We start from the raw sequence: 57,671 nt of genomic DNA, 5'->3' as shown, positions 1-57,671 counted from the left end.
TTTTAATGTAGCTCCGTATTCTGTGATTTCATATTCAACCGTAATGGGTTGCGTATCTTTTACTGTCCTTGTAATCAGTTGATTCACCTCTAAATCTTTCAATTCTCTACTGAGTACTTTCCCCGAAATCCCATTAATTTCCCTAAGTAAATCTGTATATCTTCTCTTTTGAAAACATAAACAAGCAATAATTGATACTTTCCATTTTCCACTCAAAATATCCATTACATCATGTATTGCCATAATTGTTTTAGCACATTCTTTTTTACTTGGTCTTTCTGCAATTTCCATCATTTGTCATTTAGTTACTTTTTTGTCACTGTTACTTTTGGTAACAAACTTACAATTGTTCATGTTCCTATTAGAGTATTAAAAACATAAAATTCAATTCACACAAAACATGGAATTATTAAAAGCTTTAGAGTGGCGTTATGCAACTAAGAAAATGAACGGGAACGTAGTTCCACAAGAAAAAGTAGATTATATCATTGAAGCTGCAAGATTAGCCCCATCTTCCTCTGGATTACAACCTTATCAAATCTTTGTTATTACTGATAAAGCGTTATTAGCCAAAATACAACCGATTGCATTTAACCAAAGTCAAATTACTGAATGTTCACATTTATTAGTTTTTGCTGCTTGGGATGGATATTCTTTAGAGAAAATCGAGAAAGTATTTGCTAAAACATTAGCTGAAAGAGGTTTACCTGCCGACAGAATGGACGAATACAAACAAAGATTATGGGGAATGTACGAGCCACTTGGTAAAGAATGGCATGCTACACACGCTGCCAAACAAGCCTATATCGCTTTTGGTTTAGCCATAGCAGCAGCCGCAGAACAACAAGTAGATGCTACACCAATGGAAGGCTTTATCGCTCCAGAATTAGACAAACTCTTAGGCTTAGAAGCATTAGGACTAAAAAGCGTAGTAATTCTACCATTAGGCTACCGTGACGAAGCTCAAGACTGGTTATTAAATCTTAAAAAAGTAAGAACAGCCAAAGAAGATTTTGTTACTGAGATTAAGTAAGTGATGGATTTAATTTTAAAACAGCCTTGTCAGCTATTCTTTTGTTGGCAAGGCTGTTTTTTGAAATGGAATAACTATTAATATTCTAAGCCTTATTTCAAATAAATTTCATCTCGTACATAATCCCAGTTCAGCCAAAAGCATTGTTTAGTGAATTGCACTTCACCTGTAGATTGTTCTTTTACTGGTAAAGGATAAGTGTCACTTGAATCTCTACCATGTGGTCTTACATGTGCTACTTTACTTTCAGATTTTTTTACAAGTAAAAGTCAGGGAAGCTATATTGACATTTCGTTTCACCCCAAAATGAAGCCCTTTTTGTTGCAACTACAATCGCAATTTTTAATGTACGATGTTCGTAACGTGTTACAATTACAAAGTTCATTTTCGGTTCGAATTTACGAATTGTTGAAACAGTATGAAAAAATTGGGAAACGGATATTTACACTCAATGAATTAAAAGACACACTGGCAGTAGCCGACAAGTATCCATTGTATGCCAATTTCAAACAAAGAGTCATTTTAAAAGCCCAAGAAGACTTAGAAAACTATACAGACATTCGTTTTACTTTTGAAGAAGACAAAAGAGGGAAAGCAGTGCATTCAATTATTTTTAGTATTTACTCTAATAAAACTGTGGTAGAAGAGCGTAAGCAGCCAGAGAGTAACGAAAATGATGTGAATGAAGAAGTGTCCAAAGTATATAATGCTATCAAAACATGGGAAGGCATCAACTTAAAAACCATTAACGAATGGTTGGAAAAATATTCACCTGACTATGTTTTAGAACGAATTGAAACAGTGAAGAAACAGCAAGCAAACGGTACTAAGATTAAGAATCTGATGGGCTACTTGCAAAAATTAATGCAACAAGAAGTACTCTTTGAAATAAAACCCTTGGCGAATACCAAATCAAGCACTGATAAAAAACAACAAAATCTTCTTCAGGCTACGATAGAACAAGAAGAGAAAGCTTTGGAATCATTGCGGATTAGCTATTATGAAAACCAGAATGCGATTATCGAGCATTTCTTCAATACAAATCCTACTGTAAAAGAACATTTTATTGAGAGTATAAAACTAAGAGTAGATTACAACAAACAATTGAACATAGAAGAAAACTTACAGAGACCGTCATTTAAAGCAGCTATAAACGCCAAAGTAAAGGAAATGTATCCGTTACTATTCAAAGAACTTGATGAGTCCTTTAAACAGCAAGAAACCGCCATAAAACAATCATTGAGAGCTTTAGGCTGGAAGGGATAGTCATAATTGTATTAAAATATCGGTATTCATGGCGAGAAATAGGATTTAAAACAAAAAAGGAAGAAGCGACGTAGAGATAAACCCATTGGATTTTTGCTCCAATGCTTGTTTTGTAAAACGATGTGAAATGAATGCAGCAGTATGATTATTTCATGATACACTTCATCATCTACATCATAGGGTTCTATAATGTCGCATGAGAAATCTATATAAAAATAAAACGAATATAGAAGCATAGCCGAGCTATAGGGTTCATCATTCATTTCCATAGCCGCCATCATAGGTTTCCATAAAATCACATGAGAAATCTATGTAAAATGAAAGTGGCAGTATAGTAAAGCATATAGAGTCTTATCATTCATTTACATGGCCTCCATCATAGATTTCCATAATGGCACATGAAAAATCTATGTAAAACGAATGTAAAAGCATAGCCGAGCATATAGCGTTCATCATTCATTTCCATAGCCACCATCATAGGTTTTCATAATATCACATGAAAAATCTATGTAAAACGAATGTAAAAGCATAGACGAGCATATAGCGTTTACCATTCATTTCCATAGCCACCATCATAGATTTCCATAATGGTACATGAAAAATTTATGTAAAACGAATGGAAAAGCATAGACGAGCATATACCGTTCATCATTCATTTCCATAGCCACCACCATAGATTTCCATAATGGTACATGAAAAATTTATGTAAAACGAATGTAAAAGCATAGACGAGCATATACCGTTCATCATTCATTTACGTAATCACCATCATAGGTTTCCATAATATCTCATGAGAAATCTATGTAGAAGTATGACAGAGCATATAGGGTTCATCATTTATCTCCATAGCCTCCATCATAGGTTTCCATAATGGTACATGAAAAATCTATGTAAAACGAATGTAAAAGCATAGACGAGCATATAGCGTTCATCATTCATTTCCATAGCCACCATCATAGGTTTTCATAATATCACATGAAAAATCTATGTAAAACGAATGGAAAAGCATAGACGAGCATATAGCGTTCATAACTCATTTCCATAGCCACCATCATAGATTTCCATAATGGCACATGAAAAATCTATGTAAAACGAATGGAAAAGCATAGCCGAGCATATAGGGTTCATCATTCATTTCCATAGCCACCATCATAGGTTTCCATAATATCACATGAGAAATATATGTAAAACGAATGGAAAAGCATAGCTGAGCATATAGCGTTCATCATTCATTTCCATAGCCGCCATCATAGGTTTCCATAATGGCACATGAAAAATCTATGTAAAACGAATGGAAAAGCATAGCCGGGCATATAGCGTTCATCATTCATTTCCATAGCCTCCATCATAGATTTCCATAATGGTACATGAAAAATCTATGTAAAACGAATGGAAAAGCATAGACTAGCATATAGCGTTCACCATTCATTTCCATAGCTTCCATCATAGATTTCCATAATGGCACATGAAAAATCTATGTAAAACGAATGGAAAAGCATAGACGAGCATATAGCGTTCATCACTCGTTTCCATAGCTACCATCATAGGTTTCCATAATGGTACATGAAAAATTTATGTAAAACGAATGTGATAGTATAGCCAAGTATATAGAGCCTCATCCTCATTTACATAGACACCATAATAGATTTCCATAATGTCACATGAGAAATCTATGTAAAACAAATGTAGAAGTATCGCCGAGCATATAGGGTTCATTATTCATTTTCATAATATCGCATGAGAAATCTATGTAAAATGAAAGTGGCAGTATAGTAAAGCATATAGGAGACTATGATAGTCTCATCATTCAATTATATGGTCTCCATTATAGGTTTATATGGTCTCACATCATAACTAATAATAGTCATATCAATTTCAAGTAAGCAAAATGTTTGAAAACGCTACTATCTCAGTCAATATGCTATTGATAAATACTGACGCCAAACAATTCTCCAAGGCGATTTGAATAAGAAAACTTATATCAATTATGTCATCAAAACCTATTTTGGTTAATATTACTTCTAACAAAAAGAATACTAATGACAAAAATTAATCTGGCATTATTGACGCAGAACTTTGCATTGTACTTATTCCTATGATAATTAAGGAAAATAAAAAAGTCAAAATGAATTGATAATCATTCTATTATAAAAAGGAGGAATACTACAATGATTGAGAAAATTGAAAAACGACTAAAAATGAGATTGGGAATAGGAGAGTGGGGAAGTTGGTGGTAGATTCCTTAGTGTTGCTAATAAAGCACAGATGTTTTATCGCTTAAAATAACAAGTACACATACTTTACCTCAAAAATTACTTACAACCATGCCATTATAGATTTTTACTTTAACTTTTTAATAATTTAATATCTGCTTCCATCATATCTTTTACCAATGCTGGTAAGTCATACTTAGGCTCCCAGCCTAATTTAGTTTTTGATTTAGTTGGGTCTCCAATCAATAACTCAACTTCTGTTGGACGGAAATAACGTGGATCAACGGACACTACTACTGTACCCACTGGAACTTGATACAATGGATTTGAACAAGATAAAACTGTACCTATTTCTTCTACTCCTTCTCCTGTGAATAAAACTTCAATTCCTACTTCTGCAAATGCCATTCTCACAAATTCTCTTACTCGAGTAGTAACACCTGTAGCAATTACATAATCCTCAGCTACTTCTTGTTGTAAAATTAACCACATCGCTTCCACATAGTCTTTTGCATGACCCCAGTCTCGTTCAGCATTCAAGTTCCCTAAATACAACCTATCTTGTTGTCCTAATGCTATTTGTGCAACGGCTCTCGTAATTTTACGAGTAACAAAGGTCTCTCCACGACGTGGTGATTCATGATTGAAAAGAATTCCGTTGACTGCAAACATATTGTAGGCTTCTCGGTAATTAACGGTAATCCAATAACCGTATAATTTTGCTACTGCGTAAGGTGAACGAGGATAGAAAGGTGTCGTCTCTGACTGAGGTACTGCTTGTACCAAACCATATAACTCTGAAGTCGATGCCTGATAGATTTTAGTCTTTTCTACTAAACCTAACAAACGAACTGCTTCCAAAATACGTAAAGTACCAATACCATCTACTTGGGCTGTATATTCTGGCTCATCAAAGGATACTTTAACATGAGACATTGCTCCTAAATTATAAATCTCATCTGGTTGTACTTCTTGAATTATACGAATGATATTCGTTGAATCAGATAAATCTCCATAGTGCATAATAAAACGAACACCATCTTCATGTAAATCTTCATATAAATGGTCTATACGAGCAGTATTGATTAATGAACTACGACGTTTGATACCGTGAACTTCATAACCTTTTGATAATAATAACTCAGCTAAATAGGCACCATCTTGGCCGGTAATACCTGTAATAAGGGCTTTTTTCATATTTCAAATATGACTGTGAAATGTCAGTGTGTTAATGTTTTTTGCTATTTACTTTGTAATAATATTAGGACTATCTTTTACTTCTTCGATAAATTTAAGTACTCTATCCAGTACTATCTGTTGATTTTTTCCTTCTTTGTACATTTCTAAATGATTAAAAGTAAATGATTCAGAAGTCAACTTAGGTAAAAAATACCGCCATCCCATATCTTTTGAGTGAGCATTTTCTGCCGATATCAACAAATGAGCCTTTATTTTCATAGTTTTAAAAGGAAAATGTTCGGATAGTACTTTTTCCTGAGCAAAATCTCTATGGTTTGTGCTTTTAATAAATAGATTGGTTTTACTGGTTCTATATTTAAAAGTTCTTTGAAGAGCTTTTAGAAGCCCAATTGTTTTTACTCGTTCGATATATCTTATTATCCGCATATTTATATTAATATTCCAAGAATCCATAATGAAAAAATGAAGTGAATTTGGATATACTTTATCTAACTGATTGAGGATATAAAATGCGACATGGTCTCCAGAACAATGTCCAATAAAAATTTTATTTTTCCCTTTCTTAAATATGCGTTTATCAATAGAATTCGCAATTTTTTCAAGGCAAATATCTTCTTTTTTCCACTCTTCAAACCTTGGATAATCAATCAATGTCAAAGGGACATTTTTACTTAATAATCGAATAAATTCTCTTGTCTCAGGAATCATTCCTTTCAAAGGAGGAAAAGCATACACATGAATGGGTTCATCAACTGCTTCATTGACGAACAAGTTTTCTTTACCTAAAAGCTGCTTGATTTGAGTTTCAATTGCATTTGGTTTCATATCCTCATGAATCCAAGCATTCGGAAAATCTACGCCAAACTCTTGTTCTAAGGATACAATAAAGTTGATGGCTTCTAAGGAACTGCCACCACCCATTTTCCAAGTCAAGTCATTTTTAAAGGATTCATAAGAAGCATATTTACACCAAAGATTAAGAAGCCGTTCTTTAATATATAAAAGTCGTTCGTTGGTAGGAATTTCTTTATGATTTCTTATCCTATTTTCTTGTGCTATATTTTGTTTATCAAGCACTTGTAAAGATTGATAATCTATCTTAAAGTTATTTAAGTGAGGAATACTTTCAGCTACATAGTAAACTGAAGGGAACAGGTGAGCAGACAACTTTTGCTCTAATTTTAGCTTTATCTCTTCCAATGAGGTATGTCCTTTCAGTATAATATATGCTACTATTTTATTACTTTCATTCTGATTTCTAACTAAAACAGCAACATCTGTAACACCTTCCATCGCTCTAATATTAGCCTCTATTTCACCTATTTCAACTCTAAAACCATTGATTTTAACTTGTCCATCTCGTCGGCCCTTGAATTCTAATAATCCATCGGCGTTTATAAGCCCCCAATCTCCCGTCTTTACAGTTCTACTACCATCGTCATGTATGATAAAGTATTCCATTGTAAGTTTATCATCTAACCAATAGCCTAAAGCACAGTACTTACTTCTCACATGAATTTCTCCTAAAAATCCTGTTTGCTGTACCTCTTTTCCATCAGAATCTACTAAAGTCATAAGTCTATCCTCAACTTTATATCCAACAGGAACTACGCCAGAAGATACTTGTGTATTTTTATCAATAAACCACTGACGATAAATCGTTGCGTTTTCAGTAGAGCCAATGCCGATGTATAACTTACAAAAATTTGAAAATAATTTTTTGTATATATCAACATCTTGTTTGAAAATTTTATCACCAGCAAGATAAATCAACCTCACACTATTGAGTGGCTCTGTTGATTTGTAAACTAAACTTGTTCTAAAAATACTTGGAATAGAATGATAAATAGTTAATTCATTTTCTTTAATAAAGTCAGGAATAGATGTTACTCCATGCTTTTGTAAATTATTGATAAACAAGGTTGCACCTGTTAATAATGCACCATAAATATCTCTTATAGAGCCGTTTACACTTGGAGAGTAAAACAAGCTCATTTTATCATCTGATGTAATTTCAGCAATGTTAATGTATTGCATAACATCATGCAAAAGATTTTGCTCATTTTGAAAAACTCCTTTGGGTACTCCAGTTGAGCCAGAAGTATAAATAATATAGGCTAAACTTTCTGGGTTGTTATGTTTATAACATTCTTTGAATGATACTCTGAAATCATTACTAAATTCAATGAGTTGAAATGACGTATCAAGATTATAAGCTTTTGCCAATGAAGCTTGGCTAATAATTACTTTTGCTTGACTGTGAGCAATAATTTGTTGATTTCTTTGATTAGCATATCCAGCGTCTAAAGGAATATATCCTCTACCTACAGCCAAACAAGCCAACATTGCACAGATAAAAAAAGCATCATGCTCTAATAAAATTATCACAGGCTCATTGCTTTCACCTGATAATCGTATCTTTTCAGCGAGGGAATTAGTGAATGTTAGTACTTCATGATAGGTCAATCTATTTTCTCTATCGTTTAACGCAATTTTTTGAGGAAACTTCATTGCGATTTCCTCAAAATGTTCAATTACGGAGGTATTAATCCAAGAAATCGGCAAATGCTTAAATATTTCTGACATGATAATGTTGTGACTATTAAAGACTGTGTGCAAATGATTTCCATAGGTTTATTTTCTCAGATGGAAAATCTAATGGTAAAACACAGTCACAGGTAAGTAAGGTATTGGTCGGAAATTTTTCAAGGATTTTTTTACAATCTTGCAGGTTATTAGCTTCACTCAATATTAATGCGGGTAATCCATAAATAATAGGATACCCAGCATTTTTAATAGAGATTCTATTGATTGTTTCAGCTTGATTATAAGAGTAATGGATACTTAATTTAGGAATATTCTCGGCTATACAAGCATAACAATCATTGCCATGTAAGTGAAAAATAATAGCATCGAATGATTCAGCTGCTTTCAATAAACAGTCTTCATCATAAAGTTTACCAATTTGATTATATATTTCAAAAGAAAGCAGGTTTGCTTGCATGTGCTGTGTGACGTAGTATAACCCTTTCACACCGATTTCTGAAGCTTTTTCTATTACTTTTTTTGTATTATGATTTATGACATCAAGGGCAGCATAAATAGCTTCTGGTTCTGTTTGAATAGTCCTTAAAAACAAGTCTATTCCAGAAATTTGAATTAACTGTGATAAAGGACAAAAAATAGTTAAATATACAGGTACTTCAACCTGTGTACAGCAAATATTTGAAGCTTTAAGGATTTCTACAAGTAAGTCTTCTTGAAACGAAAAGTTCTGAAGTGTATAAAAATCCTTGATTTCTTTTATGGGCAAACCTGTTATCTTTCGTCTGCCTACCGAGTCGTTTTCCCACACTTCATCTTCTGCTCCATAACAGACTGCGAGCCAGTCTCCAGCAGGGGTTAATTTCAGGAAATCAAATTGAAATTTATATTGAAAATCAATAGCTTCTTGTGCCAGCTGATGACCGTGCTGATCTGAGATTGGATGGTGTTTCCAAAATGAAATATCCATAATAAATAGTTAATTTGTAATTCTATATTTTAATGAGTATTAAATAGATATGGAGCAAATAGTATGTATTTGCTCCATATCTTCTTGATTTGTATATATTAAAATCGTATTTGTATTATTCAAATCGGCTACTATTCAGCTGGTTAATAGGTTATTTTGAAATAAAATTCACATTTAGGTAATATCATAACAATGATGCAATTCTTACTTTTCAGTTTCTGAACGTTAATGTGTGGAATCCAACAGAATGTTAATAATATTTACTGCTGCATCTCCTGCTCCATAAATATTTGTAAATAAAACTTTCTCTTTATTTACAAATAAATGATAGGTTTTAATAATCATTTCTTTGATAGCGTCACATAAAATACCCGAACCCGATTCTATTATTTCTGTCCATTCCGTTTCAGAGCGAAGTATGATACATGGTTTTGAGAAGAAGTATGCCTCCTTTTGTACTCCACCAGAGTCGGTTATAATAATATGTGAATTTTCTTCCAATTGTATCATCTCTAAATACGATACTGGGGGTATCATCAATATATTAGGATGGTTCAAAGCATCAAGTATTGATTTGTCCAATAAATGCTGAATTTGTTTAAGAGTTCTGGGATGTAGAGGCATTACTATTTTAGATTCCTTTGAAATATGTAAGATTGCCTCAAATATTTCATTTAGGCGTATTTCATCATCTGTATTATTATTTCGATGAATAGTAACTAATACATATTTGTCTTTTTCTACATTTAATTGATGGAGAATATCAATCTTTTCGGCAGCAATTTGAGCGAAAAATAAACTATTATCATACATAACATCTCCTACATTAAATATACCAGGATTATCTACTGTAAATGGAGCAACGGATTGTAAATTAAAACCTTCTTTTTGAAGATTTTTCATCCCTGTTATCGTTGGAGAAAATAGAAAAGTTGAAACATGATCTGTTAAAATTCTATTTACTTCTTCAGGCATTTTTTTATTATACGACCTTAAGCCTGCCTCAACATGAACAATAGGAACATGAATTTTAGCAGCTGCAATTGCACCTGCTAAAGTAGAATTAGTATCACCATAAACTAGCAAAAAATCAGGTTTTTCTTTTTCTAAAATTTCTTCAATACCCATAATCATCTTTGCGGTCTGTTCTCCGTGTTTTCCAGAACCTACTTGAAGGTTATATTTGGGTAGTGGGATTTGTAATTCTTCAAAGAAAATCGCTGACATTTGCGAATCGTAATGCTGTCCGGTATGAACAATAACTTCTTTTACTTTTGTAGAATAATAAGATTTTATAGCTCGACTAATAGCAGCGGATTTAATAATTTGGGGACGAGCACCAATAATTGTCAGTAGTTTTAGCATCTAAATTGGTAACGTTTACCTTTATATGTTAACAGAGATTTTTAATATATAGAAGTTCAAATACTTCCTTATATGATATTAAGCTTTTGTAGTATTGCTTGGAGTATTATATGTATTTAAAATACTATTAGGATAATTTTTGATAAACCATTCGACAAAATCCGTCACATCTATTTTCTCAGATAACATTATTTGCCTTCTGTCTTGAAATATTTCTTTTAGATTTTTACTTGAAAGAAGCTCGTCTAAAATTTGTATTAATTTGTCCTGATCACCCGGAAGAACTCCATAGGTTAAATTGTAACTATGCTCAAGCTCCTCTAAAACTGAAATTTTACCCGCAAAACTACTGTAGCGTATTGATGGAACTCCCAACATTGCAGCTTCAACACTCATACTTTGGCTGTCACAAATAAGCAGAGAAGCCATGGAGAGAACATGATGCATATCTTCAGGATGAATATTTAATTGAAAATCAAGAAATTGTGAATTTAATGAAGCTTCAGAAGAAATATAAATTTCAAATCCCTTATTACTGATTTGAAAAATTAACTCTTGCAATAATTGATGACTTATTCCACTTATCCCAAAATCGTGATGAGCGGTAAGCCGAGCCAAACGAATCAATACAAACGGTTTCTTTAGATTATACTTATTTATTTTTTGAGGATTTGGGGTAAATACATTTGGATGTAAATACCCTAATTTCATGTAACCATCATAACCTACTTTCTTGTATTTCCATTTGCCAACATCACAAACATTGGGGCAGAGAATTGTTTGTGTATAAGGGTATGTTAAGTTCCCAAGTGTTTTAATTACATCATAATCATCTTCAGTAATTGTTATTCTCTGAATACGAAAAAGAAAACCAAGTTGAGCAATCGTTGCGTCTGTCCCAATTAATAAATCGGGTTTTTCTTTTAAAAGTATTTTTGAAATGGAAAACAATCTTCTAAAAAGGCTAAGAATGATTGCAAACTTCGACTTTCCCCTTTCGTGTAATAAAATATTTTGATATGGGATTCCATCTGATTTTAATAAGTTTTCGAGTACATCCTTAGTTTTTATTAATACAACTAACTGATAATTTTCGGTTTTTAGTAATCTTCTAATGGTTTCTCTCAAAAAAAGATACTGAGCTGGATGACCAAAGTATAATAAAATTTTCACAGTTGAATAGTTAAGCTATAAAGTAATTTCTTTTTCCATTTTTATTAGGTGTAAACTCCTTTACTTTTAATAATTTGACAGTACACTCCTTCCCAGCATGGTTTTTTAAAATGCCTAATAGTCGATTTTCTTCATCTTGGGTAAACATTTCATTTGGTTGTATTTCGATTTGAAGTATTAAATCATCTAATTTTGATATTCGGTATGCAAGAACATTAAAACTTCCAAACATCATTTGAAAAGCAGGTCCAGTTAAAACATGTCCATTTGCCAAACGAATAATGTCAGGAGATCTTCCCATAATTTTTGTTATTACTTGGCCATTATAATTGTAAGTTTGTTGGCTATCAGCAAGTGTTACATCATCATCTAAGTCATATCGTAGAAATGGGAAAGAATAACTTAGTAAATCTGTAACCAATAATTTGCCCGTATCTTTGTCGTAACAATCTACAACCTCAGCTATACTGTTGTAGCCAACATTATAATATCCCTTATTAATTTCATAAGCCGTTATACCTCCATCACGTGCCCCATAACAATCCATAACAAATCCAAATGCCTTTTCTATTTCTGCACGATATTCTGGTGTTAGCATTTCAGCGGTTGGAAAACATCCCTTTACACTGTCTAATTTTATTTTATTTTTATTCACATATTTGGCAAGTAAAAATAATGCCGCAGCATAGCCGTACAGGTATTTAGGTCTCTTTTTAATTAAAAGAGGAATAAGTTGAGAGATTTTTTCATCTGATAAATTTAATGCACTTATTCGAAGGCTATTTTTGAATAAATGATAGAATCTTTGTTTTAAGGTAGGATTTGGCGAAAATAGAGATGAGCTTCCGATGGTAGCATAAGCATCTCCATACAGATAACCGCTTGTTTGCCATGAGTAAATCTTAATGGCCGTGGTATAACTCCAAGTGTTATTGTCTAAAAGGTATTTTAAAGTCTTGCCAGAAGAACCGCCAGAACTTGCTTTTTTATGTGGTAATGAAGCTATATTTGATGGAATAAGCTCGTCGTAATGATCACGAATAATATCTTTATTCAGTAGAGGAATTTTAACTAAATCCTCCTTTGTTTTAATATCTTTAGGGTTTAAACCTATTTTATCAAAAAGACGACGATAATAAATCGTATTTGAATAGAAATGGTTGACTAAATTGTGTAATTGTTCATTTTGCCAATTTTGCACCTCTTGAGCAGACCATTTATTCATTTGTTTTATTTGGCAGAAGTAATAGTGTATTTTAGTACCAAGAAATAGGTCAACAATTGGTAAGGCTATCTCTACGATAAGAAAGTTTTTTGATTTTCTTATTAATTCAATCATTTATTATAAAGGTTAATAATTTTATTTGCCACTTCGTTAGCTGTCAGTCCTAACACTTTTAGCTTGTCCAACCCATTAGTTCTTTTGTTAAAGTTTAAGGCTTTTTCAAGTAAAGTTGCTCCTTCAATTGACGTAAATGTATTCATAATATAAGTACCTTTTACTTCTTGAAGTAGATGTTGAACATCCCCAACATTTGTACATACAATAGGGCAACAAGCAGCCATTGCCTCTTTAATTACATTAGGAGAACCTTCTGTAAATGACGTTAACATCAATACGTCGGCGGCTAACATATACTTTACTACTTCTTCTTGTATTTTATTAAAGACAGTAATCAATTTTACATTCTTATCTGTAATACAATCAACAGATTCTTTGCATAATGAAAAGTTTTTCTCCTGTCGTTCTGGGTCGGAAACAAATATGATAATTTTTTGAGTAGGCAAAAATCCAAGTTCTAATCTAATCTCTTCTCTACTTTGGTGTAAAATAAACTTATCTACTTGAACACCATTTGGAATTATTGGTGCTTTACTTAACCCAATCTGATTTTTCATTCTTTGAGACTTTACAATCACTGCTTTCCAACGCACTGCTGCCAATATACGAATCAAATAATATTTGTATGTATTCTTTTGAAAAGACCCCATTAATGAAACTACAATATTAGAAAAATAAGGAGACGCCAGCGTTACCAAAAAGCCACATAACGAATAGTGCGCATGAATCACATCGTAGTTTTTTGAATGTATTGCTTTTGATAATGGTAGCAAATTTCTGAAATAGCCTAAAAGACCTTTCTGGTTAATAGTGTAATAGTCAATTTCAACACCTGCATTTTTTAGCGACTCTCCTTGATTATAGACAATAGGTGAAATATTTCCTTTTTTATTACCACTACTTACAAATAAAACTTTCATTTTGATGATTACTCTCTTCCAGCAAGTTTAAAATAATTCCATCCAACAATAATAAAAAAAACAAGTACCAAATAAGGAATGTAGTATTGTTTATTTTTGGTATTCAATTCTGTAATACCATAAGATGATAAAATAACGATAAAGGGTAAAACAGGGAAATGAAATCGTTCCGAAATTGCAAATTTGCTCAAGGCTATTACTACTAAATAACTAAATGTAAAAACTATAATTAGGAGATGGTTTTTTATTTGTTTCATATTAACCAAGGTAATTAAACCTATAAATAAGAAAAAGACAAAAACATTTCGAACAAAATAACCTCCATTCATCAACATTTGATTCTGTTGAGTTTTTATATCTACCAAAGTAGGAAATGGGCCTAAAAGCATAAATGGAGCAAAAACAACAGCAGAACCATAAACCGCTAATTTATTTCCTGAAACTCGTTTAGCTCGGGCTTGCATAGACACAGATTGATTCGTCTTATTTTGTTCTAATAGCGAGTTAATTTCGTTGCTTATTGCCCCACCACTCATGAGAATAATAAAAAGAACTGCAATAGTTCCTAAACCTATTTTTTTCCTTATTCCTAAGTAACGATTAGTGGAAAATGTAAATGCAGTAATAAATGCTAATAATGCTGCAATCCCTAATACTGTACGGAAAAAGAAAAGAGCTCCGCCTGACAATAAAATTGTAAATAATGTAAATAGTTTTAATTCTTTTTCTCTTAGTAAATAATCAGCTCGTTCAATAAAAAATACCAATATAAAAATCATCTCGGTCTCTTTTAAATGAAGTCCACAATAATAAATAAAATTAGGAAGTAATAAAGAGGAGATTCCAGCAATATTCGCTACTGAGTTTCCAAAATTTCTTTTAGCTATTTTATAAATAAGAACACAGGTATAAGCACTTAAAACTGCTTTTATCAAACGTACAAGGAGAACACTCTTCGCTAAAAATGAATATATAAAGGTTAAATACGCAACATAGCCTAAATCTGAATAATTTTCCTTTATATATACCCAATAAATATGTAATTGCTTTTTAGAAAGTAAATCCAATACCCACAAAGCCTCTTCATGATACCCCATAGCATCCGCAGTATCAAATTCAAAAGGACTCCCAGTCATCCAATAATAGAAATAGTAACTGAATAAAACATAAAATATACGAATAGTAAGTGCAACTCTAAAGAGCTTCCTTATGAAACTATCTGGAGAAAGGTTAGACCAGTTTTTGGTAAATAAATTACCAAAATAAAAAAAACCAACTACTTCTATAAACCCAAATACTATCCAATGGTAAGGTAGTACTTTGTTATAGAAGAGAATGGAGCATATACAGAGTAAAATCGTATAAAGGCTTATTGCTTTTGACGAAAAATATCTTGGAAAGAAAGGCTTCAAATATTAATCTTTTAAAAGTGAATTGTAAATATTTTTTAAGTTAAAAATATGTCTTCCAATACTGTACTTGTCTTTGAGTATTAAAGTATTTTTTTTAGCTACCTTTCGATAGGTATCTATGTTATCTACAAAATGGTTAAACTTTCCTAAGAGGTCATGTTCATCTTTGCTTTTATATATAATTGCATATTTCCCTTCATTAGTAATTTCCAACATTACTTCCCAGTCGTTCACAAATACAGGAATACCCATCAGCATTGCTTCAACAACTGCAATACCAAAAGTATCGTGTTCGGTAGAATATGTGAATACATCTAATTGACTAAGAATATCAGGAACATCTGCTCTTGTACCTAAAAAAAACACATTATTCCCTAACCCATTCTCTTGACAATAAGCAAAGCATTTATTGTATATTGAAGGTTCTGTTTTAGATTCAGCCCCGATAAATAGAAAATTAAATTCAATGTTTGTTTGTTTTAAGAGATAAAGAAATTTGCAAAGTGTAAAGTGGTCTCTTCCTGAAGTAAAGTTCCCCACCGTACCAATTAATAGTGCTGTATCACTTAGCCCTAATTCAGCTTTAATTGACTGTTTATGTTGAACATGAAGTTTTTTTAAATCTATCCCATTAGGCAGTACTATGCTTTTGGGAATAATCTTATATTTTTTCTCGTAGTAATTCTTTTGTGATGAGCTTACGAAAATATTCAAAGCTGTTTTCGTAAGAACCCACTTCCTTAACAGGTTTGCCGTAAAATTGCCATTTATCCCATGACCATGAAAACTAAGTAAGACCTTTTTTGATAAAAAAAGTGTGGCTAAGTAAGCTAACCAAGCGTCAATTACTTGATGGGCATGTACGATTTGAATATTATTATCAATAATAATATTTCTAAGCTTTATAAAATAAGCGATGTCGAAAATATGTTTTGGATGAATTTGGTGTAATTCAATACCAGATTGAACAAACTCTTCTTTCAGCTGCCCATTTTTTCGATGAATCAATATGATTTCAAAATTATGTTCATTAATATTTTTACAAATATCCAATACTAATGTTTCTGCTCCCCCTCGATTAAGAGACCCCATCAAATAAGCTACTTTCATTTCAAAACTATTCTAATTAATCTTTGCTTCGTAAATGAGCCTATTTTTTTTAGAAAAAAAAATAGATTCACCACAGATTTGGGATACTTATAAATAAAATTGTAATAGTTTGATTGTTCGGTAAAGTTTACTTTCCCAATTTCAATCGCCACTTCATTTTTATATTTACCATTCAAGTGATAACGTATTAATGATCTTACTCTAAGTCCATCTAATAGCTTTTTTAATGGCTTGTTATTTGCAACTTCATTCTCTAAAAATGATAAATTGAATATAAAATGAGTACTTGTATGATAATACTTATTATTGCCTAATGCCCGATGATTATGATTTACATCTTGATTTGAAAAAGCCATTTCTTTATTCAAATAAGCTACTTTGTATTTTAAGGCTATTTTTGCCCATAAATGAAAGTCTTCACCAAATTTTAAATCATCTAAAAAACCGCCTACTTCTTCAAATATTGTTTTTTTTACTACAACAAAAGAACAGTTAATAGGAGACCAAAAAGTGCGGGCATATACTTGAAAATAGTCAATATATCCTTCAACAAAATTTTTATCTGTACCAATATTGGCAGGATACAATATTGTATTTTTAACTCGGTTATAGCTGCATCCGTATAAACCAGCTTCCTGATAACCCATGATTAATTTGTACATTTCCTCTAAAAAAAGAGAATCCCACCAATCATCAGCATCCAAAAAAGCAATGTATTCAAATTTAGCATACTTTACACCGTTGTTTCTTGCAACTGAAACTCCTGAGTTGTGTTGATTATATACTTTAATTCGTTTATCCGAAAACTGTTCCACAACTGATAGACTACTATCGGTTGAACCATCATTGATTATAATCAATTCAAAATCTCGAAAGGTTTGATCTAAAACGGAATTTATAGTCTTTACTAAATAATCAGCTTTATTGTATAATGGAATTATTATAGAAAACATTTATTATCGTTGAATCCAGTATTTAGAAAAATACTCAATTAATCATATTACATGTACTGTAAAATTGCTCTATTCTTTTTTAAGAATCTGACTAACTTAAAAAGGAAAATATTAGTAGTAGCTTTAACTTTGAGGTTATTACATCCAAGATTTTTCAATCGACAAGCATATTTTTTTGCAGAACGATATTGATTTTGTTTATATGCAAAATTCAGTAATATCCCTAATTTGTATAATATATATTCCCTTTCGTTATATGTTAAATCATTAGGAAAATAGCTACAAATTAATTGGTACATGAATTGATCTTTTTCTAATTTTTCCTCAATTTTCTTTTTAGAATTAGTGTTTGATATTGATGAATGTCCAGTTCTATATGTTGTGGTTGATATATTTAGATAGCCAATTTTTACGTGCTTTGCAATAAACATCCACGTCGGCCAATCTTGAATATTGAAACAATGCTGAATGTATAAATCTAATGGTAGATACTTATCAATAGCATCTTTTCTTATGAAGCTGGAAGAAAAACAAATGGGTACTTTACCTTTGAAAATTTCGTAGAATAAATATCCTTGTGGGATATATTTATTTAAATTATTGTTTTTAACGATTTTTTTTTGAGGTTCCACTAATAAATCTATCTCAGTATGCACCATTCCATAGTCCTTATTCTTCTCTAAAAAATCAAATTGCATTTGCAATTTGTTGGGATTATGCCAATAATCATCGTCATCACAAAAGGCTAAGTATCTGCCTCTCGCTTCTTTAACAGCTAATGCCCAGTTTTTACCTAACCCGTAATTTTCTGTTTGAAAGACCAGTTTAAATATTTCAGGAAATCGTTGTTTATAATTCAAGCAGAGTTCCCTTGCCCCATCCGTGCTGCAATCATCCCCTATAATTATTTCAAAAAAAAAGTCACATTGTTGGCTTAATATAGAGTCTATTGTTTGAAAAATAGTATTTTCCCTGTTAAAGGAACATATCACCACCGACACTAAGGGCTCTTGAGTAATACTATGATTTGATGTCATTTGCTATTAGCGAACAGTTTAAAATGATCAGTTAGTTTTCAAAATATTCTTCAATGATTTTACACCATACTCAATACTATCCAGAAAAAAAAGTTGAAATCTATATGGCATAAAACTCATAGAAAACTTAGCTTTATGAATGGTTAATACATTTTTCAATGCCCAAATTTCTACAAAGGATAAAAATTGAATATTTACAGCTTGTTTGGATAAGTCTTTTTTCTTGCTTACCGAAATATTCATTGAAGAATTAATTTTTTTTAATAAAGTAAATCGGAGTCCATAGATGTAATAAATAAATCTATTATATATTATTGTATTTCTATACTCCTTAGAATAGCGAATCAGCTCTACAATTGTTTTAATATAATCAAGAATATTTTTTTCAATAAAGGTGTACATAATTGAGCCTTTCCTGAAAGTATAGAGATATGTAATATCCTTTATAGTACCTAAAGATTGGGCTGTTAGTGCTACTTGAATAGAAAAAAAAACGTCTTCGTTTAAAGATTCTGGAATACAATATATTTTATTTTTTCTTAAAAATTCTGTATTGTACAACTTATTCCAAATCATAACGTAATAACCGCCGTGTAAAAAAAAATTACCTACCGAGTATTCTCCTCGTATAATATTTTTTGAAAATATCCACTCCCACTTTTGATTATTTCCATTAAAATCTACAGAAGTATAAGAACCAACAACAACATCTACTTTTTCATTTGACGCAACTTCATAAAGTTTTTCTATCGCATGGGTTGGAATTGTGTCATCACTATCTAAAAAATATACATACTCGCCTTTTGCATTATCTATTCCTGTATTACGTGTGGCTCCCAATCCTATATTATATGGATGATTGATGAATTTGATGTCACATTTTCTGGGATGAGACTCTACTATCTTTTTTGCTATTTCTATACTTTTATCAGATCCCCTATCATTAATCAGTAAATATTCTATTGAGTTGAAACTTTGGTTAAACGCCGAAAGTAAACACCGCTCAATAAATAACTCTACATTATATATTGGTATAATGATTGTTACTTTATAGTCCATTGAAAATCCATTTCAAATAAATTTATAAAAATTTGATAATCAACATATTAAAAGTTGTAGAGGTATTAAATTTTAATTATGTACATTACTCCTCCCTTTGAAATATTAATTTTTGATGAAGACTTAATAGAGCTTAAATAATCATGTATAGCCTTTGATGTCCCATCCCAGATGTGATAGTCATCAACGATTAATAAGCCTCCGATTTCCAACTTTGGGAAAAGGTAGTACAGGCAATCGTGAATACTTTCATACCAGTCTCCGTCCAATCGAAGGATAACTATTTTTTCAATAGAAAAAGTTGGGAGAGTGTTATGAAACCATCCTTTTATTATTTTAAAATTTTGTATTTCAGCTAAAGACATTGCTTTTTCTGCCTCCTTCAACTCTGCTTTACAATTATCTTGAATATTTTCTTTTTGCCAATTAATAGCTTTTTCACCATCTATTTCCTGAACATTAGGCAATCCTTCAAAACTGTCTAATAAATAGTATTTTTTATTAATTTGTCCAATGGTTTCTGCAATACCAGCAATCATACCGCCTCTCCAAACACCACACTCAACTATGTTACCACTAACAGCTTTATACCTTTCACAAATGGCAAGATTTTCACAATAAAGGTCTTCGGGCATCATAGTAAATTGCTTAAACTTCTTGTAGGTACGCCGATATTTAGGTTTGAAACTGGTCTTAATAATTTTATATCCAATTAGATTCAATACTCTTGAAAAGACTGATTTCATAATGTTCTTATTTTACATTAAATATTAATGTGTTTTTTATATATCTCTTGATTGTTTTAAAATTTATAATCTTTCTTTCCAATTGATTAATTCTTCTTAAATAACATTCATAAAGTTCTTCTGAAATTAATGGTTTAATTACTTTAGTTGCAACGAGGTTTACTGGATAATTCCGATTAATAAAAATTAAGATATTCTGTCTATACCACCATTCAACTTCACGATTATTCCAAAAGGTGGGTCTAACAATATCGTAGCAACTATATCCATTTTTTTCAAAAAGTTCTACCCAATACTGAGGTAAATGTTCATTTATATGCCCTTGACCACCTTGAAAAGGAATTGCTGCCGAAAAAACTATCACATTACTCAATTGAACTAAATCAAAAACTAAGCTATCAGCACGTTTGGATGTTAAATGCTCTGCTACTTCTAAGCAAAGTAAAAGTTCAAAAGTTCTGTCAATCTTTAGTGGTTTTTCTAAATCTACATCATAAAAATTGCCAGTTGGTATTAATAATTTACTTTTATCTATATAAGCTCCATCTGCACCAAAAATGTCTTCAATTCCCTTATCAGAAAACGATTTTAACCACTTTCCATAGCCACAGCCAACATCAATCACACTTTTTGGGTTAAATAAATCAATAAGGTAAGAAGAGATTAGTTCGGCACCGGCACTGTAGTTAATTTCTTGTTCTGTGTGTATGTATTTTGTCATAAATCAGCTTTTATAGATAAAACCATCAAGACTCCATAAATTGATAGTATGAAATTCACCTCAAAATATACGAAGTATGATATTGTTTTTATCTTTTGGCAAACTACCAAAAATGTTTGTTAAATGGTTGGAATAAATAAATGATAATGGACGGATGAAATACTTAAAATTTAATTAACTTAATTTCTTTCTCGTCATTTTCAACTTACTTATTTTAAAGTTTAAGTTTTCAATAAATCAAATAATAGATTTTCGCCTTTGATTGTAAGGCTAAAATCATACTTTACTAAAGCACTAAAAATAGACTTTGAAGTACCTTTCTTAAATCTATCATGGGTTTCAATAATAATTGTATTTACAAAAGGTAACCATTCATCATGCCCCAGCTCAAACAGTTCTTTTTCAGAACCTTCTATATCAATCTTCAATATATCAATTCTATCTAAATCAAATGAAGTAATAATTTCTTTAATGCTAATTCCCTTAATCGTAGATTCTGTTGGATGGTCGACTGCCTTTACCACAAAACCCCATTCGCCCATGTTTAAATCAACCACTTCTAAGTTTGTTGAAGTGTTCCAAATTCCAGCTTTAATGCACATAATATCAGGATATGATTCTGTATTTTTCAATAACATCTCATAATTCCCACTATCAGGTTCAATGGCTATTATTATTGCATTGGGAAATTTGTTTTTAAAATAAATGGCAGAAAGCCCAATATTTGCACCACAATCAATAATTACTTTAGGTTGTTTTGAGAAAGAGAAATTATATTCCTCGCTATAAAATACTTGCAAGAATGTAGCATAATCTGTACTGTTATTTCTCAAATAAATTGGAGATTTTTGTTTATTCAGATAAAATTTTAATAAAGGCTTTTTACTAAAAAATACATTTGTGGTTAAAAAGAAACCTTCGATTCCAAATTTTTTATAGTGTTTATATGCTTTTGTCAAATATTTAGTTTTTCTCATATTTATGAATCTGTGCTTATCACAAATACAATTTATTAAAATAGACTTTTAATTTTTTCTATATAAAAAATGGTACGTTCAACAAACTCGAATAAAAGCTTAGTAGCTGTATAGTTCTTGATTCTATTCATTTGAATAATACCTGTTCCATATCTGTCATAATCGACCAGTATATTTGATGGAACTATGGCTTCCAAAACTAAACGCCTTTCTGTATTCAAAAACTCTTTGGAAGAGTTACTAATCCCATTCATATCAAAAAGGCTTACATTAATGTCTTTATATACTACTTCTTCATTGTGCAGGCCGATTGCAATTAAATACCATTTCCAGTCCGATACAATTTTCAAAGATTCATCGTAATATCCATATTTCTCGAATAAACTCCGACGTATGTAAGCGGAAGAATGGTTCAATGTACCTCTATAAAAAGTGAAAAATGTTGGTTGTTTATTGCTGATACCATTATCAATTATACATTTTCCACTGGGTAATATTTTCAACATATTTCCTATCAACACACTTGTTTCAGGCATTCTGTATAGCATCCTTTCCGTAACATCTTCTTGAACAAGACAATCTCCTGAATTCAAAAACTGACAATAATCTCCTTTGGCAGCTTTTATTCCCTTGTTCATAGCCTGATAAATACCGTTATCAGGTTCACTTATCCAATAACTAATTTTATCTTCAAATGCTTTGATAACTTCTACACTTCCATCCGTTGAGCCCCCATCAATTAGTATATACTCAATGTCATTGGAGGTTTGTTTAATAACGCTTTCAATGGTTTTGTATAGTCCTGTGGCATTGTTGAAATTTATAGTAATAATGGATAGTTTCATTTAAAGTCAAAGCTTTTTTTTGAAAAATACAGTTCATTTTTTTGTTTATCTACTTGCCCTCTGGCAGTATAGAATACGTAAAGCATATCATTTTTTATAAACCCGGTAGGTTTATAAAAGCAGAATTGCTGAGAAACATGAACATTCAATAATGGAATACGATGTGTCTTGAAGTTTATATAATCATCTGATATGCTGAACATAATATTATCGCCCCATTCCGCCACAGATAGCATATACAACTTATTTTTATGCTCAATTAAGTCAAAATGCCAAATATCATGCTTGAGTGGTTTTGGAATAAATAAAAGCTTTCCCAAAAACTTTTTTTGTTTAAATTTATCGACGGTAAAAGTTAATGGTACACTGGTTGTCCTTATTTGTTTGAAATTTGGTGTTTCTAAAGATGTACCTTCCCAAGTGGCAATACCTATATTTTTTCTTACAGGCTTATATTGATAGTGTACAGCATAGAAAAGATATTTATTCTCTCTTTTAATTAAAATGGGGCTTTGTTCTGTATCATGGTTTGGTTCTTTATGTGAGAGAAAAACCTGTGGCTCACTAAAAGATTTTCCATCCAAAGTATAAACTCCAACGGTAGCCATCAATGCACCTATTTTATCACAAAGCGGTGTGAAGCATTCACGCCAAAAAACCCACAGTTTACCATCTTCAAAATATATATTAGGATCAGAATTATATCCTTTTGAAGGGGTTTCTCTTACTATGGCGATTGGTGTCCAATTTATTGGTTCAACCTCATCTTCTGAATAGTACAATATTGGGTTTTCTAACGCACTGCTACGCCCATAATAAGGAGACTGTACCATCCACCATTTATGCCCTAAAAAGCCTGAAGCAATATATCTAATACAAGGATGTAAGCAATCATTCCTATACTTTTCGGAATTAGGTGTCTGAATATCAACAGTTATACCTTTCGGCATTTTCTGTTTGGGATAAAAAAAGTACAGATATGAACTGATAAATAGTAGCAAAAAAATTAGTCCTATTATCAACGTTATTGACAATGAAAAGTCTAATTTCATACTAAATCAAGTGTTTTAATGCACTTTTTAACCATACTTTTTATAAAGGATTTAGAGGTAAGTTTAGGAAGAATGATATTTATCAAATAATGTTTAATCTGGATAATTGGTGTTCTAAATAATGTAGTAGAATACAACTGTACTCTCTGAGCAAGAAAACGTTTTTTATAGAAATTGTTTCCCCAAAGCAGATGAAATTGTTTTCCTTCTAATTCTATACATCTTTGTATCGTTAAAAAAAGGCAAGTATGACCAACGCTATACTTGTCAAAGTCGGGGTCACTCGAAATCGTCTGCATAAAATAATGGTCACCTATCTTATAGGTGATTAAGCCTGCTACAATAAGATTATTTATTTCTAAAACAGTTACAAATCCGTAATTGGAGACAAAATTTAATATATTCTTCTCATAGTCTTCATTTATTCCTGAAATGATATTCTTATTTGACATTCGAGAATGGTTCATTTTAATAATTTGCTTAATTACTTTGTCAGGAATTTCTTCTTTTTCATAAACTCTGAAATCATAATTTAAAAAAGCTTTTTTCAGATTATTTACCCTTCTTTTAGATTGTTGCCTCATATTAGGGCTAAGTTTCAGCAAATAGTCTGAGACAGAAATGGGTAAGGGAATAATGTAATTTTCATCGTAAGGGTTACATACTAAATTAATATTCTCATTTCTATTAAAAGGATTAAGTAAATGTTTAAGAGAAATTTTCTTGACATTCTGAAAATCTGAAAATATTAAATTAGCGAGTAAATGAAGATACTTTGTATCCAAATAAAACAACCTGTTTAGTATATATGCTTCCTTATCATGCTCGTTAATATAAAATACAATTAAATGGACTAACTTTCCTTCATCATGAATCGTTATTAAATTAAATTGTTTGCCATCAAAAAACGTTTCAAAGTATTCAAATGTAGAGAATGGGTTATTATAAATCTGTCGTATTTGAATTTTATGCTCTTCTGAAATATCATGAAAGTAATTTTTTATATTAACATTCATTAATTTAATGGTTTCAAATAATCTAAGTCTGGATTCGTACTCTTGCCAACTCTATTAAGATTTTAATTGCGAATTTCGTTATTGTAAAGTTTAACCATCATATTAAAATCTTACAGTTTTACATCAAGACACTTTCAATAATAAATTCTTTAAGTAACGTTTAATGTTTCGTTTAAGAGTAGTGTATCTGTACCTTGGTAAAATATCATATTTAAAAACATAAATATATTTAGCAACAGAACTTCTCATGATTGTAGTAGAATGAAGTTGATTGGCAACAGCCAGAAAGCGACCTTTATAAAAACCAGTACCCCAAAGCATGTGAAATTCTTTACCTTTCAGTTCTATACACTTTTGAATTGTTAAATACATACATGTATGGGCGACGTTGTATTTATCGTAATCAGGATTATTCGATATTAAATGTGCAAAGAATCTATTTTCTATATAATATGTTGCCATACCGGCTAATACTTCTCCGTTTACTTCTATTGTGGTTAGAAAGCCGAACCTTTTTACAAGAATTAATATATTTCTCGCTTCTTTATCATCTACAGCTGAAATCTTTTTTTTTTTTGCATTCTAAGTGTCTTCATATCTACAAGCTGATAAAACATCGCATCCGAAATATCACTTTTCTCATAAGTATTAAACGAAAACTGACCAATATTTCGATTGATTTTTGATATATAACTCTTTGTTTGCTTTCTCATGTGATAGCTTAATAGCAATAGATATTCAGCACACGAATTTGGTAATTGAATAATATAATCTTCATCCAATAATTTATTATATTTTGGATAATTCGATTTTCCTAATGATGGGTTTAGTAAATGATCAAACTGAATTTTTTTTATGATAGATTCCTTCATCAATAGATAGTCTGATACAAAGTTGATATACTTAGTATTTAAATCAATCATTCTATTTAAAACATATATGACATTGTCCTTGTAATCTATTTTTATGATTAATAAATGTACTAACTTATCGTCTTCAAAAATAGATAGACATTTTAATTCATCTATGTTAAAATACGTTTCATAATATTCATAAGTACAATATGGGTTTTTGTATAATTCTATAAATTTTTCTCTTAAGTATTCTGAATCTTCACCCGAAATATGTTCTACTATTGTAAGCATTGATGTATATATAATATATTAATGTTGTTATCAATTTTGAAAAATTAAAACTATGGTTACATCTCAGCTTTAAGGCTTTTGAGAAGAGATTTTATAGCTTCCTTCATCGGTAATGTTTGAATTATTGACAAAAATGCTACTTGTTTCAGCAAGATGATTTAGGAAAAAACTTTCCGTTTAATTACAAATACATTTTTACCTCCTATAATCCGACTCAATCTGTTAATAATCTTCTGCCACAACGGCCGTTTTAGGCTACAATTAGCACTATAAAAGGCATTAATAATTCGTTTGTCTTCATACAGAATATCAAGAAATTTTATATCTTCATTCTCATTTAAACCTCTATTTCTTAATGACAAATTGGGTTTACAATTTTCTCCTGTACCATCGAGACCTATATTATCAACATAAGACACTGTTGGTACAATCGAAACAGCATGGTTTTCAAAATGAGCTACTGTAAATTGAATTGACCAAATATTTAACTTTCCACTTTGTTGAGATTCTAACATTGGATACACATCATCACCCCTTCGGTTAAAAGCATCTTGTAATGGCTGGTTTTTTGAAATAACCTTAAAATTAGATACAGACCAATCTACTTGATTCCATCTATCTTCCCACGTGGCCCATCCCCATGAACCATTCCGTAAACTGGCATACACATCATAATCATAATCATCGGGGATTGGCATCTTATTCGGAGGTAAATTATATCCACTTATTGAAAATACAGACATCCTTTTTTGATAGTAGTCTAATGCTTTGTTCATATAGGTTAAAAATGCCGTGGATGTAATGAGGTCATCCTCCATAACGATTACCTTACCATGTTGTTTAATAACCTCTGAAACACCATTTTTTATTGACTCTGCAAGCCCTTTATTTTTGTCACTTTCTATTATTACGACTTTTTTACACCACTGTTGCTTTCTTATAACGCTTCTTACTTCACTAACTTGGATTATTGTTTCATGAGAAGCATTTTCTTTCAGCCCATCGCTATATATATAGAGAGTACTCTCACTGGCTAACTTGTTATTGTATAATGCATTAAGAGTTAGTTCTGTATGCTTTGGACGGTTATAAACAAAAAGAACTATTGGAGCTAATTTCAATAAAGACATCCTTCTATTTTTTTAGAGTTAGAGTCAATAACCTATCCGTTAAAACTGAATTATAAAACTTCGATTCTGATTTAAAAAACGTATAGTTATAGTTGTTAACTACATCTTGTATAAAACTATTTGGAGGGGTAAATCCTCGTTTAGTGGCATATAAAATATAATCTGGTACGACTCCACTGAGTATTTCTTTTAAAAAAATCTTAGGATGATTTTTTTTATATTTTATTTCTAAAGGTAATGAAGAGACAAAATCAACCAGTTTATAATCAAGGAATGGAGAACGAATCTCAATTGAGTTTCCCATGCCTTCTCGGTCAGATAAATAGAGATAGGCCATCGTCATTGTATATGAAAATAAGAACTCATACACAGAATCTATCTCTTTCCCATTTTCGCAAAGATCAAAAGAGAAGTTAGCTTGTATGTCTTTGAGCATAAAACTTTCCTCCCCAAAATCAAAACTACCCGAATTTACAAATTGTCTAAAATCATCATACATCCAACTTCCTATGGAACTTTCTGCAATTTTATAAGGATAACCTGCGTACAAAATATGTTTCCAATTTTTCAAAAGAAAATCAAGAAACATTTTCTTTTTATTAATACCTTTCCAAGGAAATAGGTTCTGATGTTGTTTGTGCAAAGACATTGATTCTGCCAAATTATTCCAGTATCCATAACCATAGAATAATTCATCTCCTCCCATACCACCAAGTAATACTTTAAAACCTAAACTTTTAACCTTTTTATACAATGCCCATTGTGCCAATGCAGCACTATCTGTAATAGGCTCATCAATGTACTGTGTAAACTCTTCAAAACATTCATTAAAATCAGTTTCGTCGAGTTCAACTTCATGATAAATGAATCCTTTTTCTTTGGCAAAACGCTTTGCAACATCTCTTTCATCTACGCTGTGTTTGCCTTTATAACCAGCAGTTATAGTATGTACTTCTCTTCCTGTATCTTTAGCTAAGGCTGCAATTGCACTTGAATCTACCCCCCCACTTAGCATTACTGCTACTGGCACGTCACTCCTTAAACATAAATCTACTGATTCTCTCATTAGTCGAAGAGTCTCAGATTTAGCTTCTTGCACACTACCTACAAACCTACTGGCTAAATTCCTTTTCCAGTAAGTAAATTTTTGTAGGCCCGAATCATCAACTAAGATATATTGGCCGGGTTCAATTCGCTTAATTTGCTCAATATATGTATCTTTTTTACTGGTTGGTGCAGTGTATCTGATGGGAGCTAACAGTTGCTCTAAATTAATTTGTGGCTTCGCTATATAATATTTCAGTATTGCCTTCAATTCAGTACTTACCACTACTCCACTCGGAATTTCGGCAAAATATAAGCTTTTCTCTCCAACACGATCTCTTGCCGCAAAAAGTTGGTTTTCATGAGTATCCCATAAACAAAACGCAAACATACCACGTAAATGCTCTAAGCACTTTACTCCATATTCTTCATAGAGATGCAAAATAGTTTCAGAATCACTTTCTGAATTGAATACGTGTCCTTTATCTTGTAAATCTCTCTTTAACTCGATATAATTGTATATTTCTCCGTTACAAATTAATACCAATGATTTATCTTCATTGAACAATGGTTGTTTACCTTTCTCTATTCCAATGATTGATAGCCTAACTTGTGCCATGCCGCATTTTTCATCATACCAAATACCTCGATCATCCGGACCTCGATAATGCATTTCTTCATTCATTAGGATGAGCCTCTCCTGGTCTGCTTTGGAGATTTCTGTATATCTAAAAACAGCTGATATTCCACACATAAATAGTAAATATTTGTATTTTAAATTCAAATATTTGATTGGTAAATCAAATTATGAATGACTTGGTAGATGGCTTGTGTGTTCTGAGAAGAAGAGAAATTTTCTTTCGCATAATTGAAGGCTATTTCACCCATTCTATCTAACTCTGAGGGCTTGTCTAAATAATAAGCAAGATTTTGAGCTAATTCTTCAGCGTCGTTTAATTTGTATAAAAAACCATTTACTCCACTTTTAATAATTTCTTCATTAGCCCCAGATTTACTGGCTATAACGGGCATTTTATGAAGCATATATTCAATACTGACTCTTCCAAATGCTTCATCACGAGATGGCATTATGCCTAAATTCATTCCAACGAGTAATTTGTTTACATTTTTCTGATGACCATAAAGGATAACATTACTTTTTAATCCCTGTTGGTTTATGTATAGCTCAAGTTCTTCTAAGTAAAGTTTCTTAGCTGTCCCAATCAGATGTAAGCGAACGTTTGATTTTCCTTTTTCTTTTAATATTTTAATTGCTTCTAAAATATTAAATTGATTTTTTTGCTCACATAATAATCCTACACAACATATATTGATATTTTCATCAAACATATTATTGATTCGCTTATACTCTAAATCAATGCTTATTCCATTATATATTCTCTTGACTTTTTCATCGGGTAATAAATCATTGAATGCTTTATTAATAAAATCTGAAATAACAATGTACTGGTTTGCCGCTACTTTTAAAATTTTTTTGGAAAGCTTTAGTCCTAATGAAAACCTTAAATTAATTTGCTCCATTGCTTCTCTAATGTGCCAAATATGAGGGCATTGTAGTTTTTTACTCAAAAAATAACCTACATTTATGGTAATTGAATTGCTGTAAACCAAGTCTATTCCATCATTTTTTACAAGTCTTGCCAATCTTGGAACTCGCATTAAATTAATAATTTGTTTCCTAAAATTTAGAAGCATTTGAAAAATTCCAGTATCTGCGTTAACCCACCAATAAAAATGGGAAATATAATACTTTATATCATTGTCTTCTAAAAAATCACATATTGGCCCATGGCTTGGCACTAATACTACCGGAGAAATATTATAGTCGTTTTTTAGCTCTAAAATAAGTTTACATAGAGATTGATTAGCTCCATACATACCGTTATAATGAGTAATAAAAAGTATTTTAATATTATTCATTGATATAATAAAGTTTAACGGAACTTTTCACTTTACTTTCAAAAGGTATTAAAATCTGATTTTTTACACCTTTAATTATTTCAGCACTCAAAAGTGACTATCTTTTTTTAGAAAAATACAATGCAAAACGATAGAGAAATAGAACAGGTATGTACAATATTTTTTTTGATTTCAACCAGTATAGTGGAGCTAAACTCTTTTGTTCATTCGACCAATATTCATAATCTGGGATAAACTTTTGCAATATAGGTTGAGAGCAAACATCGAATATTTCTTTCTTATAAGCTTCGGAGTTATTTTCAGTAGAAGAAATTCCTTCCAGATTATATTCACATACGATCTCGTTTATTTTTTCTGTACTGCAATTGTTTAATATAATTGTACGTATCCAAAATTCCCAATCAGAATTATATCGAAAATCTTCACGATAAAGCCCAAACCTTAAGAACATTTCCTTTTTTATAAAAGTAGATTGATGATTGATACTACCTTTAAAATAAGTTTGAAAAGTATGAATTTCAGGCGGGTTAGTTATATGAATAACCTCTCCTTTCCGTGATATAGCACATCGTCCACATAAAAAATCAGCTTTGTGTTCATTCATGAATATCTTTTCAAGAACAGTACTATCATATAGAAAATCTCCTGAATTTAAAAACAACAAATACTTCCCATTAGCCAGAGCAATACCTTTATTCATTGCGTGATAAACGCCATTATCTTTTTCACTTACCCAATAATTAATTTTATTTTTATTTTCAATAATCACTTCAACACTTTCATCCGATGAGCCTCCATCAATTATTATATATTCAAAATCATTAAAAGTTTGAGAAATAACACTCTCAATTGTTTTACGCAAGCCAATCTTATTATTAAAATTAATGGTTATTATTGAAAGCTTATTTTTCATATTTTTTAATAAAAGACTCAATATCAAAGAACATTTTTTCTACTTCTATAAGCTCTTCATTAGGGAAGTTCCACCATTTAATTTTAAGTAATGCCTCAATTTGATCTTGAGAAAATCTGTATTTAATGACTTTTATTGGACAACCAACTGCAATTGCATAAGGTGGTATATCTTTAGAAACAACTGCTCCTGCACCAATTACAGCACCATGCCCAATAGTCACTCCATCTAAAACTGTAACATTTGCACCAATAAAGACATCATTTCCGATATTTATTCTTTTACGTTCTTCTATTTTATCAGTTACTGAAAACGTAAAACCATTTTGTTTTTTTGTTGAATAGAACATCGGGGCTGTACTCAATCCATCTATTGGATGTATTCCCCATCCACAAAAAAAATTAGGCCCAATTGAACAAAACTTGCCAATACTAGCGTCTGAAATAAACGAATTTATATCTATGTAAGTAAACTTTCCAACGCAGATGTTATGTAACTGGTAAGGAGAGTTTATTTTTGACTTTTCTGAAACAACTGATGATGATGACGAATAATCAGTTAAATTATTCCAGTTTATTTGTCTTTTCAGGATAGATAACTCAGGAATAAAGAATTTCAGAAGAGTAAAAAAGAATATTCTAATTTTTTTTATTATTCTAATTTTCATCATTACGAATTAAAATTATAGAATCTCTTTAAAAAACTAAATAAATGTGGCAACCGTTTTTTGTAGGTATAATTTTCTATAGTCTTTTGTTGACCTGCTTTTGCTATTTTTTCCCTTAGTGTCTCGTTCCTCAATAAAAATTTTACTTTATCGTATGCTTCTTCATAAGAGGTATAAGTAACAATCTCTTTATCTGGTATAAAAATTTCTGAAATATTTGTTTTCCAATCCGTTAACATACACGAGCCAACCCCTGTTATTTCATACAATCGTACATTGGCTGCAAAATTGATATGGTCTCCGTGCATATTAATGCTAATTTTAGAATCATGTAAAAATTGATACATTTCCAAACCAAATACAGGACCAGTATTTGCTTTAGAAATACGCCATAATCCCAAATAGTTCGATAAATCTTTTCTCTTTATCAGTCGCTTTAATTGTCCTTTTGATGTTAAACTATAATCTCTTTCTGTTCCAAATTCTGACCTAACCTCTATGTCTATACGTTTTGTCAAATACTTTAATAATTCGTATCTATAATCATGCATTTTGGCATAAATTGAACCTGAAAAACCTACGTTATATTGTTGTGTACTTTTAAGGGTAATTCGGTCGAGTATTGATTCATCGAAACAAAAATTCAATGTGTAGGTTTCTTTATTATTTTTTTTATAATAATCACTTATATAATCTGAGCAAGTAACTATTAAATCATAACCTTTGTATAAGTCAACATTCATTCTATTCATTCCATCGTAACCAACGATAACCATTTCATGATTGACTACACTCTTAATCTGTAAGATAATCTCTTGAGTAAATAATTCAGGGGGGTATAATACACAAATATTGGGTTTGAACGATTTTATTTGCTCTATTACTATTTCAATTTGCCAATTTATATATATTTTTTTATTCACATCCCAAGATTTTTGTAACCATTCACAATTATGAACCGTTTCAAAAATATCTACATCACTATTATTAATATTAGTTGACCATGAAAAAATCCATGGGAATCCATCTCTAATTAAAGCATACTGAAGCTCAAAAAAAGTCATATTTTTAAGTTCAATATTAGTATGATAAAATTTATCTAAATAGTTATCATAGGCAGGAAATGCCTTGTATATCTTTAAATTTTTCAACCTTACATAAATTAAAATGAAATCAACTATATATTCGAGAGCAATATATGATTCTCTCAGAACAGTATTGATAAAGCTCTAAATACTAAGACATTAAGTTGATTAATTATTATTTTTTGATGAGATAATAAAATAACTGGATAGTATAAGGGGAATACTATATTTTATGAAATTATCTTAAATGAATGATCAGTAAAAAATATACTACTATTATCAATTACACCACTACCAAAAAAATCTCCTTCTTCAACATCAAATACAAAAACATGTTCTATCCAATCTAAAATATTAATACGATCTGAGATAAAAGCTCTTATTGTATATCTACCGGGGTTTAGTGGTAATCTTTTTATGATATATTGGATTGTTGTGGTATTATTTGTAATTCTTATCCTTTGACCTAAAAAATCATTACTCAATTGAAGAATTTTATCACCACTTAAATTACATATATTAAGAGAGATTCCTACATCTGAAATATTTACATTTTTTAGCATACGAGTTAAGACAACCTCTATAACAAATTCTTCCCCACAGCTTATGGATGTAGTATCTTGTCCAGACTTACCCTTAAGAGTACATTTAGTAATCCTTACGCTACCATTTCCTGTTCTATCACTTCTACTTCCCAAGTCTAATTTAACTTTTTCTTCATTGTCCAATTCATAAGCATTGATTACCTTCGATATATCACCAGACATAGAAACACATCCATTTTTCAATAAGAGGCCAGTAGTACATAATTTTTTAATACTCATCATATTATGACTTACAAATAAAACTGTTCTACCATCTTTTTGACTAACATCCTGCATTTTCCCTATTGCTTTTTTCTGAAATTCGGCATCTCCTACGGCCAGTACTTCATCCACCACCAATATTTCAGGTTCAAGGTGAGCTGCTACGGCAAAGCCTAAACGAACAGTCATGCCGCTTGAATAGCGTTTTACAGGAGTATCTATATAACGTTCACAACCAGAAAAATCAATAATTTCATCAAGTTTTGAGCGAATTTCATTTTTTGTCATTCCTAAAATTGCTCCATTTAAGAAAATATTTTCTCTTCCCGAAAGTTCAGGGTGAAAACCTGTTCCTACTTCTAAAAGACTCCCAATTCTTCCATTATAGCTTATACTACCAGTAGTAGGGCCAGTCACCTTAGAAAGAATTTTTAGTAAAGTAGATTTTCCAGCCCCGTTTTTCCCGATTACACCTAATACCTCTCCGGGCATTACTTCAAAATTGATGTCTTTTAATGCCCAAGCAAAGTCACTCTTTGATTTGGTACTTCTATCATTAGTTTCACCAATCTTTAAAAAGGGGTCTTCTTTTCCTTGTATCGAATGCCACCAGCGTTTAAAATCGTTTCTTATTGTTCCTGTTCCAATTGCCCCAAGTCTATATTGTTTGGATAGGTTTTCTACTTTTATTATTGGTTTCATAATTTTCTATACAACATCCATAAAATTTTTCTCTGTATAATTAAATACAAGCAACCCCACAACAAAAGAAACAGCCATGAATACAGCGGAATACCCTAACAACTCCCAAGAAAAAGTACCTGTTCCAAAAAAACCATATTTAAGTGTCTCAAGTACCCCTGTCATTGGATTGACTAACATAAATATGCGATATTTAGAAGGTATTGCTGAAAGTGGCAAAATAACTGGCGTAGCATACATTAATAATTGTACTCCAAACTCAACAAGATACTGTAAATCACGATACTTTGTGGTCAGAGCGGATATCAGCATACCTAAACCTAAACCCAATAAGCCCATTATTATAATCAAAAATGGAAGGAGTAAAAGAGTAATATTTGGTTTGAGCGGATATCCAATAAATAGAAAATAAGCATAAATTATAAGAAAGAGTATAAATCCAATACCAAATTGAATCAAGTTACTGATTATTATAGAGATTGGAGTTATAGCTCTTGGGAAATATACTTTCCCGAATAAGCTCGCATTAACCGTAAATGTGTTGGAAGTGGTTCTTAGGCAATTTGAGAAATAATTCCAACCAGTTACTCCTAATAAATAAAATAAAACAGGTGGCATTCCTCCTGTTGATAATTTTGCCATTCCTCCAAATACAATAGCAAGCACTATTGTTTGAAATATTGGCTGTATAAAAAACCAAAGAGGACCTAATATTGTCTGTTTGTATTTTGCAACAAAATCTCTTTGCACAAAAAGTATTAAAAGGTCTCTATATTGCCAAATTTCATTCAGTCTTAATCTGAATAATGTATCTTTTGGCTTTATTGAGTTTTCATATTCTAAATTCTGATTAGTCATTTTTTATGCTTTAGTTGATAAACTTCCTTCAAGGTGTAACTAACTTTAAATTAGCATTCCAGTACCATTCAATAGTTTTTTGCAGACCTTCTTTTACGTCGTATTGAGGTACATAACCCAGTAGTTTTTTTGCTTTTTCGACCGATGCAAAAGAATGAGGTATATCACCTAAGCGTGGTACTGTGTAACGAATATCAATATCTGTGATTAATGGGTCGTATTCAGATAGAAAGTTTTTAATATGAGCTACTAAGTGATTTAAAGTAATTTTTCCACCATAAGCAATATTATATATTGTATTAAGTGCTTCTTTATTTTCTGTTGAGAGTGCTAAAATATTAGCTTGAATAACATTGTCAATATATGTGAAATCACGAGAAAATTCTCCATTTCCATTGATAATAGGAGATTCATGATTAATAAGTTGTAATACAAACTTGGGAATAACAGCTGCATAAGGGCCATTGGGGTCTTGCTTACGTCCGAAAACATTAAAATAACGCAACCCAATTGTATCTAACCCATAAGATTTTTGAAAAACATCCGCATATAATTCGTTTACATATTTTGTCACAGCATAGGGAGATAATGGTTTGCCAATCACCTCTTCTATTTTAGGCATATTAGGTGAATCTCCATAAGTTGATGAACTGCATGCGTAAACAAAACGCTTAACCTTTGCCTCTTTGGCAGCTACCAACATATTTAAAAATCCTGAAACATTTACAGCGTTAGTTGTTAAAGGATCAGCCATAGATCTCGGCACAGACCCCAATGCAGCTTGATGTAAAACATATTCAACCCCGTCAACCGCTTTTTTACAATCAGCAAAGTTTCTTATATCACCTTCAATTAATTCAAAGTTAGGTTTTGAGATGAGCTGTTCAATATTTTTATGCTTTCCAGTGGCAAAATTATCTAAACATACAACCTTGTTGTTTAAGTTTAAAAGAGCCTCGCATAAATTTGACCCTATAAATCCTGCTCCTCCTGTTACTAAAACTTTACTATTCTGAATCATTTTGTTGATTACTTAAGTAATATGTCAATTTATATATTCCAAGTTGATATTTTTAAACGAAAACTTTCTTTAAGTCTCTGTTAATAAAAGGGTGTGTTTCATCTTTTGTAGCTTGAGATATTACAGTATTTCTAATTTGATACACAATGTCAATTGAAGGGTAAGCATCTTTTAACCCAAATCCCTTTCCTAATAAGATTTTTTCATAAGTCTCAGTGTGTAGATCCGTAAAGCCATCACTAAATTCAATCTGTTCACCCTCCATAACCATTGAGCGAAAAGTTCTCTTGTTTGTGAGTTTTACCTCGTCTGGTAATGTCTCATACTGAGTACTCAAAAACCATCGTACACGAGCCTTTTCAAGTTCCAAATAGCCTGCGGCTTTTTTATCTTGATGTAAATGCACAATATTATTTTTAGGTTTTCCAAATATCCAAGTCAGCATATCAAAAAAGTGTACCCCTATATTGGTTGCTATTCCCCCAGACTTACTTATATCTCCTTTCCAACTTGAGTTATACCAATTACCACGAGATGTAATGTATGTTAAATCAATATCATAAATTTTCCCAGAAATATCAGAATCAATTCGCTTTTTAAGTTCAATGATACTCGGGTGAAGCCGTAGTTGAAGTATATTATAAACATTCTTACCTGATTCCTCTTCTATTTGGGATAATGAATCAATATTCCAAGGATTTAAAACGAGAGGTTTTTCACAAATAACATTAGCCCCACTTCTTAAACCAAATCTAATATGTGAATCGTGAAGATAATTGGGACTACAAATACTAACATAATCCACTCCTCGATATTCTCGTCTTAATTTATCTATATGGCGATCAAAACGTTCAAACTCAGTAAAGTAATGTGCTTCTGGAAAATACGAATCAAGTATTCCTACCGAATCAAACTTATCAAAGGCAGCAACTAATTGATTTCCAGTGTCTTTTATTGCTTTTAAATGACGGGGGGCAATAAACCCTGCTGCTCCAATTAATGCAAAAGTTTTCATATTGTGCAAATGTTTAATGTGTTGAATATACTATCAGGAATTCTTTTTTAAACCACAGTAACTTTCCCATCGGATAGCTTATATACTTGACCACTTTCAATGCAATTTGCCATTCCTTCCTCATTAAACTTGAGACGTTGCCCGTATTCGCTTACCCACCCAATTTGCTTCGCTGGGTTTCCAACAACTAATGCAAATGGAGCTACATATTTAGTTACAACAGCACCTGCTCCAATAAAAGCATATTCGCCTATGTCATTTCCACACACTATTGTTGCATTTGCTCCTATACTTGCCCCCTTTCCTACATGAGTTTTCATATACTGGTCTTTTCGGTTAATGGCACTTCGAGGATTTATTACATTGGTAAATACCATTGATGGTCCTAAAAAAACATCATCAGCACAGGTTACGCCAGTGTATATCGACACATTATTTTGCACCTTGACATTATTTCCAAGCACTACCTGAGGAGATATGACTACATTCTGTCCAATATTACATGATTTGCCAATTGTACAGTTATTCATTATATGACTAAAATGCCAAATTTTTGTATGCTCTCCGATGACACATGGTGAATCAATAACTGCAGTAGGATGAATAAATATATTGTCCATTTTTAATTAAAATAAGCTCTGATTGTTTTAGTAATATATTGTAATTCCGCCTCGGTTAATTCAGTGTGCATTGGTAATGAAATTACTCGTTGACATAAATCTTCTGTAACCGATAAATCGCCTACTGTTCTGCCTATATCATAAAATGCTTTTTGACGATTTAAAGGTATTGGATAATAAACCATACTTGGAATTCCTTTACGACTCAAATATTCTTTAAAATCATCTCTTGATTTAGCTGGAACTTTCAATGTGTATTGATGAAAAGCATGGGTTGATTTTTTTGTTCGAAATGGAATTTCAATGGCATCAATGCCCTTTAATTCTCTATCATAGTAATTGGCGGCTTCCTGACGATTATATATATACGTGTTTAGATGCGAAAGCTTTTCATTTAGAATTGTAGCTTGAATCGTATCTAATCTTGAATTGATACCAATAACATCATGGATATATTTTTTTTCTTGTCCATGATTAGCAATCATTCTTGCTTTACGGGCTAAATCTGAATTATTGGTATAAATCGCTCCACCATCTCCATAACAACCTAAGTTTTTTGATGGGAAAAAAGAAGTAGTTCCAAAATCTCCCATCGCCCCAGCACTTACTGCTTTGCCATTATCAAAAATATATTTTGCTCCGATTGCTTGTGCTGTATCTTCAACGATGGCAATTTCGTTGGCATAACAGTGTGATACAATTCCCTCCATTTCGGCACACTGTCCAAAAAGATGAACAGGTACTACTAATTTTGTTTTTTCAGTAATTGCTTCTAAAACTAACTCACTATTAATATTAAAAGTAAATGGGTCAACATCAATCATAACTGGCGTTAAACCTAAAAGTCCAATAACCTCAGCTGTAGCTACATAGGTAAATGCAGGAATAATAACTTCATCTCCCGGTTTTAACCCTAAAGCCATTATACTTATTTGTAAAGCATCAGTCCCATTTCCACAAGAAACTACATGTTTGACATCTAAATACTTAGCCAAAGAGCTTTCAAAATGCCCTACTTGTGGTCCTTTTATAAAATTAGTATTATCTATACAATTTTGAATTGCGGAGTCAATAGCTGGTTTGATTTTAAAATATTGCTTTTTTAAATCAACCATTTGAATTTTTTCGGAGAATTGGTCTTCCATTTTAACTAATCTTACAGTTATTATTTTATTTGCTTCGTACTCTATTTATAAAAATATTTTTGATGATTTTAATAAAGTATTCTAAATCCGTTCGAAAAGGATTATTTTGGTAGGCTTTTAAATAAGTTAACTCCGACTGAATAATCTCTTCAAAGGTTTTGGGCATATCTGCATAAAATGGGGGAAGTAGCCCAGGTTTTGTTTTAACTCTTAATGATTTTAATGATGCTGGATAAAGATTAAAATAATGTTGGCTTATTGGCCTAACACCAATTAATTTTATATCCCCTTTAATAAGATTAATTATCATTGGAAGCTCATCAATCCAATATTTACGAATAAATTTTCCCCCTGTACTTACCCTAAAATCATCCTTGAACTTCCCACCAATATCTAATCCGTGATTCAGATAGATATATTCTTGTACATATTCTGCATAAGGGTGCATTGAACGAAGTTTATACACTGTAATTTGCTCTTCATTTTTCCCCATCCTCAACATTTTGAACAATATACCCTCACTTGGTTGAGCTTTTATTAAACTTGGATTATACGCTGGATTGACTTTAGCAACAATGATAGTTTCTTCATTATTATCATGCAATGATATAATATTAAATCCCTGATAAATCAACCTTCCCATTATTTCAGACTTTGACATATCTATCGGTAAATTTAATAATCTACTAATCTTCCGAAACCCTTTTATCTTGGGAATTACTCTTCGAATAAAGAAATGTAACGGGTAGTAAATTTTAACTAAACCATGAGGTAATATGGTTTGGAGCTTAGATTTAACATTTTCGGCTGTTACAATTTTAAATGCAATAAAATAATTATTATTAAGCCTTTGATGTACATTCCTAAAGATTTCATTCGGATTATGTCTCTTCAAAAGGTTATTACCTATGTAAATATTTTTAGCATCAATATAACACTTATTATTAGCGATTTCTTCAACCTGAATTGTTCTCCAATCAAGGGGAGATGCAAACTGGTAAAGAAAATGTGGGATACTATTCTCGTAGAAAGTGTTTTCAACTAATGAGCAATTAGTGTTATCAAAATCGAAGGAGTCCAAAATATTGACTGTAAAAGGAGATCAAAGAACTAACTTATTTAACTGTATTGCTAAATGTTTTAATAGGTTATTTATAACCTCATGTCAACCAGTTCTCTATTAAAAATTGATTTTAAATCAAATATTACAGACTGATTGTCTTTCTTTAAATCATTCAGATTTAATTCTAAAAATTGCTCATGAGCAACAGCAACTATTATCCCATCATATCCATCTACATTTAGAGTTGAAGTAAGTGTAACACCATATTCTTGTTTCACATCATTAGGTGTTGCCCATGGGTCGTAAACATCTACTTCCAAACCAAAATCTTTTAGTTCATGATAAATATCCACGACTTTTGTATTTCTGATATCAGGACAATTTTCTTTAAAGGTTATACCTAATATCAACACTTTACAAAACTGCAACTTTAAACCATTTGTAATGAGCTTTTTAAGGATTTTCTTTGCTACAAATCCTCCCATTGCATCATTTACTAAACGTCCTGAGGAAATAACTTGGGGTGTGTAACCTAAGCTTTGAGCTTTGTAAACTAAATAATATGGATCTACACCGATACAATGACCACCTACTAAACCAGGCTTAAAATTCAAAAAATTCCATTTTGTTCCTGCAGCTTCAAGTACATCAGATGTATCTAAGCCCATTCTGTCAAACATCAATGCTAACTCATTAACAAAGGAAATATTAATATCTCTTTGTGCATTTTCGATTGCTTTTGCAGCCTCAGCCACTTTAATAGAGGGTGCTCTGTAAGTACCTCCAGTGATAATTGAACTATATAACGTATTTACAAATTCTGCTATTTCAGGAGTTGAGCCAGAAGTTATTTTACAAATTTTTGTTAAAGTACGTTCTTTATCTCCTGGGTTGATACGCTCAGGGGAATATCCACAGAAAAAATCGGTATTAAATTTCAACTTACTAACTTTCTCCAAAACAGGGACACAATCCTCTTCTGTACAGCCCGGATATACAGTAGATTCATAAATTACAATATCACCTACCTTCAGTAGCTCTCCAACTAATGTTGATGCTTTTACCAAATAACTTAAATCGGGTTTATTGAACTCATCAATCGGCGTTGGTACCGTAACAATAAATACATTACAGTTCTTTAAATCCTCAGAGGATGAGGTAAATAATAATTTAGTTGATAATAGAATATCTTCTGCTCTGGTTTCCAAAGTTATATCAAATCCATTTCTCAACTGTAGAATACGCTCTTGATTTATATCAAAGCCAACAGTGGGATATTTACTGCCAAATTCTACTGCAAGAGGAAGACCAACATAACCTAACCCAATTACACCTATTTTTAAATTTTGTAAAACATTTAATTCACACATATTTCTATTTCTTTTTATACTTTTTGGAAAAAAAATAATTCAACCATTTATACTTATTCTTATCTTTATTAAAGCCATAGCCGTAACCATAGCCATAGCCATAACCATAGCCGTAGCCGTAACCTGATGACTTTTTATAATTTACGGCATTGAAAATCAAGTTGAGCGATTTGAATACCTTTTGTTTATTCAAATCTGAAATAAATGGCATTACAGACTTATGGGTAAACTCATGTCTTATTACGAAAAAACTAACGTCAGCAACAGTTGCTAAAAGACTTGCATCCGTCACTAAGCCTAAGGGGGCAGTATCAATTAATATATAGTCATAAGTTGCTCTAAGTACTTCAAATAATTCAGCAATTTTACCATTAGAAATCAATTCGGATGGATTGGGAGGAATTGGACCACAAGGTATTATATAAAGATTTTCAAATTTAGTCTCTCTTATAATTTCATTTACGTCAGCTTTTCCAATAAGAAAAGTAGAAATACCATTCGTATCGTTAGAATTTAAATCAATATCACGAAGTAAGTGACTTATATCCTTGGGTTTGCGTAAGTCTAATTGAACTACAATAACTTTTTTATTTAATAAGGCTAATGATAAAGCAATATTTAATGTTACAAAACTTTTACCTTCTCCACTTGAGAATGATGTAAAAAGAAAAGTACTCGCAATGTTACTATTAGGATTAGGTACTAAATATTGTAAATTAGAACGAATCATTCTAATTTGCTCTCCAATAAAGCTACGGTTATTGATATTAATAATTCCATCTATAATTCCATTTTTACTTTCATCATTAGAGAAGCTAATTTCGCCAAATACTTTTATTCCTGATTTGCGTTCAACTTCTTTTTTGGATTGAACAGTAATGGTTAATAGCTCTTTTAGAGTTATAAAGGCAAATGGGATAATTAAACCAATTAACAGTGCCAGTTGATATATATTTTTCTTATTAGGTGCTATTGGGCCACCAGTTGAATATGGTACGTCAATTACTCGACTATCTGTAACCGTAGAGGCATACGACAAAGCTGTTTCCTCTCTTTTCTGTAATAATAATAGATATAAATTCTCTTTGATTCCAGCTTGTCTTTTAATACCAACAAATTCTCTTTCTTTGCGTGGAATAGCAGAGATAGATCCTTCAAGACGAGTATTTAAAGCAAGTAAATTAGCTCGGTTTATAGCAATATTTCGCTTTTGATTATTTAAATTTTCTCGAATTGCCTGCCTTATATTACGCATTTGATTGTTGAGGGTAATTAAAGCCTGATTTTCGGGTTGTACACTACGAGCTAACTTTGATCTTTCTGATTCTAATTGAGCATATTGTGCAATATATCCACTTAAAACCTGATCATTTAGCATTAGTGTTGCAGGGACAACATCATTGGCATCACTATTATTCAAATAGTGATCTACCTCAGTTAATATTTTTGCTTGTATATCTAATTCATTTAGTTTAGCATCATTTTCTCCTACTTTCCCCAAAAATATACTTGCCTCAGAACTTAAATCAGAAACTCCCTGTGCACGGCGGTATTGTTCAACATCCTGTTCAACATCGCCCAATTCATTAGTTACTAATTTTAGGCGTTCTTCAATAAATCTTAATGTATTAGCTGATTCCCTATTTTTATCCTCTAATGAAGTAAATTCATATTCTCCTAATATTTTGTTTAAAATTGCTTTGCCTTTATCTTTTAATGCTATGTCTATACTTAATGAAATAAATGAGGCCTTATTATTCAGCGGTGATACTTGAATATCATTCAATAAACTTGAAATTAAATCCTCTCTTGAATGAAGTACTATTTTAATAGGTATTTTAAAGGGTTTTATCTCACTATTCCTAAATACCCTAAATTTTCCGTATGGGCTATTTAATAACTGACTGTAGCCAAATACACCTATTTCTTCATGTTCTGTATTCAACAAGATATATTGGCTTTCGGAAAGATATTTGATGTAAAATGGATTACTATAAGCAAAATCATTTAAATCTTTCATATTTACTTTAACAGGGCTATCATGAAAAAGCTCTACATCTCGGAATTTTTTCTCTTGCCAATAACTAACTGTTAAGTCTAATGCATCTATAACTCTACCTATCAACAACCTTGATTTGAAAATTTCTATTTCATTATCAATCTGCTTAGTTCCTACTGCTGCCAATTCTTCTACTATATCACTTCCATTATTCTTAGCTTTATCATCTTTAATTAACAAAGTAGCAGTTACCCTATAAATGGGCGTATATTGTTTCAAATAAATATAAGCTCCAATATAACCAAGAGACATTGTTAAAAGAAACCAATACCAATTTCGTAGGTACTTAAATAAGAATCCAATAAAATCAAAATCATCTTCTTCTTTAAAAATAGTATTTTCACTCATAAAATATAATTTTGATACTTATTTTTTATAATGTATTTATAACGATATAAACTATTATTTCAAAAGATTGACTAAGAGGGTTAGAAGCGTAGCAACACTTACAAATAGAGGTAAACGTTGGAATGCTAATGGAGCTGGTGGTACTTGCTTAAATGGTCTTTCAGGTACGAATTTACTATCTGTTGGTTCAACGTAAATAATATCGTTATTCTTTAAATAAAAGTAGGGTGATAAAAAAACAGACCTATCTCTTAGATTTACAATATTGATTTCTCTTTTATTATCTACATTTCTAATTATTACAATACTGTCTCTTTTAGCAAACATTGATAAGTCTCCTGCTAAAGCAATGGCATCCAAAATTGTGGTTTTATCATCAAGCAAATTAAAAGTACCTACTGAGCCGACTTCTCCTAATACTGAAAATTTATGGTTCATAAACCGAATATTGACCACGGGAGACTTTATTATTTTAACCAATTGAGTGGCTATAATTTCCTCTGCTTTTTTAAGGCTTACTCCTCCAAGAGCTAATTTTCCGATAATTGGTATATTTACAAAACCTAAAGAATCTACAACATAACCTAAAGGTTGTGCTCCACCCCCAATTTTACCAGAAAAACTGGAAATAGGAAGTGTATTAATATTAGTTAGGTTTATCGCTTCGTTTGATTCAACATTTAGACTACTAACCATAATCCCTAAAATATCATCTTTTTGAATTAGAGATACTTTAGGTTCTTTAATATCAAGATATACAGGGAAAGTATCATCTTTTGACTTAAAATAGGAAAATTTACCAGGAGGAACTCTTTGAGCTGGTTTACATGATACCATCAGAAATATGGTTACTAAAAAGATAGAACTGACAATTATTCGAGATTTCATTGTACTGGTACGAAATTTATAATTCATTTCTTTTGAGTTTCAATCGGGATTATTACCTAATGATAAATACTATATTAAACAGAAGACTGTTTCTGAATCTTACTCTTTGTTAAATCGATTGAAATATACATATCCAAAGAATCTATTTTAACCATGATTTTTTTTCCCTGATAACTCAGTACTATCGCTTCTTTGCCTTCAAATACTCCTGAGTTTATAAGAATAGATTCATTGATTTTAAATGTCTCTACTTTTATTAAATTATGATTAAAGCTATTTAGTAATTCTCGAATAGTATCAATCTCCTTTTGTTGGACTACAGCAGGCTTATTTAACCAAAATAAATACCGTACAACTCCCGGGATAGTAAATACTTTAGCTCTATCTTTTTCATCCAGATTCACAAAACAAAAAGATTTAAAAAGAGGTACTTCCACTACTTTTATCCTATCTGACCATTTACGTTCAGTACGAATAGTTGGACAATAGACATCAATATTAATTGCAGAAAGTCGTTCTGCTACTTTCTTTTCATTATTTGACTTTGTATATAAAACAAACCAAGGCATATTAAGATGGTGTAAGTATTATACTATTTTGGTTATGGCTTCGCCTTTTCAGTCCCATATTTGAAACATTCCCAAAACCTTGTTAAATTATTTTTACGTTCAAACTATGAAAAATTAAGGCTACTCTGTCTATATTCTTTGGCAGTTTTTATCTTAAAAATGTCATATAGTATCTTTGAACTTTTACAAAGTACTCTATTTATGTAAATACGTTAAAATTTACTCGGTAAAATACATTTGATTATCGACCAATGACCATATTGCATAATTATTAGTGCGGAATAAGCTCCATAGTCAAAAAAAATGTTTAAAGCTTTCGTCATATCAAACATTTTAGAATACTCAACAATAAGGATTCATAAATTTGAACTAAACAAAAAAAGCTACCTTGTAGTAAGGTAGCTTCAATTATGACACTTATTATTGACAAGTAATTGGCTTGATTATAGCAAAACTTAAATTCATAAACTACGCTTTACCATCAATATAAAACCTAAATTACTATTCAGTAAACCTGAATTATCATAGCCAATATTTGTGCTAACAAAGTATTTTTTAACTGGTACAACAATTTGTTGTTGAATTGATAGCTGTTTTACAGCTATTGGAGTATAAGTGTAGTTTCCTAAATTATCACTCAACGAAATACGTGTTCTCAATCCTATTGTCTTAATTTTTGATTCAATACCGATTGTAAGTGCCCTTACTCTATTATTGAGTATATAGTTTGGGCTAATTTTAGATATATTATTATTAAATAAATTCAAAAGGTATGCAGAATCTTTAATAGGCATCAAAAATGGAGAACCTATTATATTTCCCTTATATGCCCATCCATCTTTGTACGTAACGTTATTAAAATAATCATTTTGTCTTTTATGTTCAACGATTGTAGTTAGCTTGTAAGCTGACGAAATACCCTGATTAGTTGTATTTAAGTATTCAAAATTAACCTTAATGATTCCGTTTATTACTTGTTTTCTATTAATAGAAACTCCATAAACGCCATCTGATATTTTATACAATGTTGATATATTTCCTTTATCATAAGGATACTGTTTGTAAAAAAGAATATTGGCCAATTGTTCATTATACTCTACTGCAAAATCAATTGTACCTATATGATTTGCTAAACGCCCTCCATCGTCCACAATGAAACTTTTATCACTCCCAATTGGAGATATACCACTCAAAACATACCAATAAGTCTTTAAGTTACTTGGATAGTCTGTAATAATCTGATTTGTTCCTTTTTGAATAAAGGGATTTGTAGGTTTACCTCCCCATTGAGCTTGATGATTAATACCAACATGAACATTCATATTCCAAGAAGGCTTACCAATTTTAACATACAAACTTTTTTGATGTAAAAGAATATTTTGGGTAGAATCGGCTGAGCCCATTACCCCGTGTGAAAAACTTCCTTTAATTGAGATTAACTTATTTTTAAAAATTGGCACGTAATTCGGAATAGATATCTGAACTTTAGGTATTGGAAGAGCATTACCAGACCATATAAAAGTGCCTGCACTAAGTGTTGTGTCGGTAATTCCAAAAACCTCTCTCTTTCTACCTATGTAAAATTCGGCTGATTTAAATTTAGTTTTGAAATATATTTCTGATAAGATAAATTGATTTGAATTTCCAGCATTAATTACTCCTCTGATTTTATACCCATAAGTCAATCGACTTAATTTGATATTTTTAAAATCATTTTGATGATACTCTTTTTCTAACTGAGCTCTAAGTGAGAATACATTAGATTGGATAGGAATTTCACCATATTGATTTGAACGTAACCAAAAAGGCATACTATTATTAGTAGAAATATATGTAGCAGCTTCTACTTGAGCATTAACCTTTTTAAGCGTATCCTGAGAAAATAAATATTCTGCATTGAAGATTATAACAAAGACCGCAAATAGTAGAATATTTTTCATAACCTATAGAAATTATTATTTAAGGAATTTAAAAATTGTAGCTATTTTATTTATGGGGACAATTCTAATCTTGAGCAAATCAGAGTTTATTTACTGAGAATTAAGAGTAAATTTTTTGATTAACATTTATCTACTTAGAGAATAGCAATTAAAATGTCCATAGACTTAAAACGATAAAACAATTTAGCTCATTTGCTTTCGTAAATGAGCTAAATACAATTGGCTGTGTGTTAAGGTAATAAATGTAAAAATATAGATGCAGCCCTATCAAAATACTAAAATGTCTTTTTGATACATCTGCCTAATTCTATTTAAGTGTGTTTGTGATTGATCTCTTTATTAATTGCGTATCCTATTAAAATGCACATTTCATCAACTCTCTTACTATTTCAATCTAATAAATAGAAAATATTTCCTTTGATTTTTTAATCATACAAATTAACATTCCAAAAACATATCAGAGCAATTTTACTCGACTAGTGGGCTTCTATTATCTTTGAATTGTATTATATGAATTAAAAATATAACAGGAGAAAAAGTAGTTCAAATCCCTAATTGTTATTCACAACAATTTATTTAAAAAGAAAAAATCAAAGCAAGTAATCAAGAATATGCTATTCATAGCATATCGTATCATACAAGTGATGATTGCTTTTGGCAAACGAGTTCATAATGGGTATTTGAAAAAGTTATAGTATAATAATCAATCTATCTCAGAGAAAATCAATTTTATACTTCCAATATCCCTTAAAATCAGCTTTTAGCATATTAATACTAAGAAAAACCCCTACTTGTAGGGATTGATTACCATCTATTAATAGTCTTACTTTACAAAATATTAATTCTATAAAATTAAGGTCAGTCAAATAAATTAGACACCCATTCTTTTAGAGAACCATCCGCCAAACTAAGTCCATTAATTTCAATTTAAATAGTGAAGGTTTAAAATCTATTACATCAAACATGAAAACGTTAAAATAATCTATAAAGTAAAGCATAGTACAAGCTTTACTCAAAGATTTGATTAGGCTAAAATATATTTTTATTATATTCTAATTGGTTCTTTTTGGATATATGACATTAGCGATTATTCTAATAGTTTGATATAAAAGCAAGTAAAACATCACTACATAAGTTAAACACTAAGTAGTATGAATTCTATAATTATTGATAATAATTATTTATCCCAACAAACAATTATACAATACTGCAAAAGGCTTGATAATGATATTAACATCTTAGGTGTTTTTGATTCCGTTGAGTGTGCAGAAGAGTATATTAAAACAACTTTGGTTAAAATAGATATAATTTTTTTAGAAGCTATTTTCCCTGGTAAGAGTGGGGTAGATTTTATTGCAGATTTATATATCGTACCTGTACCATATATCATTATGACTACTTCTTTTCAAAATTATGCAGTAAAAGCGTTTGATTTGAATGTTGTCGACTATTTAATGAAACCTTTAATCTACCAAAGATTTGTACAAGCAATTCAAAAGGTTACAAAACTAATGAAGTTAGATGAAGAAGTTGAGGCAAATGAAAAGTTGACTATAAAAAATAAAGGCTCAATAACACGATTTTTAATAAAAGATATTGATTATATCGAATCGTATTCTGACTATGTCAAAATACATATTAAAAAGCACTCATACTTGCATTTAATAGCTTTAAAGGAAATTACAAAGAAGTTACCTGAGAATAAATTCATTCAAATCCACAGGAGATTTGTCATTAATATTGAAAAAGTAATATCTATTAACGAAAATAAAATTTCGTTAGAGGGTAACCAAACAACTGAGTTACCAATAAGTAGAGCTCAAAGAAAAGCATTTTATGATAAGTTTTTACGCAACTAATAGAATTATATATGTTTTATATACTGCACCTCATTTTATAAATTTATTCTTACGTTTTACTATAAGTTGGGCATTTAAATAATATCGTTAATAATAAATATATTTTAAAAGCTGAATAGCTCTTACTATGACATTCTTGTTTACAATAAAATAGGTATATGCTAAAGTAGCTTTTAGTTTAGCTTATTTTGTTCTTGAATAATGCCGAAAAGGATTTTCAGTTTTTCAAAAGAGTTTCTTGACACAGATTAATCATTAGCTTTAGTGAAATAGTATTTTTTAATTACTCCCCAAGAGTCAAAAAAGCGCTACCTAAATTTATATTGATTTAAAAATATACCATAATAAGTTTGGCTTTTTTGTTATCATTTTAATGACTCTAAATAATGAGGTTAACTTTTTTATGATTTTTATAATTAAATCATTATCAATATCTTTAAAGTTCAAAAGTTTTCCTAATACCAGAGGAACTTCAATCTTATAAACGATACCGAAATGCTCTGCCCATGAACCTGCATGATAAGTACCGATAAAAACTGGAAAATCAATAAGTTTAAAAGGGCCATATACACTTGCATACAAATTAATATATAGAGGATATGCTAATAACGCTTTTCCTCTTTTCCAAGAATTTATTGCATTGATTGCCACTTTTTTAGATAAAATATTGGCAGTTATAAACATAAAGGCATCAATCTGCATCGTAGAACTTAAGCAAGAATGATATGAACTTTCACTGGATAATTTTTCATAATTTAAATCTTTAATTATCGTATTATCTCGTCCATCTGCTATTGAATAGTTAAGATGGTATATTGCATAATCTTCCTCTGAATTCTTAAGAATATCAAATAATTTCAATAGATTTTCTTTAATCAATACATCATCATCTCCCATTACCCAAACTAAGTCTGTTTCTGCGGTTTCAATACATTGAATTACATTTTTAACTGCTCCTACATTCGTTGTATTTCTAAGGTATTTAAAATCAATTGATTTCTGTTTAAATAAAAGACTCCAATTTTTACATATTTCTTCAGTTATATCCTCTGAACAATTATCCGATATTATCAACTTAATTGGTAAATCACTATTACTAAACACCTCAAAAAGGAATCTAATTCTTTGCTCAATTTTTTCAGCCCTATTAAATGTAGGTATGGCAATAGTCAATGTTTGCATAAATTTCTTTAGTATTTTATATAAAACAGGGACATCATCAAAACGAAATTTTGATGGTTCAATTAGTATCAAGTACCCTCCATATCGAGTGGAGTAAAATGAGGTTCCATTTCTGTAATAGGTTTACCAAAAGCTATTTTAGGATAAGCGTTAGCTTTAGGGTCTATCATTACTTGTAATAAAAATGGTTCTTGGGGATTGTCCCACATGGTTTTTATGGCACTTATCAATAACTCTTTTTTGGAAACTGTAATTGAGCTAATTTCATAAGCTTGTGCAACTTTTTCAAAATTAGGTGCATTATATCCCCAAACAGTTGACTGATGACGACTTTCAAAATAGCTATCCTGAAATTGTCGAATCATTCCAAGCGATTTATTATTAATTATGACTATTTTAATTGGTAATTTGTTTCTTACTATAGTTTGTAATTCTTGGATATTTAATTGAAAGCTTCCATCACCAATAATAGCAACTACAGGTTTTCTATCATTTGCAAAACATGCTCCAATAGCCGCTGGCAAAGCAAAACCCATTGCCCCCATACCACCAGAGGTAAGAAATTTTTGGTATAAGTTCAATTCTAATGACTGTGCAGCCCACATTTGATGGCTACCTACATCTGCTAAATAACAAGTAGCTTTGTCAGAATAATGAGACAAGTCGTGCATCAATTGGTTTGGATTGATTCCCTCTATATCTGTTATTTCATTAATATCTTTCCAACTTTCATTAAGTGCTTTGATACTTTTTATCCATTTATCATCTGTATTAATCTTTTCAGTTTTAAAATATGCTAAATATTTAACTAAGAATTGATTACAATCTGTAACTATCGGAATACAATTACTTAGCTTATTGTTGATTTCATTATGATCACAGTCTATATGGTAAACGATTTTATTTTTCTGAAAACTCTCTACATCTGCCCCTGTTTGACGGATATCAAGCCGACTCCCAATTACGATTAATAAATCACATTTGCCAATGGAAAGATTAGCCCACCTATTACCATAGCTTCCAATAAAGCCAACCCTTAAAGGGTGATTATATGGAATGATGTCAAGCCCTAACAAAGTTGTGATAACTGGGATATTATACTTTTCTGCGAATTCCAGCAAAAGTTGTTCAGATGAAGATACACAAACACCTCTACCAGCTAATATCAAAGGATACTTTGCATTTAAAATATCTTGTTTAAGGTTTTGGAATTCTGCATTGTCAATAATAGTTTCAGGATGCGAAGCCACTTTTACTAACTCAGTATCTAATACATCAATATCCATTCGCTGAATATTCATTGGTATATCTATTAAAACAGGGCCAGGTCTTCCTTCTAAAGCTATTTTAAAGGCTTTTGCAAAAATACTTGGAATAGATGACGCTTCTTTTACTTTAAAAACTGCCTTTGTTATGGGGCTTACAATTGAGGCAATGTCTGTTTCTTGAAACCCCAACTGCCTAATAGATTTGTCACCCTTTTGTTCGTGAATATTAACTTGACCTGTTATGAATATTGCTGGTGAAGAGTCAAAATAACAGCTACCAATTCCTGTGACAAGGTTTGTTGCTCCTGGTCCACTTGTTGCAAGAGCAACACCAGGTATTTTCTTAATTCTCCCATAAGCATCAGCTGCAAAAGAAGCTCCCTGCTCATGGTGCATGGTAATGATGTCGATCTTACCAGCTTTGTTTATAGAGTCTAAAATATGTGTTATCATCCCCCCTGAAAGTTCAAAGACATGATTTATTCCGTTATCATACAGGAATTTTGCTATAAAGTCTGATACTTTCATTCATTTTTTAATTCTTGAGGTAATAATTTATCGTTTCGGATAATCCAGTTTGTAGGTCAAAAACTGGTTTCCAGTTAGTAACTTTTTTCAATTTACTAATATCAGCTTCTAAGTGCATTATTTGGTTTTCAGCATAAGACTTTTGTCCATAACCTACATATAGATGAGGATTTATTTGCTTTTTAATATAATTGACAACCTCTCTTAATGCGACACTTTTTCCTGATCCAATATTAAAAACACCTTTTTCATTTGATTCTGACAAATTAATTATGGCTTCCGCTCCATCTACTACATATAAATAATCCCATTTTTGTTCACAGTTGGTTAAAGATGGTGAAGTACTATTTAGGCATGATTGAATAAGATACGAGATTAAAGTATTAGGGTTATCATTTATTCCATACAAAGAAAATATTCTGCACCACAACATAGGTAATCCAAAAATTTGGCATAGTCCGGAGGCTGCCCAGTAACAAGCTACTTTAGATTTCCCATAAGTACTAAATGGACTAATTGGTGTTGTTTCTTCGTATGCAATATCATTTACTATACCATATTCAGCTTGAGACCCCATTCCAACCCACTTCTTACATTTTAAATTATTTGCTAAAATTACTGCGTCTATTGTAAGTGTAATATTATAGGTAATTTGGCTTATTTGGTCTCTTTCTATATTACTCACTCCTTTCCATGCACAATGAATAAATAAATCAGTATTCATTGCATCTTCTAAAAGAACTAAAAGTTCTTTGTCTTGGAGGGTTTCATAATAAATACATTTACAACAAGGTAATAAATGATTTATAAAACTGAGGTTAGATTCTTTTCTAATTAACACAAAAAGTAAATAATTGGCTTTAATGAGCTTTTCAATTATGGCTTTTCCTAAAAAACCTGTTCCCCCTGTAATTATGGCTTTTTTTTTCATTTAATTACTCAGAAATTTTCTAATTACATCAATCATATAATCATAATGTTGTTCATTAAGCCCTGGCCAAACACCAAGCCAAAACGAACGATTCATCACAATATCAGTATTCGTCAAATCCCCTACGATTCGTTTCTTAATGTTAGCATAGGCAGGTTGTTTAGTCAAATTCCCAGCAAAAAGTAATCGTGTACCAATCTTATTACTTTCTAAATATTGAATCAATTCTCTTCTTTTGATAGGACTTGTATCTCTCAAAGTAAGCATAAAACCAAACCAACTTGGCTCACTATTTGATGTCGCTTCAGGCAGAATAAAATGTTCTTCAAAAGCTTTCATTTTACTATAAAGTAATTGATGATTCTCTCTTCTTTTTTCTACAAACTGGTCAGCTTTTTGGAGTTGGCTCAAACCGATAGCCGCCTGCATATCGGTTACTTTCAAGTTAAACCCGACATGCGAGTAGATATACTTGTGGTCATAACCTTCTGGTAAATTACCTAACTGCCAACCAAAACGATTATTACAAGTATTGTCCTGTCCAGTGGCACAGTAACAATCTCTTCCCCAATCCCTAAAGCTCTCCGCAAGCATTTTTAGTTTAGAGTTATTGATTAAAACAGCACCACCTTCGCCCATTGTAATATGGTGAGCAGGATAAAATGAAACCGTTGCTAATTCGCCAAAAGTACCCGTTTTCTTCCCTTTGTATGTCGCTCCAAGTGAATCACAATCATCTTCAATTACCCAAAGATGATACTTTTTAGCTACTTCCATCACTACATCCAAATTAAAGGGATTCCCCATCGTATGGGCAAGCATAATCGCTTTTGTTTTAGGCGTAATGGCCTCTTCAATTAACTCCGCTTTAATATTGTAGGTAGGTAAATCTATATCTATAAAAACAGGAATAGCACCGTATTGAATTATAGGATTAACTGTGGTAGGAAATCCAGCAGCGACAGTAATAACTTCATCACCAGGTTTAATTTGTCGTTCACCTAATTTTGGTGAAGTAAGTGCATAGAAGGCTACTAAATTTGCAGATGACCCTGAATTAACCAGTAATGAAGACTTAGATCCAAAATATTTAGCAAACTCATATTCAAACTTTTTACCAAAACGACCCGTGGTCAACCAACCATCCAAAAGTGAATCAATCCCTAATAAAATATCATCACCATTCACAACTTTTCCAGTTACAGGAATATAGTTTATGCCTGCTACGATTTCTTGTTTGGTTTTAAGTTGAGCAATTGTTCTTAACTGTTGCTCAAGATTATCATCAATATTTTGGAAATTTATTAGATTCATTTATCCTTAATTTGGTAGGTATTTATTTGTTCAATTATTGTCTGATAGGTATAAGATTGGTATGCTTTAATAGTATTTTCGATTGCTATTTTGGCATTCCACTTTGGCTTCCAACCTAATTCATTAATTGATTTACTTATATCTAACATCAATAAACCGGCTTCGTGTGGAGCATTAGCATTTTGTTTAATTTCGGCTTCACCTTCCCCCCAAATTTTAATCACTTTATTTACTACTTCGCCTACTGTAAGTGTATCAGCCATATAAGGCCCAAAATTCCATGCCGTAGCATATTTAATAGGCTCTATTGCTAATTTTGCACCTAAGAGTAAATAGCCACTTATTGGCTCTAATACATGTTGCCAAGGTCTTACTGCATTTGGGTTACGAACTCTTATAGAAGTGGTTGCTTGTAAAGCCCGAACAATATCAGGGATGATGCGGTCTTTTGCCCAGTCACCACCACCAATTACATTGCCTGCACGGGCTGAAGCAAGAGCCTTTTGGTGAACATTATAGCTATCAGGATTAAAAAATGATTTTCTATATGAACTTACTACTATTTCAGCCGCAGCTTTACTTGCACTATAAGGGTCATATCCCCCCAATCTATCTATTTCACGATAAGCATAGTTCCATTCTTGGTTTTCATAAACTTTGTCGGTGGTTATTATAATAACAACACAAGGTTTTTCCAAACTACGAACTGCATCTAATAAATAAGCAGTTCCAAGTGTATTAATCTCAAACGTTTCTGTAGGAATTTGGTAAGATGGCCTAACCAAAGGTTGTGCAGCTAAATGAAAAATAAAATCGGGTTGAAATACAGTAAGTTCATCTTGCAGGCGTTGTTTATCTCTTATATCTGCAATAACTGATTTACAAAAACTATTACCATCAATCAGGTTGTATAAATCCTGTTCATTTTCAGGAGCTAAAGAATATCCTTTTATATTTGCCCCCAATTCATGCAACCACGTTAGTAACCAAGAACCTTTAAAGCCAGTATGACCAGTTAAAAAAACTTTTTTATCGCTATAAATATTCAATATTCCCATTTAAACAATTTACCAAATTTTCCATTTTGCTTGTCCACTATTCCATAGTTGTTCTAACTCTATTCTATCTCGAAGTGCATCCATGGGCTTCCAAAACCCGTAATGTTTATATGCACAGAGTTGATTATCTAATGTAATATCAATTAAGGGCTTTTTCTCCCATTGTGTATTATCAGAATTTTCATCTAAATAATCAAATATCCCAGATTCCAGAACAAAAAAACCTCCATTTATCCACAAGCCATCACACTGAGGCTTTTCTACAAAATGCTGTATATTGTCATTATCTCCCATTTCTATATTTCCAAATCTACTCGGACTTTGAACTGTTGTTAAAGTTGCTAATTTCCCGTGTTTTTTATGAAACGTAACTAAATCGGTAATATTTACGTCTGAAACTCCGTCCCCATAAGTCAACATAAAAGTTGAGTCTCCAATATATTTCTGAATTCGTTTAATTCTTCCTGCTGTATTGGTATGTAAACCTGTATCTACCAATGTTACCTTGAAAGACTCTGAATTAGAAAAATGTACATCTATTTTGTTCCTCTCAAGTTCTATCGTCACATCTGAATTATACAAATAATAATTCAAAAAGTATTCTTTAATTAATTGAGCTTTATACCCAAGACAAATAACAAAGTCATTGAAACCATGAGTTTCATAAATTTTCATGATATGCCAAAGAATCGGTTTCCCTCCAATCTCTACCATTGGTTTGGGGCGAGATTCAGTTTCCTCCATAAGTCGAGTACCTAACCCTCCCGCTAAAATTACAACTTTCATAATTATTCTTAGATTGATAAGTTTTCTTTTATACAAATATCGAAACACTCTATAAACTAAGTTTTCATTTTAATGACAATCGAATGGCATACTTAGCTAATTTATGAGTTGTTAGACAAAATGTATGTTAAACTTATTGACACCTTATGAAGTAGTTCATTTAGATTTAATTTGAACTTTTCAAACGACAAATAAGCATTAAATTTTAATGACTATACTTGGGGTAGTTGCAAACAAAGTAATAATACCAACCTTTTTCAATTTTAATCGTTGAATTGTAGTTTAATATCGTTAAGTGAATATTTATTAAAAATAAACTACTCCGAAATTGAAACTTCCCCATCTTTTTTACGGGATTTTAATCGGATTGTTAATAACCTAAAAAATCGTTCAAGACCTTACTTTTAAGCTATAACATATTGATTATCAACAAATAAATTTTAAAGCATAATTTCCTTAGAAAATATTATTTTTTTATATCTCTGAATAATCTTCGTCTAAAATTAGGCTCACCCAAAGCCACCCATTGATGGTCTAATTTTAACTTACCAACGATTCTTTTGAGGAACAAGTCCTATCGTCGATACTGGCTTTTGCATTACTTCAACCTTCTATTCATAGTTAGATTCAAAATGTTTTTTATAAGATGTTTAAAAACTATATTGGTCAAATTTTAATTTCTCTTCAGCATTATTTGGCAATTTGTTAGCAGTATCCATGATTCAGCCGACTTTATTATCTTTGTCGAGTACGACCCCAGCTTAGCCTTTTGTGTGTCTTCGAAAGACTCGTTCCTTCGTAAATACTTATTGCCATCAATATTTATTCCCTTGTCTTCACTGATAAATAGAGCTATTTTAACGGATTGTATATCAATACACAATACTGTTCTATTATTTTCTCTTTCTTTGCTCAGAGACAATTTCTTTAACAATTTCCATTGGAAATCACTTAAAACTTGGTAACAAATTTACATATCTTATAATTTTCGTTGTTTAAAAAATAGCAAACCAGCTCTTTCTTTTGATTAAAACTAAAACTTAAAAACCTTCTTCACCTGAGCCATCTGTGAAATAAGTATTATGCCCCCTTTTCCACTAAATCGATTAAGCATCAGTTCTATTTCTATGATGTTGTATTTTATTATCCTTGCCTCAAAGAGAATCCTGGTTTTCTGTCTTTCTTATTTGGTAGTAATTAATATATACACAAGTATATATTTTTTTGTTTGTATATACTTATTCATCTATAAATTCTCAAAAATATACTTTGTTTATTATACAAGTATTTTATACAATTTAAGGTTATTTAGAAGCTTTTTTATGGAAATTATAAAAATGGATAAATTGTATAAATAAACGTCCGTTTGATTGGACTAAAATTTTATCCCATTGGATGCTCTTACAATAATTTTAAAACAAATTTCCCCCTTTTTAGATATTTTACCCTTCCTTAGCTTATT

48 protein-coding genes (1 of these 48 only partly in view) are annotated in these 57,671 nt (G+C 31.2%); 3 read left to right on the top strand and 45 right to left on the bottom strand.

Annotated elements, in window-relative coordinates; genetic code table 11:
- Nucleotides 1-294: the 5' portion of a winged helix-turn-helix transcriptional regulator gene (locus VB248_RS18760; protein ID WP_323298358.1), read on the bottom strand. 66 nt of this gene lie to the left of the window's left edge; the window shows 294 of its 360 coding nt (coding positions 1-294); its start codon is at nt 292-294; the stop codon falls past the left edge of the window.
- Between the two features lie 106 nt (nt 295-400).
- Between VB248_RS18760 and VB248_RS18755 the strand changes: the two genes are divergently transcribed.
- Both VB248_RS18755 and VB248_RS18750 read left to right on the top strand, forming a co-directional pair.
- A complete protein-coding gene (locus VB248_RS18755; protein ID WP_323298357.1) occupies nt 401-1,033 on the top strand; it encodes a nitroreductase family protein in 633 nt (210 codons plus the stop codon).
- Nucleotides 1,034-1,231: 198 nt separating this feature from the next.
- On the top strand, nt 1,232-2,299 hold the full coding sequence (locus tag VB248_RS18750; RefSeq protein WP_323298356.1) for a replication initiation protein: 1,068 nt from the start codon (nt 1,232-1,234) through the stop codon (nt 2,297-2,299).
- A 2,345-nt stretch (nt 2,300-4,644) separates the two neighbouring features.
- Here the strand turns inward: VB248_RS18750 and gmd are convergent.
- From gmd to VB248_RS18565, 38 genes are all read right to left on the bottom strand, one after another.
- The gene (gene gmd, locus VB248_RS18745) at nt 4,645-5,709 is read right to left on the bottom strand and encodes a GDP-mannose 4,6-dehydratase (RefSeq protein ID WP_323298355.1); all 1,065 of its coding nucleotides are present in this window, start codon (nt 5,707-5,709) and stop codon (nt 4,645-4,647) included.
- Between the two features lie 48 nt (nt 5,710-5,757).
- On the bottom strand, nt 5,758-8,298 hold the full coding sequence (locus tag VB248_RS18740) for a non-ribosomal peptide synthetase (RefSeq protein ID WP_323298354.1): 2,541 nt from the start codon (nt 8,296-8,298) through the stop codon (nt 5,758-5,760).
- Between the two features lie 16 nt (nt 8,299-8,314).
- Complete coding sequence (locus tag VB248_RS18735; protein ID WP_323298353.1) at nt 8,315-9,226, bottom strand: uroporphyrinogen decarboxylase/cobalamine-independent methonine synthase family protein; 912 nt, start codon at nt 9,224-9,226, stop codon at nt 8,315-8,317.
- 225 nt (nt 9,227-9,451) lie between these two features.
- Nucleotides 9,452-10,591 (bottom strand): non-hydrolyzing UDP-N-acetylglucosamine 2-epimerase, encoded by a 1,140-nt coding sequence (gene wecB, locus VB248_RS18730; RefSeq protein ID WP_323298352.1) that lies wholly within the window; start codon nt 10,589-10,591, stop codon nt 9,452-9,454.
- Between the two features lie 78 nt (nt 10,592-10,669).
- Complete coding sequence (locus VB248_RS18725) at nt 10,670-11,764, bottom strand: hypothetical protein (protein WP_323298351.1); 1,095 nt, start codon at nt 11,762-11,764, stop codon at nt 10,670-10,672.
- A 10-nt stretch (nt 11,765-11,774) separates the two neighbouring features.
- Nucleotides 11,775-13,103: a phenylacetate--CoA ligase family protein gene (locus VB248_RS18720; RefSeq protein ID WP_323298350.1), complete on the bottom strand. Its 1,329-nt coding sequence runs from the start codon at nt 13,101-13,103 to the stop codon at nt 11,775-11,777.
- Entirely contained in the window at nt 13,100-14,026 is a 927-nt protein-coding gene (locus VB248_RS18715; protein ID WP_323298349.1) for a glycosyltransferase family 4 protein, read from the bottom strand. Before VB248_RS18715 ends, VB248_RS18720 begins: the two co-directional genes overlap by 4 nt.
- 8 nt (nt 14,027-14,034) lie before the next feature.
- Complete coding sequence (locus VB248_RS18710; protein ID WP_323298348.1) at nt 14,035-15,162, bottom strand: hypothetical protein; 1,128 nt, start codon at nt 15,160-15,162, stop codon at nt 14,035-14,037.
- A gap of 279 nt (nt 15,163-15,441) precedes the next feature.
- Nucleotides 15,442-16,548: a glycosyltransferase family 4 protein gene (locus VB248_RS18705; protein WP_323298347.1), complete on the bottom strand. Its 1,107-nt coding sequence runs from the start codon at nt 16,546-16,548 to the stop codon at nt 15,442-15,444.
- The gene (locus VB248_RS18700; RefSeq protein WP_323298346.1) at nt 16,545-17,501 is read right to left on the bottom strand and encodes a glycosyltransferase family 2 protein; all 957 of its coding nucleotides are present in this window, start codon (nt 17,499-17,501) and stop codon (nt 16,545-16,547) included. The genes VB248_RS18705 and VB248_RS18700 overlap by 4 nt, the downstream gene beginning before the upstream one ends.
- 47 nt (nt 17,502-17,548) lie before the next feature.
- Entirely contained in the window at nt 17,549-18,538 is a 990-nt protein-coding gene (locus tag VB248_RS18695; RefSeq protein ID WP_323298345.1) for a glycosyltransferase family 2 protein, read from the bottom strand.
- Nucleotides 18,539-18,565: 27 nt separating this feature from the next.
- Entirely contained in the window at nt 18,566-19,597 is a 1,032-nt protein-coding gene (locus VB248_RS18690) for a glycosyltransferase family 2 protein (protein WP_323298344.1), read from the bottom strand.
- Nucleotides 19,598-19,662: 65 nt separating this feature from the next.
- Nucleotides 19,663-20,343 carry a TylF/MycF/NovP-related O-methyltransferase gene (locus VB248_RS18685; protein WP_323298343.1) on the bottom strand — a complete coding sequence of 227 codons (681 nt, stop codon included), beginning with the start codon at nt 20,341-20,343 and terminating at the stop codon, nt 19,663-19,665.
- Between the two features lie 7 nt (nt 20,344-20,350).
- Entirely contained in the window at nt 20,351-21,064 is a 714-nt protein-coding gene (locus VB248_RS18680; protein ID WP_323298342.1) for a methyltransferase domain-containing protein, read from the bottom strand.
- Between the two features lie 221 nt (nt 21,065-21,285).
- Nucleotides 21,286-22,041 (bottom strand): FkbM family methyltransferase, encoded by a 756-nt coding sequence (locus VB248_RS18675; protein WP_323298341.1) that lies wholly within the window; start codon nt 22,039-22,041, stop codon nt 21,286-21,288.
- Nucleotides 22,042-22,076: 35 nt separating this feature from the next.
- Complete coding sequence (locus tag VB248_RS18670) at nt 22,077-22,886, bottom strand: glycosyltransferase family 2 protein (RefSeq protein WP_323298340.1); 810 nt, start codon at nt 22,884-22,886, stop codon at nt 22,077-22,079.
- On the bottom strand, nt 22,883-23,938 hold the full coding sequence (locus VB248_RS18665) for a hypothetical protein (protein WP_323298339.1): 1,056 nt from the start codon (nt 23,936-23,938) through the stop codon (nt 22,883-22,885). Before VB248_RS18665 ends, VB248_RS18670 begins: the two co-directional genes overlap by 4 nt.
- Nucleotides 23,935-24,954, bottom strand: coding sequence for a GNAT family N-acetyltransferase (locus VB248_RS18660; RefSeq protein ID WP_323298338.1), 1,020 nt, complete (start codon nt 24,952-24,954; stop codon nt 23,935-23,937). The genes VB248_RS18665 and VB248_RS18660 overlap by 4 nt, the downstream gene beginning before the upstream one ends.
- 123 nt (nt 24,955-25,077) lie before the next feature.
- The gene (locus tag VB248_RS22625) at nt 25,078-25,479 is read right to left on the bottom strand and encodes a GNAT family N-acetyltransferase (protein WP_407652918.1); all 402 of its coding nucleotides are present in this window, start codon (nt 25,477-25,479) and stop codon (nt 25,078-25,080) included.
- Between the two features lie 26 nt (nt 25,480-25,505).
- Nucleotides 25,506-26,099: a hypothetical protein gene (locus tag VB248_RS18655; protein ID WP_323298337.1), complete on the bottom strand. Its 594-nt coding sequence runs from the start codon at nt 26,097-26,099 to the stop codon at nt 25,506-25,508.
- A gap of 158 nt (nt 26,100-26,257) precedes the next feature.
- A complete protein-coding gene (locus VB248_RS18650) occupies nt 26,258-27,229 on the bottom strand; it encodes a sugar transferase (RefSeq protein ID WP_323298336.1) in 972 nt (323 codons plus the stop codon).
- A gap of 4 nt (nt 27,230-27,233) precedes the next feature.
- Nucleotides 27,234-29,027 carry an asparagine synthase (glutamine-hydrolyzing) gene (gene asnB / locus VB248_RS18645; RefSeq protein WP_323298335.1) on the bottom strand — a complete coding sequence of 598 codons (1,794 nt, stop codon included), beginning with the start codon at nt 29,025-29,027 and terminating at the stop codon, nt 27,234-27,236.
- 26 nt (nt 29,028-29,053) lie between these two features.
- On the bottom strand, nt 29,054-30,214 hold the full coding sequence (locus tag VB248_RS18640; RefSeq protein WP_323298334.1) for a glycosyltransferase family 4 protein: 1,161 nt from the start codon (nt 30,212-30,214) through the stop codon (nt 29,054-29,056).
- Between the two features lie 97 nt (nt 30,215-30,311).
- Nucleotides 30,312-31,127, bottom strand: a complete 816-nt coding sequence (locus tag VB248_RS18635; protein WP_323298333.1) for a glycosyltransferase family 2 protein — start codon at nt 31,125-31,127, stop codon at nt 30,312-30,314.
- Nucleotides 31,117-31,797 (bottom strand): CatB-related O-acetyltransferase, encoded by a 681-nt coding sequence (locus VB248_RS18630; RefSeq protein WP_323298332.1) that lies wholly within the window; start codon nt 31,795-31,797, stop codon nt 31,117-31,119. Before VB248_RS18630 ends, VB248_RS18635 begins: the two co-directional genes overlap by 11 nt.
- On the bottom strand, nt 31,797-32,945 hold the full coding sequence (locus VB248_RS18625) for a glycosyltransferase (RefSeq protein WP_323298331.1): 1,149 nt from the start codon (nt 32,943-32,945) through the stop codon (nt 31,797-31,799). Before VB248_RS18625 ends, VB248_RS18630 begins: the two co-directional genes overlap by 1 nt.
- Nucleotides 32,946-33,109: 164 nt before the next feature.
- Nucleotides 33,110-34,387 (bottom strand): ABC transporter ATP-binding protein, encoded by a 1,278-nt coding sequence (locus tag VB248_RS18620; protein ID WP_323298330.1) that lies wholly within the window; start codon nt 34,385-34,387, stop codon nt 33,110-33,112.
- A gap of 6 nt (nt 34,388-34,393) precedes the next feature.
- On the bottom strand, nt 34,394-35,245 hold the full coding sequence (locus tag VB248_RS18615) for an ABC transporter permease (RefSeq protein ID WP_323298329.1): 852 nt from the start codon (nt 35,243-35,245) through the stop codon (nt 34,394-34,396).
- A 28-nt stretch (nt 35,246-35,273) separates the two neighbouring features.
- Nucleotides 35,274-36,266 carry an SDR family oxidoreductase gene (locus VB248_RS18610; RefSeq protein WP_323298328.1) on the bottom strand — a complete coding sequence of 331 codons (993 nt, stop codon included), beginning with the start codon at nt 36,264-36,266 and terminating at the stop codon, nt 35,274-35,276.
- Nucleotides 36,267-36,318: 52 nt separating this feature from the next.
- A complete protein-coding gene (locus VB248_RS18605) occupies nt 36,319-37,281 on the bottom strand; it encodes a Gfo/Idh/MocA family protein (RefSeq protein WP_323298327.1) in 963 nt (320 codons plus the stop codon).
- Nucleotides 37,282-37,328: 47 nt separating this feature from the next.
- Nucleotides 37,329-37,901 (bottom strand): acyltransferase, encoded by a 573-nt coding sequence (locus VB248_RS18600; protein ID WP_323298326.1) that lies wholly within the window; start codon nt 37,899-37,901, stop codon nt 37,329-37,331.
- 2 nt (nt 37,902-37,903) lie between these two features.
- Nucleotides 37,904-39,046, bottom strand: coding sequence for a DegT/DnrJ/EryC1/StrS family aminotransferase (locus VB248_RS18595; RefSeq protein WP_323298325.1), 1,143 nt, complete (start codon nt 39,044-39,046; stop codon nt 37,904-37,906).
- 25 nt (nt 39,047-39,071) lie between these two features.
- The gene (locus VB248_RS18590) at nt 39,072-40,127 is read right to left on the bottom strand and encodes a sugar transferase (protein ID WP_323298324.1); all 1,056 of its coding nucleotides are present in this window, start codon (nt 40,125-40,127) and stop codon (nt 39,072-39,074) included.
- A gap of 71 nt (nt 40,128-40,198) precedes the next feature.
- Complete coding sequence (locus VB248_RS18585) at nt 40,199-41,479, bottom strand: nucleotide sugar dehydrogenase (RefSeq protein ID WP_323298323.1); 1,281 nt, start codon at nt 41,477-41,479, stop codon at nt 40,199-40,201.
- Nucleotides 41,480-41,483: 4 nt separating this feature from the next.
- Nucleotides 41,484-43,886, bottom strand: coding sequence for a GumC family protein (locus VB248_RS18580; protein ID WP_323298322.1), 2,403 nt, complete (start codon nt 43,884-43,886; stop codon nt 41,484-41,486).
- Between the two features lie 54 nt (nt 43,887-43,940).
- Entirely contained in the window at nt 43,941-44,801 is an 861-nt protein-coding gene (locus tag VB248_RS18575) for a polysaccharide biosynthesis/export family protein (protein WP_323298321.1), read from the bottom strand.
- Between the two features lie 47 nt (nt 44,802-44,848).
- Nucleotides 44,849-45,343 (bottom strand): UpxY family transcription antiterminator, encoded by a 495-nt coding sequence (locus tag VB248_RS18570; protein ID WP_323298320.1) that lies wholly within the window; start codon nt 45,341-45,343, stop codon nt 44,849-44,851.
- Nucleotides 45,344-45,804: 461 nt separating this feature from the next.
- Nucleotides 45,805-47,283 (bottom strand): capsule assembly Wzi family protein, encoded by a 1,479-nt coding sequence (locus VB248_RS18565; RefSeq protein WP_323298319.1) that lies wholly within the window; start codon nt 47,281-47,283, stop codon nt 45,805-45,807.
- Between the two features lie 1,151 nt (nt 47,284-48,434).
- Between VB248_RS18565 and VB248_RS18560 the strand changes: the two genes are divergently transcribed.
- Entirely contained in the window at nt 48,435-49,142 is a 708-nt protein-coding gene (locus VB248_RS18560) for a LytR/AlgR family response regulator transcription factor (RefSeq protein WP_323298318.1), read from the top strand.
- 318 nt (nt 49,143-49,460) lie between these two features.
- Here VB248_RS18560 and VB248_RS18555 read toward each other — a convergent pair whose 3' ends face one another.
- The 6 genes from VB248_RS18555 to rfbF form a co-directional block, all read right to left on the bottom strand.
- Complete coding sequence (locus VB248_RS18555) at nt 49,461-50,324, bottom strand: glycosyltransferase family 2 protein (RefSeq protein WP_323298317.1); 864 nt, start codon at nt 50,322-50,324, stop codon at nt 49,461-49,463.
- Nucleotides 50,325-50,392: 68 nt separating this feature from the next.
- The gene (locus tag VB248_RS18550; RefSeq protein ID WP_323298316.1) at nt 50,393-52,120 is read right to left on the bottom strand and encodes a thiamine pyrophosphate-binding protein; all 1,728 of its coding nucleotides are present in this window, start codon (nt 52,118-52,120) and stop codon (nt 50,393-50,395) included.
- A gap of 7 nt (nt 52,121-52,127) precedes the next feature.
- A complete protein-coding gene (locus VB248_RS18545; RefSeq protein ID WP_323298315.1) occupies nt 52,128-53,051 on the bottom strand; it encodes an NAD-dependent epimerase/dehydratase family protein in 924 nt (307 codons plus the stop codon).
- Complete coding sequence (gene rfbH, locus VB248_RS18540) at nt 53,052-54,365, bottom strand: lipopolysaccharide biosynthesis protein RfbH (RefSeq protein ID WP_323298314.1); 1,314 nt, start codon at nt 54,363-54,365, stop codon at nt 53,052-53,054.
- Nucleotides 54,362-55,423 (bottom strand): CDP-glucose 4,6-dehydratase, encoded by a 1,062-nt coding sequence (gene rfbG, locus VB248_RS18535; protein WP_323298313.1) that lies wholly within the window; start codon nt 55,421-55,423, stop codon nt 54,362-54,364. The genes rfbH and rfbG overlap by 4 nt, the downstream gene beginning before the upstream one ends.
- Before the next feature lie 9 nt (nt 55,424-55,432).
- Nucleotides 55,433-56,209, bottom strand: a complete 777-nt coding sequence (rfbF, locus tag VB248_RS18530; protein ID WP_323298312.1) for a glucose-1-phosphate cytidylyltransferase — start codon at nt 56,207-56,209, stop codon at nt 55,433-55,435.
- Between the last annotated feature and the right edge of the window lie 1,462 nt (nt 56,210-57,671).

This window comes from Arcicella rigui, from assembly GCF_034929435.1.
GTDB lineage: Bacteria > Bacteroidota > Bacteroidia > Cytophagales > Spirosomataceae > Arcicella > Arcicella rigui.
This window is presented reverse-complemented; position numbering and strand designations above follow the sequence as displayed.

Bases quoted from the DNA above. Each gene is read 5' to 3' on its own strand.
- VB248_RS18755 (WP_323298357.1), top strand. From the start codon at position 401: ATGGAATTATTAAAAGCTTTAGAGTGGCGTTATGCAACTAAGAAAATG.
- gmd (WP_323298355.1), bottom strand. From the start codon at position 5,709: ATGAAAAAAGCCCTTATTACAGGTATTACCGGCCAAGATGGTGCCTAT.
- VB248_RS18740 (WP_323298354.1), bottom strand. From the start codon at position 8,298: ATGTCAGAAATATTTAAGCATTTGCCGATTTCTTGGATTAATACCTCC.
- VB248_RS18735 (WP_323298353.1), bottom strand. From the start codon at position 9,226: ATGGATATTTCATTTTGGAAACACCATCCAATCTCAGATCAGCACGGT.
- wecB (WP_323298352.1), bottom strand. From the start codon at position 10,591: ATGCTAAAACTACTGACAATTATTGGTGCTCGTCCCCAAATTATTAAA.
- VB248_RS18720 (WP_323298350.1), bottom strand. From the start codon at position 13,103: ATGATTGAATTAATAAGAAAATCAAAAAACTTTCTTATCGTAGAGATA.
- VB248_RS18715 (WP_323298349.1), bottom strand. From the start codon at position 14,026: ATGAAAGTTTTATTTGTAAGTAGTGGTAATAAAAAAGGAAATATTTCA.
- VB248_RS18710 (WP_323298348.1), bottom strand. From the start codon at position 15,162: ATGACTGGGAGTCCTTTTGAATTTGATACTGCGGATGCTATGGGGTAT.
- VB248_RS18705 (WP_323298347.1), bottom strand. From the start codon at position 16,548: ATGAAAGTAGCTTATTTGATGGGGTCTCTTAATCGAGGGGGAGCAGAA.
- VB248_RS18700 (WP_323298346.1), bottom strand. From the start codon at position 17,501: ATGTTTTCTATAATAATTCCATTATACAATAAAGCTGATTATTTAGTA.
- VB248_RS18695 (WP_323298345.1), bottom strand. From the start codon at position 18,538: ATGACATCAAATCATAGTATTACTCAAGAGCCCTTAGTGTCGGTGGTG.
- VB248_RS18690 (WP_323298344.1), bottom strand. From the start codon at position 19,597: ATGGACTATAAAGTAACAATCATTATACCAATATATAATGTAGAGTTA.
- VB248_RS18685 (WP_323298343.1), bottom strand. From the start codon at position 20,343: ATGAAATCAGTCTTTTCAAGAGTATTGAATCTAATTGGATATAAAATT.
- VB248_RS18680 (WP_323298342.1), bottom strand. From the start codon at position 21,064: ATGACAAAATACATACACACAGAACAAGAAATTAACTACAGTGCCGGT.
- VB248_RS18675 (WP_323298341.1), bottom strand. From the start codon at position 22,041: ATGAGAAAAACTAAATATTTGACAAAAGCATATAAACACTATAAAAAA.
- VB248_RS18670 (WP_323298340.1), bottom strand. From the start codon at position 22,886: ATGAAACTATCCATTATTACTATAAATTTCAACAATGCCACAGGACTA.
- VB248_RS18665 (WP_323298339.1), bottom strand. From the start codon at position 23,938: ATGAAATTAGACTTTTCATTGTCAATAACGTTGATAATAGGACTAATT.
- VB248_RS18660 (WP_323298338.1), bottom strand. From the start codon at position 24,954: ATGAATGTTAATATAAAAAATTACTTTCATGATATTTCAGAAGAGCAT.
- VB248_RS18655 (WP_323298337.1), bottom strand. From the start codon at position 26,099: ATGCTTACAATAGTAGAACATATTTCGGGTGAAGATTCAGAATACTTA.
- VB248_RS18650 (WP_323298336.1), bottom strand. From the start codon at position 27,229: ATGTCTTTATTGAAATTAGCTCCAATAGTTCTTTTTGTTTATAACCGT.
- asnB (WP_323298335.1), bottom strand. From the start codon at position 29,027: ATGTGTGGAATATCAGCTGTTTTTAGATATACAGAAATCTCCAAAGCA.
- VB248_RS18640 (WP_323298334.1), bottom strand. From the start codon at position 30,214: ATGAATAATATTAAAATACTTTTTATTACTCATTATAACGGTATGTAT.
- VB248_RS18635 (WP_323298333.1), bottom strand. From the start codon at position 31,127: ATGAAAAATAAGCTTTCAATAATAACCATTAATTTTAATAATAAGATT.
- VB248_RS18630 (WP_323298332.1), bottom strand. From the start codon at position 31,797: ATGATGAAAATTAGAATAATAAAAAAAATTAGAATATTCTTTTTTACT.
- VB248_RS18620 (WP_323298330.1), bottom strand. From the start codon at position 34,387: ATGAAACCAATAATAAAAGTAGAAAACCTATCCAAACAATATAGACTT.
- VB248_RS18615 (WP_323298329.1), bottom strand. From the start codon at position 35,245: ATGACTAATCAGAATTTAGAATATGAAAACTCAATAAAGCCAAAAGAT.
- VB248_RS18610 (WP_323298328.1), bottom strand. From the start codon at position 36,266: ATGATTCAGAATAGTAAAGTTTTAGTAACAGGAGGAGCAGGATTTATA.
- VB248_RS18605 (WP_323298327.1), bottom strand. From the start codon at position 37,281: ATGAAAACTTTTGCATTAATTGGAGCAGCAGGGTTTATTGCCCCCCGT.
- VB248_RS18600 (WP_323298326.1), bottom strand. From the start codon at position 37,901: ATGGACAATATATTTATTCATCCTACTGCAGTTATTGATTCACCATGT.
- VB248_RS18595 (WP_323298325.1), bottom strand. From the start codon at position 39,046: ATGGAAGACCAATTCTCCGAAAAAATTCAAATGGTTGATTTAAAAAAG.
- VB248_RS18585 (WP_323298323.1), bottom strand. From the start codon at position 41,479: ATGTGTGAATTAAATGTTTTACAAAATTTAAAAATAGGTGTAATTGGG.
- VB248_RS18580 (WP_323298322.1), bottom strand. From the start codon at position 43,886: ATGAGTGAAAATACTATTTTTAAAGAAGAAGATGATTTTGATTTTATT.
- VB248_RS18575 (WP_323298321.1), bottom strand. From the start codon at position 44,801: ATGAATTATAAATTTCGTACCAGTACAATGAAATCTCGAATAATTGTC.
- VB248_RS18570 (WP_323298320.1), bottom strand. From the start codon at position 45,343: ATGCCTTGGTTTGTTTTATATACAAAGTCAAATAATGAAAAGAAAGTA.
- VB248_RS18565 (WP_323298319.1), bottom strand. From the start codon at position 47,283: ATGAAAAATATTCTACTATTTGCGGTCTTTGTTATAATCTTCAATGCA.
- VB248_RS18560 (WP_323298318.1), top strand. From the start codon at position 48,435: ATGAATTCTATAATTATTGATAATAATTATTTATCCCAACAAACAATT.
- VB248_RS18555 (WP_323298317.1), bottom strand. From the start codon at position 50,324: ATGCAAACATTGACTATTGCCATACCTACATTTAATAGGGCTGAAAAA.
- VB248_RS18550 (WP_323298316.1), bottom strand. From the start codon at position 52,120: ATGAAAGTATCAGACTTTATAGCAAAATTCCTGTATGATAACGGAATA.
- VB248_RS18545 (WP_323298315.1), bottom strand. From the start codon at position 53,051: ATGAAAAAAAAAGCCATAATTACAGGGGGAACAGGTTTTTTAGGAAAA.
- rfbH (WP_323298314.1), bottom strand. From the start codon at position 54,365: ATGAATCTAATAAATTTCCAAAATATTGATGATAATCTTGAGCAACAG.
- rfbG (WP_323298313.1), bottom strand. From the start codon at position 55,423: ATGGGAATATTGAATATTTATAGCGATAAAAAAGTTTTTTTAACTGGT.
- rfbF (WP_323298312.1), bottom strand. From the start codon at position 56,209: ATGAAAGTTGTAATTTTAGCGGGAGGGTTAGGTACTCGACTTATGGAG.